Below are 56,828 nucleotides of genomic sequence, written 5' to 3' on the forward strand. Positions count from 1 at the left end.
ACGGTGAGCATCGACCCGTCCTCGATTCCGAACTTCGGGGGCCAGCCCGAACCGCAGCCCCAGGGACCGGCGGGCCCCGTCCTCCCGGATCAGGACCTCGTGAAGCAGCTCCTCGACCAGATGGAGCTGAAGTACGTCGTCGACGAGGAGGGCGACCTCGCGGCCCCGTGGGAGCAGTTCCGCACGTACTTCATGTTCCGCGGGGAGGCCGACCAGGCCGTCTTCTCGGTGCGGACCTTCTACGACCGCCCGCACAAGATCGACGAGAAGGCCCAGCTGCTGGAGTCCGTCGACGACTGGAACCGCCGAACCCTGTGGCCCAAGGTCTACACCCACACCCACGACGACGGCACCGTCCGCCTCATCGGCGAGGCGCAGATGCTGATCGGCACGGGCGTCGACATCAACCACTTCGTCTCCTCGACGGTCAGCTGGGTGCGGGCCGCGATCGAGTTCGACAAGTGGCTCGTCGAGCAGCTCGGCCTGGAGCCGGACGCCGACCAGGGTGAGCAAGGCGAGACGCCCGAGGGCGACGCGGAGTAGTCCTCCGGCGGGTCCTACAGCGGCGCGTCCGCGTACACCAGCAGGTACGCGCCGTAGAGACAGCTGAACCCGGCCAGGGTCGCGACCAGCACGATCGCGTGCCAGGGCCGGGTTTTCGCCGTCTGTGCCAGGCCCCGGGCGAGCGGCAGCAGCAGCGGGAACGCCGGCAGCAGGAACCGCGGCTTGGACTCGAAGAAGCCCGACCCGCCGAGCGCGACCAGCAGCAGCGCCCCGCTGAGCACGAGCAGCGGCAGCGGGGCGCGGTCCAGCAGGAGCAGGGCGTACAGCACCGTCGCGGCCGCCACGGTCAGCAGCGCCGTCGTGAACTCGAACCGGCTGCCGTGCGTGAGCATCACATGCACGGAGTGCAGCGAGCCCCGCCCGAAGTCGAACGTCGAGCCCCACGCCCGCTGCACCTCGAAGTAGCCGCCCGGCAGGTCGCCCTCGCACCGGCCGACCCACAGCACGTACGCCGTCCAGCCCAGTGGGGCGAGCGCCGTGCCCGTCCACAGCCTGTGGGAAACCCGGGAGAGCTCGCCGCGCCGCCGCCACACCTGGCAGCCGGCGGTGGCGAGGACGGCGGCGGCGACCGCGAACCCGTTCGGCCGGGCCAGCCCCGCGAGCGCCGCCAGGGCGCCCGCCCACAGCCAGTTCCCGGCCAGCAGGGCGTACAGCGCCCAGGCCGCGAGCGCGGTCAGCACCGGCTCGGTGTACGCCATCGACAGCACCACCGAGTGCGGCAGCAGGCCCCACAGCAGCACCAGCGCGATCCCGGTCGCCCGGCCGTACAGCCGTGCGCCGACCGCGTGGATCCCGGCGGCGGCCACCATGGCCGCGGCCCACGAGATCACCAGTCCGGCGGCGCCCCCGCTCAGCGGCAGCACCGCGGTCAGCGCCCGCACCAGCGCCGGGTACAGCGGGAAGAACGCGCGGTCGCTGTGCACACCCGGCGCCGGGGAGGGCAGGTCGTGGCCGTAGCCGTGGCCGGCGATGCCCAGGTACCAGACCGAGTCCCAGGACCTCCCGAGCAGCGCGAGCGGGTGTCGGCCGGCGTGCTGGGCGACGAGCGTGAGCACGGCCGCGCCGACCAGCCGGGCACCGAGGAAGAGGCCTACGGCGACGAGACGCTGGGCCTGCCTGGGCATGGCGAGGACGGTGCTGACGGTGCGGACGGGACTGGCGGTGGTCACATCTGAGCACCCTGCGCGACAGTGCCGTTCGGCCGTGCGGTGACGCGCCGAGGGTCCACCCGCCGTCGCCCGTCTGCGGGCCCGCCGTGGCGTGCCGCGCGGCTGCCCGGGCCGGGCTTCTCACATCGCGCGCAGGCGTTCCGCCGCCTGCCGCAGCACGTCCTCCCTCTTGCAGAACGCGAACCGTACGAACGGTGCCCCGGCGTCCCGGTCGTCGTAGAAGACCGCGTTCGGGATGGCCACCACGCCGGCCCGTTCGGGCAGGGCGCGGCAGAAGGCGAAGCCGTCCTTCTCGCCGAGGGGGCGGATGTCGGTGGTGATGAAGTACGTGCCGGCCGGGGCGAAGACCCGGAAGCCGGCCGCCGTGAGGCCCTCGGCGAGGAGGTCGCGGCGGGTCTGCATGGAGCGGCGGAAGTCCTCGAAGTAGGAGTCCGGGAGGGCGAGGGCCTCGGCGACCGCGTACTGGAAGGGGCCCGAGGAGACGTACGTCAGGAACTGCTTCACCGAGCGCACTGCGGTGACCAGTTCGGGCGAGCCCGTCACCCAGCCGACCTTCCAGCCGGTGAAGGAGAACGTCTTGCCGGCCGAGCCGATGGTGACCGTGCGCTCGCGCATCCCCGGGAACGTGGCGAGCGGCAGGTGCTCGGCGCCGTCGAAGACCAGGTGCTCGTAGACCTCGTCCGTCACCACCAGCAGATCCCGTTCGACCGCCAGCTCGGCGATCGCGGTCAGCTCCGCGCGCGTGAGGACCGTGCCGGTCGGGTTGTGTGGGGTGTTGATCAGCAGCAGGCGGGTGCGGTCGGTGACGGCGGCGCGGAGTTCGTCCAGGTCGAGGCGGAAGCCGGTGTCGTCCGGGCGCAGGGTCACCGGGACGCGGCGGCCGCCCGCCATGGCGATGGACGCCGCGTAGGAGTCGTAGTACGGCTCCAGTGCCACGACCTCGTCGCCCGGCTCCAGCAGCGCCAGCATCGAGGCCGCGACGGCCTCCGTCGCGCCGGCCGTGACCAGCACCTCGGTGTCGGGGTCGAAGGAGAGCCCGTAGCGGCGCCGCTGGTGTGCGGCGATCGCGGTGCGCAGCTCGGGGATGCCCGGACCCGGCGGGTACTGGTTGCCCCGGCCCTCGCGCAGCGCCCGTACGGCGGCCTCGCGGACCTCCTCGGGGCCGTCCGTGTCGGGGAAGCCCTGGCCGAGGTTGATCGCGCCGGTCGCGGTGGCGAGCGCGGACATCTCGGCGAAGATCGTCGTCCCGAACTCGGCGAGGCGGCGATTGAGGTGGGGGCGCGCGGTGGAGGTCATGCCGGTCATCCTGCGCCCAAGCTCTGGAGTTCCTCAACTCTGCTTTGAGCCCCCGGGCGGCCGGGCATCCCCCGTTCACCGCGGCCCACGGGGGCCTGCGCGGGGCAACGGAAAACCCGGGGGAACGGAAAGAAGGTGACGCCCATGGGCATCGTCATCGTGGTCGTGCTGGCAGTCGTCGGGTTCATGACCATCGGGGCGCTGCGGAGCCGCCGGCGGGCGCAGGTGTCGTTGAGCAAGCGCGGCGGCCGGTCCCGGTCGAGCCGCTCGTCGGCGTCGTCGTCCTCGGCCGGGTACGCGGGCGGCGGCGCGAGCTGGTGGGCCGGTGACTCGGGCTCGTCGTCCTCGGGAGGTCACGGGGGACACCACGGCGGCCACCACTCGTGCGGCGGCGGCCACCACTCCTGCGGGGGCGGGCATTCCTGCGGCGGGGGCTCCTCGTGCGGCGGGGGCGGATGCGGGGGAGGCAGCTGACACGGGGCAGCTGAGCTTCCCGGGGAGCCAGGGGGATCGGGGAGGCCAGGGGGATCGGGGGACGGGCCGCACCACGGGCGCGCGTCGGCGAGGGCGGCCGGCGGGCGCCCGGCCGTTGTTCGTGCGCGCCAGGCGTACGCCATGGTTGAACAGTTGAGCAGGGGAGCCCTCTGAGGGATGGAAAGCCCACGAAGTTGGGTAAAAACGCTGTGGCGGCTGCTCTGTTCATGATTCCCTCTAAATCGCCAACGCAGCCCCTCGGACGTCCCGCAGAACCCCTCCTCCGGCCGGGACGGCCGGGGCGCCGACCTGTCTGCCATGGCTGATCTCCCCCTCATCGTGTGTTAGCGGAGCCGATCCATGCTCACGACCCTGAACACCTCCTACACCGATACGCGCGCCGCCGACCTCGCCTGGGCCCTGGGGCGCGAGCCGCTGCCCGCCCTGGCCACGCTCGACCTCGAACTGACCGGTGCGCAGCTCCAGTTGAGACTTCTCGGCGCATCCCACCAAGTGCTGCTGGAGGAGGAGCACGGCAGTTGCTCGGAGACGGTCGCGTGCATCCCCGGTTCCAGCACCCCGCTGCCGCTCGGCGTCGCCAAACGCGTCGGCGACTGGGAGTACGAGTTCGCCGCCCGCGTCGAACTGCTCACGCCGGGCTCGTTCGCGGGCCGCGCCCAGGAGTTGCTCGCTCTCGTCTCGGACCATCCGCACGGCCTCGCGGGCGTCTTCCCGGGCAGCCCGCACGCCTTCACCGCGATGCTCGCCCAACGGCACGAGGGCCAGGTGCACTGGCGGACCTGGCACGCCTACCCGCAGGACGGCCAGTTGGTGGCCACCCGCACCCGCGTGGGCGTGCGGGTGTCGACGCCGACCGAGTGAGGCGGATAAACATGATCGGCTCCAACTCGCCCCAGATCCACACGTGTGGGTGACGAAGCGTGCCGAGCGCGTGACGTAACGTCGCACCGTGATCGAACCGCACGCCCCCGCGCCCCCGGGCGCCCCGCCCCACTGGACAGGCCCCGCCCGGCTGCCCGTGCGGCCCGGGACCGGGCGGTTCCTGGTCCTCCTGTGCGTCTTCGTCTGCGCGGCCTGCGGACTCGTGTACGAACTCGAACTCGTCGCGTTCGCCTCGTACTTGATCGGTGACCCGGTCACCCAGTCCTCCGTCGTGCTGTCCGTCATGGTGTTCGCGATGGGCATCGGCTCGCTCGCCGCCAAGCGGCTGCGCTGGCACGCGGCCGCCGGCTTCGGCGCGATCGAGATCGCCCTCGCGCTCGTCGGCGGCTGCAGCGCGATGACGCTGTACGCCGTCTTCGCCTGGACCGGCGGCTGGGGCGGGATGTGGGCCGACGGCCCCCGCTTCCTGCTGGTCGCCTTCTCCCTCGCCATCGGCCTGCTCATCGGCGCCGAGGTCCCGCTGCTGATGGAGCTGATCCAGCGCATCCGGCGCCAGGACGCGGGCGGCGCGGTCGCCGACCTGTTCGCCGCGGACTACGTCGGCGCGCTGGTCGGCGGCCTCGCCTTCCCCTTCCTTCTCCTGCCGTTTCTCGGCCAGCTGACCGGCGCGCTCGTCACCGGCACGGTCAACGTGGTCGCGGGCGGCGCCCTCGTCCTCGGCCTCTTCCGGCGCGACCTGTCCCGCCGGGCCCGCTGGACCCTGCTCCTCGTCGGCCTCACCGTCCTCGGCGTCCTCGCCTCCGCCGCCGCCCTCGCCGGCGACTTCGACCGCGCCGCCCGGCACGCCGTCTACGGCGAGGACGTCCGGGTCGCCGTGCGCACCGGCGTCCAGGAGGTCGTCCTGGCCGGCGGCACCGACGGCAGACCCCTCGACCTCTTCCTCGACGGCCGGCTCCGCGCCGGCGGCCGCGACGCACGCCGCTACCACGAGGCCCTCGTCCATCCCGCCCTGTCCGGCGGCGCCCACGCGCGCGTGCTCATCCTCGGCGGCGGCGACGGCATGGCCGCCCGCGAGGCGCTGGACGAGCGCGGGGTGCGCCGGGTCGACCTCGTCGAGATCGACCCCGGCCTGGTCCGGCTCGCCCGCCACGACCCCGGCCTCGCCGCGGCCAACGGCCACGCCTACGACGACCCGCGCGTCCACGTCGTCACGGCCGACGCCTTCGACTGGCTGCGCGGGGCGCCCACGGCGGCGTACGACGTGGTGATCGCCGACCTGCCCGATCCCGGCGTCACCGCCAGCACCAAGCTGTACTCCCAGGAGTTCTACGGCCTCGCCCGCCGCGTCCTCGCCCCCGGCGGCCGGCTCGTCGTCCACGCCGGAGCGGTCACCACCCGCCCCCGCGGCTTCTGGACGGTCGCCGCGACGCTGCGCGCGGCCGGCTTCGCCACCTCCGCCTACCGGGTCCTCGGCCGCGACTGCGGCTTCGCGGCCGGCCCCGACCGCTCGGCCGCCGGTGCCTCCCGCGCCCCGCACGACTGGGGCTTCCTGCTGGCCGCCCCGGCCCCCGCCGCCCCGCCGCCGCTGCGCCTGGACCCCGGCCCGCCGCACTTCCTGACCCAGGCCGGCCTCACGGCGGACGCGGCGGCGGCCCGGCGCACCCGGATCCCCGGACTGCCGGCGTCGACGCTGGTCCATCCGCGCTACTGACGGTGGGGCGGGCGGGGACCGCGATGCGAGGGTACGTTCCGGCCACGCGTGGGTAGGCTCAGCCGACATGGAGCACCAGGTCTTCGTTCCGGTCCCCGCCGAGCGACTGCGGGCCGCGCTGGCCGACCCCGCGCGCGTCGCCCGCGCGGTCCCCGGCCTTCAGCAGGACGCCGGTGCCGAACCCGTCGCCGGCCGCCTGAAACTGCGCGTCGGCGGACACTCCGTCACCTACCGGGGGACGGTCCGGATCACGCCTCGCGAGGACGGCGGGTACGACGTGGCGGGCGACGCCACCGAGGCCCGCGGCACCGGCACCGTCGAACTCGCCCTCACCCTGCGCCTCGCGGACACCGAGGGCGGTACGACGGTCACGGCCGAGGGCACGGCGGACGCGGCCGGCCGGATCGCGGAACTCCCCGCGGACGCGGTGAGTTCGGCGGCCGTGCGCCTGCTCGGCCGCTTCGTGGAGAACCTGGGGGCGGAGCCGTCGCCGGAAAAACCGGAGCAGGAGCCGGAGCCGGCGGAAACAGGGGAGCCGGCGGAGTCAGGGGAGTCAGCGGACGAGGCGCACACCTCGGTCTACGACACCGAGGTGCCGCCGCCGTCCCTGGACCCCGAGGCGGACCGGCTCGCGGAGGACTTCGCCGACACCGGCGAACCCCCCGCCGAGGCCGCGCACGCCCGTCGCACGATGATCGGCCGCAGCGCCGAGGAGGTCGACCACGCCCCGCCGCGCGGCCGCTACGCCCCGGTCCCGGCCCCCCAGACGGTCGGGGGCAAGCAGGCCCTGCGCTGGGCGGCCCCGGCGGCGGCGCTGGCCGTGGCGTCGGCGATCGTCGTCACCCGGGCACTGCGCAAACGCCGGTGAGCCCGGAGGACCCCGGGGCGGTCCCCAGTACTGTCATCCCGTGAGTAACGAAGACATCACGCTGACAGCGGGCGACGCACAGGTACGCGTCAGCCCTGCCGACGGCGGCCGGATCAGCGGCCTCAAGGTAGGTTCCACGGAACTGCTCCGCCAGGGGGACCGCTTCGGCTGCTTCCCGATGGTCCCCTGGTGCGGCCGGATCAGGGAGGGTCGCTTCCTGGACGGCGGGACCGTTCACCAGATGCCGCTCAACTCCCCGCCGCACGCCATCCACGGCACCGCCCGCGACGGCGCCTGGAGCGTCGCCAAGGTCACGCAGGACACGGCGGCGATCACGTACGACCTGGTCGCCCCCTGGCCCTACCCGGGCCGGGTCACCCAGCTCGTGGAGATCGCCGAGGACAGCCTGACCCTGACGATGGGCGTCGAGGCGACGGCGGACTCCTTCCCGGCGCAGATCGGCTGGCACCCCTGGTTCAACCGGACCCTCACGGGCGAGGACGGTGCGGTCGGCGCGGGCGCGACCCTCGCCTTCGAGCCCGCCTGGCAGGAGGAACGCGGCGCGGACCACCTGCCCACCGGCAAGCGCATCGACCCGACGCCCGGCCCCTGGGACGACTGCTTCGGCATGCCCGGCGGCGTCGACGTGACCCTCACCTGGCCCGGACAGCTGGAGCTGAGGGTGACCAGCCGCGAGGAGTGGGTCGTCGTCTACGACGAGCAGGCCGAGGCCGTGTGCGTGGAGCCGCAGACCGGCCCGCCCAACGGCCTGAACACCGCCGCGCGCCTGGTCACCCCCGTGGACCCGCTGGAGGCATCGACGACCTGGAGCTGGCGGCGCCTCTAAGCTGGTCGGCATGACGGACGTACGCGGCGCGCTGCTGCAGCAGATCAAGGACAAGGCCGTGGTGCACGGCAAGGTGACGCTCTCCTCGGGGCTGCAGGCCGACTACTACGTCGACCTGCGCCGCGTCACCCTCGACGGCGAGGCCGCCCCGCTGGTCGGGCAGGTGCTGCTGGATCTGACGGCCGACCTGGAGTTCGACGCGGTCGGCGGCCTGACCATGGGCGCCGACCCGGTCGCGGCGGCCATGCTGCACGCCGCCGCCGCGCGCGGGAAGCGGCTCGACGCCTTCGTCGTCCGCAAGGCGGCCAAGGCGCACGGCATGCAGCGCCGGGTCGAGGGCCCGGACATCACCGGCCGCCGCGTGCTCGTGGTCGAGGACACCTCCACCACCGGTGGCTCCCCGCTCACCGCCGTCGAGGCCGTGCGCGAGGCGGGCGCGGAGGTCGTCGCCGTCGCCACGATCGTGGACCGGGCGACCGGCGCGGCCGAGAAGATCGAGGCCGGCGCGGGCGTTCCGTACCGGTTCGCCTTCTCGAAGGATGAACTGGGTCTGGACTGAACGGGCGGTTCGACCTGGACTTGACCGGTGCGCCGACGACGGCGCCAGGTCTGGAAAGATGGGGCCGACGACGGCGTCGAACCCCCCAGGTCTAGGTCAGGGCCTTCACGCACAACGCCAACCCGCAACACAAGGAGCGGACAGATGCCCATCGCAACCCCCGAGGTCTACAACGAGATGCTCGACCGGGCGAAGGCAGGCAAGTTCGCCTACCCGGCCATCAACGTCACCTCGAGCCAGACCCTGAACGCGGCGCTGCGCGGCTTCGCGGAGGCGGAGAGCGACGGCATCGTCCAGATCTCGACCGGCGGTGCCGAGTTCCTCGGCGGTCAGTACAGCAAGGACATGGTGACCGGCGCGGTCGCGCTCGCCGAGTACGCGCACATCCTCGCCGAGAAGTACCCGGTCAACATCGCGCTGCACACGGACCACTGCCCGAAGGACAAGCTCGACGGGTACGTGCGTCCGCTGATCGCGATCTCCGAGGAGCGCGTGAAGGCCGGCCGCAACCCGCTCTTCCAGTCGCACATGTGGGACGGCTCGGCCGAGACCCTCGCCGACAACCTCGCCATCGCCCAGGAACTGCTGGCCCGCACCCAGGCCGCCAAGATCATCCTGGAGGTGGAGATCACCCCGACCGGCGGTGAGGAGGACGGCGTCTCGCACGAGATCAACGACGAGCTCTACACCACGGTCGACGACGCGATCCGCACGGCGGAGGCCCTGGGCCTCGGCGAGAAGGGCCGCTACCTGCTGGCCGCGTCCTTCGGCAACGTGCACGGCGTCTACAAGCCGGGCAACGTCGTGCTCCGCCCCGAGCTGCTGAAGGAGCTGAACGACGGCGTCGCCGCCAAGTTCGGCAAGCAGTCCCCGTTCGACTTCGTCTTCCACGGCGGCTCCGGCTCCACCGAGCAGGAGATCGCCACCGCGCTGGAGAACGGCGTCGTGAAGATGAACCTCGACACGGACACCCAGTACGCCTTCACCCGTCCCGTCGCGGGCCACATGTTCGCCAACTACGACGGCGTCCTGAAGGTCGACGGCGAGGTCGGCAACAAGAAGGCCTACGACCCGCGCACCTGGGGCAAGCTGGCCGAGGCGTCGATGGCCGCCCGTGTCGTCGAGGCGACGCAGAACCTGCGCTCGGCGGGCAACAAGATCAAGTAAGCGGCACCTCTCGGTGGGCCCGGCGGCTGTCTACGGCGCCGGGCCCGCTGTATACCTGAGGACATGCCCGATGTCCGGCTGGCCTCGCCCCGGGGCCGGTGGATCCTGCTCACCACGGTCCTCGGCTCCAGCATGGCCCTGCTGGACTCGACCGTCGTCAACGTCGCGCTGCCGCGCATCGGCCGCGACCTCGGTGCGAGCCTCGCCGCACTCCAGTGGACGGTCAACGCGTACATGGTCACGCTGGCCGGCCTGATCCTGCTGGGCGGCTCGCTCGGCGACCACTACGGGCGCCGGAAGATCTTCGTGCTGGGCGTGGTCTGGTTCGCCGCCGCATCCCTGCTGTGCGGCCTGGCGCCGAACTCCGCCGTGCTGATCGTCTCGCGGGCCCTGCAGGGCATCGGCGGGGCACTCCTCACGCCCGGCTCCCTGGCGCTGATCCAGGCCTCCTTCCACCCCGACGACCGCAGCCGGGCGGTCGGGCTGTGGTCGGGCTTCGGCGGCATCGGCGCGGCCATCGGCCCGTTCCTGGGCGGCTGGCTGGTCACCGGCCCCGGCTGGCGCTGGGTGTTCCTGCTCAACGTCCCGCTGGCCCTGCTGTGCGTACCGGTCGCCCTCCGGCACGTCCCCGAGTCCCGGGACAGCGCCGAGCACGGCCGCTTCGACGTCCTCGGCGCGGTGCTGGGCGCCCTGGCCCTGGCCCTGCTGACGTACGCGCTGATCGAGGCGCGGGCGGGCTCGGCGGTGGTGGCGGTGAGCGCGGCGGCCGGGATGGCCGCGGCGGTGGCCTTCGGGTACGTCGAACGGCACCGCCCGGACCCGATGCTCCCGCCGGACATGTTCGCCTCGCGCCAGTTCACGGCGGTCAACCTGGTCACCCTGTGCGTGTACGCCGCGTTCGGCGGGTTCTTCTTCCTGACGGCGCTCCAGCTCCAGGTGGTGGCGGGCTACTCCCCGCTCGCGGCCGGTACGGCGATGCTCCCGACGACGGCCTTGATGCTGCTCTTCTCGGCCCGCTCCGGCGCCCTCGCCGACCACACGGGCCCCCGGCTGCCCCTGACGGTCGGTCCGCTCCTGTGCGCGGCGGCGATGCTGCTGATGCTGCGGGTGGGGCCGCACGCCGACTACCTGACGGACGTCCTGCCCGCCCTGCTGGTGATGGGCGCCGGCATGGTCACCCTGGTGGCCCCCCTGACGGCGACGGTCCTCGCCTCGGTGGACACCGCCCGCGCGGGCCTGGCCAGCGGCATCAACAACGCGGCGGCGCGGGCCGCCGGCCTGATCGCGGTGGCGGCGCTGCCGCTGCTGACGGGGATGGGCCCGGAGGCGTACCGGCTGCCGTCGGCGTTCGACGCGGCGTTCCGGCGCGCCATGCCGATCTGCGCGGGCACGCTGCTCGTCGGCTCGGCGTTGGCTTTCGCGCTGGTCCGCCGACCGGGTCCGGGGTGTGCGCGACCGGAATGCCGGACCTATGGGAGTGTGACGGTGCCGCCGCTGGAGGGGGAGCGGTGACCGGGCCCGGTCTTCCGGGTGCGGGTCGAGGTGGGTCGCTCGCGCAGTTCACCGCGCCCCTTCAGTGCGCCACGGCGCCGCCCGGTGAGCCACAGCCACACCGGACTCCATGACGATTCACGAGAACCTCCTCGGCGGCCCGCCGACGCACCTCCCCGACGAGGCGTTCGAGCGCGGCGCGGTCGTGGAGTCGTACGCCTACGCCCGTACGGGCTGCCACCGGGGCCTGGACGCCCTGCGCCGGGGCGGCTGGAAGGGGCACGGCCCGGTGCCCTGGGAGAAGGGCGCCACATGTAATCGTGCATCCCGTGCCGCCGTCTCCTGTTGAGGGACGGCGGCACAGTCCTTTCTGCCGTGGTGACTACCGCTTCAGCTCGGCGTACGCCTCGGCGCTGCTGTCCTTGAGGAACTGCCAGCAACGCTCCGTCTCGTCCTTCTCGTCGATCTCGCCGGCGGCGCGGGCGAGGGCGGCGAGGCAGCGCAGGAACCCGCGATTGGCCCGGTGGTCCCAAGGGATGGGGCCATGCCCCTTCCAGCCCGCCCGACGCAACGCGTCCAGGCCGCGGTGGTAGCCGGTACGCGCGTACGCGTACGACTCGACCACTCGCCCCGCCTCGAAGGCGTCGTCCGCGAGCATGGCCCAGGCGAGCGAGAACGTGGGGTACTTCGCCGCGACCTCGGTCGGCGGCTGGGACTCCTCGCCCAGCAGGCGGTACGCCTCTTCGTTCTCCGGCAGGTACGTCGGCTCCGGGCCGCCGAGCAGGTTCTTGTGCGTCGTCATGGCAGCAGTCTGCCACCTGTGGCCGGGGCTTCGGGATGCTCCTGAGGGAAAACGACCGTGGGCCATGGCGATGTGAGAACGGCGGTTGATGTCATCGATCGCGATGTGCGACGATCCGGCGCATGGCGGCACGGCGGGGGTCCTCCGGGACCATTCAGGTGGGCATCTACACCCGGATCGGCAAGGACGACGAGGCGGAGGGGCTCGGCGTCGCACGGCAGGAGGAGGACTGCCGACTGCACTGTGCCGCCCGGGGGTGGGAGGTCGCCGAGGTCTACGAGGACAACGACCTCTCCGCGTACAAGCGCAGGACGGTACGCCCCGAGTTCCGGCAGATGCTGGAAGACTTGAAGACCGGGCGGATCGACGGGGTGGTCGCCTGGGACATCGACCGTTTCACGCGCCGGCCGCGCGAACTGGAGGCGTGGATCGACGAGTACGAAGAGGCCGAGCGCCGAGACCGTCGGCTCGTCTTCGACTCCGTGTCGGCGTCGGACATCGACCTGTCCACGGAGAACGGCCGGTTCATCGCGAGGATCAAGGTCACCATCGCCGACAAGTCCTCGGCGGACACCTCACGGCGTACGAAGCGCACGCACCTGGAACTGGCGGCGCAGGGCAAGCTCCCCGGCGGCCGGGCACCGTACGGATGGAACCGCGAGGACCGCAGGACGCTGGCGCCGGAGGAGGCCGAGCACCTCCGCAAGGCGGTGAAGGACTTCCTGGGCGGCATCCGTTGGGCGTCGATCGCGCGCGACTGGCGGGACAAGGGGGTCAGATCGCACAGCGGGGGCTTCTTCGACGACTCCAAGATCAAGCGGATGCTGATGAACCCGCGCATCTGCGGCTACCGGATGCATCAGGGCGAGTTGTTCCTGGACGAGGGCGGTGAGCCCGTCGTCGGAGACTGGGAGCCGATCATCACCCCGGAGGAGTGGTATCTGCTCACGGAGAAGGTCCGGCGGGAGTCGGAGGGGCGGGACGTACGGGACAACGCCACCAAGTACCTGCTCTCCGGCATAGCCCGGTGCGGGCGGTGCGGTACGAAGATGCGGGCCTTCCCGTCGTACCGGAAGTCGAAGACGTCCTCGCAGTTCACGTACGCGTGCCCCGGCAAGAGCGACGGAGGATGCGCGGGAGTGGCCAGGGCCGGCGAACCCGTCGACCGCCTCATCAGGAACGCCGTGTTCCTCCGCTCGGACAAGGCACTGGCGAACGTCCGCGAGCGCGCGCCGAAATGGACCAAGGAGGAGCAACTGGCCTCCCTGGAACGGGATATGGCCGAGTTCAAGCAAGCGTGGCAGGAGAAGCGCATGTCGGCCGCTCGCTACATCGCGCTCACCGAGGACCTGGAGAAGCAGATCGCGGAACTGCACCGGGAACGGGCCCTGCACCGCGCCGAGGTGGCGACCTTCGTGGCCGGCCCCATCGACATACGCGGCAGGTGGGAGAAACTGACGATCGAGCAGCAGCGGGCCGCCGTCCTCAAGGTCTTCCGCGCGGTCATCGTCAAGCCCGCGTCCAACGGGCCGATCTTCGATCCGGCGGACATCGAGCCGGTGCTCAGGTGACAAGGGGAAGCCGGGGCCCCGTCGTGGTCGGGGACCCGGCTTCGTTCGTTCACGACCGGCGGTCCATGCCTCGTCCCAGCGCCGCCCGGTGCAGGCCGGCGGCGGGACGAACACCCGGTAGGCGCCTGACGCGTTGGCCAACGCGTCGACCAGGCGGCGCCGGTGCTTCTGGACGATCTGCGGCTCGAAGCGGTCGCGCGGTCGCGGGGGCACCTTCACCTCCGGAGCGCCCTTGCAGTACCGGCGGTGAGGCGGACCCCGACCGAGCAGGGTGCCGTTGTGGGCGCGGCGGTGTCTGCCGGGCCCAGCAGGGTCACGGCGATACGGCCGGCGTGCTCGCCCGCGATGATCAGCTCCACGTAGTCACCGTGACCGGTGCGGTCGCCGATGGTGATGCGCAACGAGACGGTTCCGTCCACTTCTGTCGACGCCGTCACCGTTCCGTCCACCACCCCCGGGATCATCGAGGGCGTCGTCATGCCGTGGCCTCCTCGGACGGGGACGCGGCGCCGGATGCCTGGGCGGCGCGGCGCCGGAACACGGCGGCCCGAAGGCGGCCGCCGTACCGGCCGACCAACAGCCCGGCGATGATCAGCAGACCCGACAGCACCTTGAGCGCGGGCAGCTGTTCACCGAAGACCAGCACCGAGCCGGTGATGGCGAAGAGGGGTACGAGCAGGGACAGAGGGGCGACGGTGGACACCGGGTACTGCTTCGGCAGCCAGTTCCAGACGGCGTACGCGAACAGCGTGTTGGGATGTGCCTGGAAGAGGATCGAGGCCACGGCGGTGAGGTCCGGCCCGGAGCCGAGGCGCTCGAAGCCGGAGACGCCGCCCACCGCGAGGTCCAGCAGGAACAGCGGTATCGGCGAGAACAGGCAGGACCACACCGGGAACGCGGCGACCCGGTCGGGGGCCGCCTTCTTCAGCAGGACGTTGGCCGTGCTCCAGGAGAACGCGCCGAGGACGACCAGGGCGAGGCCCGCGGCGGTGACGCTGCCGTCGGTGAGGAACGCGGTGCAGGCGAGGCCGCCGGGGGCGATGACGGTGCCGGCGATCCGGTGACGGGCGAGCTTCTCCCGGAAGACGACAGCGCCGAGGAGGATCGTCAGGAACGCACTGAGCTGCAGCACCAGCGAGGCGATGCCCGCGGACACGCCCGCCTTCACCGCGAGGTTGACCACGCCCCACAGGCCGACGCCGAAGACCAACCACGTGATGACCACGCGTGGGGTGGCCGAGGAGGCGTGGCGGAGCCACGTCACCCGCACCGGGGTGGAGCGGCTGACCGGAATCGACGTGATCCGCAGCGTCCTGGAACGGCTCACACTGACCGCGGGCGTCGAGATCGCCTCCGCTCACCCTTCGCCGCCCGCCAGCCGGTGATCGAGGAGGGCCGGGGACGCACCACGGAGGCCGAGCGTGGCCTCCGGCTACGCAACCCGCACTCCGTGCTGTCCCACCCCTCCATGCGGCAGCACATGGGCACGGCGCCCGGAGCGGGCGTGCAGTTCCGCACCACCGGCCACATACCGGACCGGATCATCCTCTTCGACGCGGACACGGCCGTCGTGGCCGATCCCGGCCGGCCCCCGAACCGGGGCGCGCTGGTCGTGCGGGACCGCTCGCTCGTCCGCTTCCCGTACCGCTCCTGGGAGAGCATGCGGGAGGACGGGCGGCCCTTCACGGCATCCGACGGGGACCCCTCGGCCGCCCCCAAGGACGACGTGCGCAGGGAGGTGCTGCGCATGCTGGAGTCCGGCATGAAGGACGAGACGGCCGCCCGCCGGCTTTCCATGTCCACCACCACCTACCGCTGCCATGTCTCAGAGCTCCTGGCCGAACCGGGCGCCCAGAGCCGCTTCCAGGCGGGCAGCTACGCCCGGCGGGCCGGCTGGCTGGACGACTGACGACAGCCTGCGGCCCGGCCGACCAACGACGCCTCCCTTCGGTCCGCACCAGCTCGGAATCCAGCACCACTGACCTCCTGACCAGCAACCCCTCGGGACCGAGCCACAAAGGCCCCGCTCAGAACGGAGACTCGTATCGGACTGGCTGGCAGTTCGTTCCGACAGCGGCTCGCCGCCCGTGAAGGCGGTGAGAGACACCAAAGCCCCTCGGTCGCCGGTGTGACGAGTGAGATCACCACGCCAACCACGAGAGGCTCTGTCACCTCACCCGCCTGGCGCAGTGAGGCGGCGTTGCCCACGGCACCGACGGTCTGCGACGAGTCATACCGCTTTCGCAGCGAGCTGGTCCGCGAACCAGAGACGAACCCTCGTACCGAGGTCGGGCAGGCCGGCGCGGCTCTGAACGGCATGCTCGACCACGTCCACGCCGCCCTGCACGCACGCCAGCAGCGCGAGACGCGGGCACGGACGGTGTCGCACATGCCGTCATGAGGTAGATCGCCCGGCGCCGTGAATGTGCTCTGACCTCGTGGTTCCGGACACCTGAGCAGTGCCCGAAACCACCCGTCACGCCATGGCCAGGACCTTTAATCGATTCGTTGCACCCATTCCAGGTCCCGCTCCCGCAGCTGTGCCGCGAGGCTGCCAAGCCACTCCTGCCCGGTCATACCGGCCATCCCCTCCCGGACTTTCGGGTACATCTTCCGCTCGACCCTGGGCCGACCTCCCGGACGGGGCCGGTGTGGCCCGTCCCGCAACGGACGGGCCTTGCCGTACAGGAGCCGATTACAGAGGATGCGGGTGGGGACCGGGGCCCCCGTGCCGGAATCGGCAGGGGCGGACCGCTACCCGGAGTACAACAGGAGACAGCGATGTCCCAACAGGCTCGCCCCCACGAGGCCGCTGAGCCCGAGACCCCGCATCTCGATTTCCAGGGCACCACGCCGTACGAGGACTACGTCCGCGCGGATGTCCTCACGCACCTGCAGCACACCCTCTCCGACGATCCCGGAGAGATGGTCTTCCTGGTCACGACCCAGGTCATGGAGCTGTGGTTCACGGTGATCGTGCACGAGTGGGAGACCGCCGCCAAGGCCCTGCGCGCGGACGACGTCCCGACCGCGATCGCCGCCCTGAAGCGTTCCGTGCGGGAACTGGCGGCCCTGAACGCCTCCTGGACCCCGCTCGCCCAGCTCACCCCCGCCCAGTTCAACTCCTACCGCTCCGCCCTCGGCGAGGGCTCCGGCTTCCAGTCGGCGATGTACCGGCGCATGGAGTTCCTGCTCGGCGAGAAGTCCGCGTCCATGCTCGTACCGCACCGCGGCGCCTCGCGCGCCCACGCGGAGCTGGAGAAGGCGCTGCACGAGCCGAGCCTGTACGACGAGGTGCTGCGCCTGCTGGCCCGGCACGGCCACCCCGTCCCGGCCACGGTCCTGCACCGGGACGTCTCCCAGCGCTACGAGCCCTCCGACCAGGTCGAAAAGGTCTGGGCGGCGGTCTACTCCGGCGATCCGGACACCGAACTCGCGCGTCTGGGCGAGGCGTTGACCGACGTGGCCGAACTGGTGTGGCGCTGGCGCAACGACCACCTGGTCGCCACCCGCCGCGCGATGGGCGCCAAGCCCGGCACGGGCGGCTCGGCCGGCGTGGCCTGGCTGGAGAAGCGCGCCCGCAAGAACGTGTTCCCGGAGCTGTGGACGGCGAGGTCCCATGTCTGAGCTTGCGCTGCAGGCGGAGACGCTGGACGCGGCGGACGAGCTGGCGCCGCTGCGGGACCGCTTCGTCCTCGACGCCGTGTCCGATCACGCGGCTGACGCCGCGGGCGTGTACCTGGACGGGAACTCGCTCGGCGCGCTCCCGGCCCACGTCCCCGACCGGGTGGCGGACGTCGTGCGCCGGCAGTGGGGCGAGCTGCGCATCCGCTCCTGGGACGAGAGCGGCTGGTGGACCGCGCCCGAGCGGATCGGCGACCGGATCGCCCCGCTGGTCGGCGCGGACGCCGGGCAGATCGTCGTGGGCGACTCCACAAGTGTCAACGTCTTCAAGGCACTTGTGGCGGCGGCACGGATGGCGGACGAGGCGGGCGGGGGCCGGAGCGAGATCCTCGTCGACGCGACGACGTTCCCCACGGACGGCTACATCGCCGAGTCGGCGGCCCGCCTGACCGGCCGCACCCTGCGCCCGGTGACCCCGGCGGAGGTGCCGGGGGCGTTGAGCACCCGTACGGCGGCGGTCCTGCTGAACCACGTCGACTACCGCACGGGCCGCCTGCACGACCTGCCCGGTCTGACGGCCGCGATCCACGCCGTGGGCGCCCTCGCCGTCTGGGACCTGTGCCACAGCGCGGGCGCGCTGCCGGTGGGGCTGGACGAGCACGGGGTCGACCTGGCGGTCGGCTGCACGTACAAGTACCTGAACGGCGGCCCGGGTTCACCGGCGTACCTCTACGTCCGCCGGGAGCTCCAGCCCCGCTTCGACTCCCCGCTGCCCGGCTGGAACTCCCACGCCGAACCCTTCGGCATGAGCCCGTCCTACACACCGGCACCGGGCGCGCTGCGCGGCCGGGTGGGCACCCCGGACATCCTCTCCATGCTCGCCCTGGAGGCGGCCTTGGAGGTCTGGGACGGCGTCTCCGTCCCCGCGGTCCGCGCGAAGTCCCTCGCCCTGACGGACTTCTTCCTGCGCTGCGTGCGGGCGTACACGGAGCCGGGCCGCGTCGAGTCCGTGACGCCCGAGCGCCACGAGGAGCGCGGCAGCCAGGTCGCACTGCGCTGCGCGGACGCAGGCGAGGTGATGAAACGCCTGATCAGCAGGGGTGTCGTGGGCGACTTCCGGCACCCTGACGTGCTCCGCTTCGGCTTCACCCCGCTGTACGTCGGGTTCGCCGACGCGGAGCGGGCGGCGCGGATCCTGGGGGAGGAGCTGGCGTAGGCGACGGCCCCGGGAAAGGGGTCCGGGGGAGGGGTCCGGTCCAGCCGGTCCCTCCCCCTGGGGGCCGTGGGGCACCGTGCGGACCGCTCCGCCCTCACCCTGCGTGACAACCCCATGTCCGCGCACGTCACCGGCCTGATACCGTCCCCGCCAACGGTGGACGCGGAGTTCCCCCCGCTGGTCCGCCACACGCCAAAAACGTTCCATCGCTGAGAGGTTGGAGCATGCCGGACGACGCAGCAGCAGCCCGCGCCGCCGCCGAAGAGGAGTCGGCCTTCTCGCACCCCCCGGTCGACCCCGACATCAGCTCCGCGTACGGCGACCACCCCGACCAGGTGATCGACTTCTACGCCCCCCGGTCCACCGCCCCGGACTCCCCGGCCCCGCTGGTGGTGGTCCTGCACGGCGGCGCCTGGCGGGCCCGCTACGACCGCCGGCACATCACCCCCTTCGCGGACTACCTGGCCCGTCGGGGTTTCGCGGTGGCGAACGTCGAGTACCGCCGGGGCGGGGAGCCTCCCCTGATCCCGGGGCAGGGCACGGGGGCGGACGGTGGCGCCGGGGGCGGCGCCACCCCTTCGGCGGGCCGCTGGCCGGAGACGTTCGACGACGTGGCGGCGGCCCTGGACGCCCTGCCGGACCTCGTCCGCACGGCGCTGCCGCAGGCCGACCCGCGCCGCACGGTGCTGACGGGCCACTCGGCCGGCGGCCACCTGGCGCTGTGGGCGGCGGCCCGGCACGTCCTGCCCGCGGACGCCCCGTGGCGCACCGCGGGCCCGGCCCTGCTCCGCGGCGTCGTCGCCCTCGCCCCGATCGCGGACTTCGAGGTGGCGGAGAAGCTGGACGTCTGCGGCAACGCGAGCCTGCAACTCCTCGGCGGTCACGAGGTGTTCGCTACGCGGCGCCCGTACGCCGACCCCGTGCTCCTCCTCCCGACGGGCATCGCGACGACGCTCGTCCAGGGGCGTACGGACCTGGTGGTGCCGCAGGCGGTGGCCGAGTCGTACGCGGACGCCGCGGCGAAGGCGGGCGAGGTGGCGGGCCTGACCCTGCTGGAGGACGTGGGCCACTTCCCGCTGATCGACCCGGCGGCGGACGCGTGCGCGGTGGTGGCGGAGGAGATCGCCCAACTGGCCTGGTGATGCGGGTGGTCGGGCCCCGGACGACAGCCGGGGCCGCCCCTTGGGGGCCGCCCCGGTCATACCCGTAATACCTGAGAGCTACCCCGAAGGACCGCTCTCAGGCGGGACGCCGACGACAGCACCCGATCCATAACTTCCTTGTCAGAAAGGCCCGATGGCCGGGCTTTCTGAAAGGAAGCCGACCATGGGGCAGCATCCCCCGCACACCCCCGACCCCTGTCTCTCCTCCCACCCGCAGCCGCCGATGGCGAGTGCGCCCCACGAGGGGCGTCCGCACCCGGCGACGAAGCGGTCACCGGGGGGGCGGGTGGGAAGCACGGCGCCGACGGCGAAGCCGCGGCGCGGGCTGTTCCCGCCGAGGCGTCGCAGACACTGGCGTCGCGCGTTCCTCGCCGCCCTCCTCACCACGGCCATCGCCGCCCCCCTCTCCGCCGCGACCACCCACCCCCGGATCCCGGCCCCCCGCCCCTCCGCCCTGCCCCCACTCACGGCGAGCACCCTTCAGAAGACCTACGAGGCCAACCGGGCCGACGCCACCGCGGCGGCCGCCATGGCGGCGGCGCACGGCGACACCGACCGCGCCGCCGCCGACCGCACCCTCGCCTCCCGCAACCTCCTCTCCTTCGACGGCCGAGGCGCGGGCCGGGCCGCCGAGGTCCTCGGCGACCTCCCCCGCGCCGACCACATCGCCGTCCTGGTCCCCGGCTCGGACACCTCCCTCGACACCTACGCCCGCTTCCACAAGACCGCCGCGGCGCTGTACGCGGACCTCACCCACCGCGCCCCCCACGGCACCCGCGTCGCCGTCGTCGCCTGGCTCGGCTACGAGACCCCGGCCACGGTCAGCACCACCGTCACCACGACCACCCGAGCCGGCGAAGCCGCCCCCCACCTGCGCACCTTCGTACGCGACCTGCGCGCGGCGACCGAGCCGCACGCCCACCTCTCCCTGCTCTGCCACTCCTACGGCTCGGTCGTCTGCGGCCGGGCCGCCCCCGGCCTGGACGCCGACGACATCGCCCTGGTCGGCAGCCCCGGCACCGGAGCGGGCTCCGCCGCCGCCCTGCACACCCGCGCCCGCGTCTGGGCGGCCCGGGGCGGCGACGACTGGATCGCGCACGTCCCGCACACCAGCGTCCACCTGTTCGGCACCGCCGTCGGCTTCGCCACCGACCCCGTCTCCCGCGCCTTCGGCGCCCGGGTCTTCGACGCCGGCGACGCCCAGCACAGCGGCTACTTCACCCCGGGCTCGGCCTCCCTCGCCAACCTGGCCCGGATCACCCTCGGCGAGACCTCGGAGGTGACCCGTGCCTGAGCCAGCCGTACTCCACCCCGTTCACGACCCCGTCCGCCCCTCGCGACGCCGCCTGCTTCGCCCTCCGCACGTCCCGCACCCCGTCCGCGCTCTTCGCCGCGGCGCCCGCCAGGTCGACTCCGCCACTCCGGCCGACCGTGACCGTGCGGTCGACGCCCTGCGGGCCTTCGCGATCCTCGGCGTCGTCCTGGGCCACTGGCTGGTGACCGCGCTGGTGGCCAGGGACGGCGGCCTGCACACCACCAGCCCGCTCCAGCACATGCCGTGGCTGGCCGCGGTCTCCTGGCTGTTCCAGACCCTGGCCGTGTTCTTCCTGGTCGGCGGCCATGTGGCCACGCGCAGCCTCGCCTCGTCCCGGGCCCGGGGCGAGAGTTACGGCGCCTGGCTGCGTGCCCGACTGACGCGCCTGCTGCGCCCGGTGGCCGCGCTGCTGTGCCTGTGGGCGGTGGCCGCCACGGCCCTCCTCCTCACCGGCACCCCGCCGGCCACGATCGAGACCCTGGTCAAACTGGCCCTGTCCCCGCTGTGGTTCCTGCTGGTCTTGGCCGCCCTGACGGCCGCCACCCCGCTCCTCACCCGCCTCAACCCCCTCTGGCCGCTGGCCGTCGTCCTGCACGTCGACCTGCTCCGCTTCGGCCTGCACCTCGGCCCCGCCTGGCTCGCCTGGCTGAACCTGCCGGCGGGCTGGCTCGTGCCGTACACGCTGGGCGCGGCCTGGACCCGGGGTGAGCTGGACACCCGCCGCGCGGCCTGGGTCCTGCTCCTCGGCGGTACGACGGCGACGGCGTTGCTCGTCGGCTTCGCCGGCTACCCGGCGTCGATGGTCGGCGTCCCCGGCGCGAGGATCTCCAACCTCGACCCGCCGACACTCGCGGCCGTCGCCTTCGGTCTCGCCCAGTGCGGCCTGGCCCTGCTCCTGCGCGACCGGCTGCGCCGCGCGATGACGCGCCCGCTGCTCTGGTCGGCAACAGCCCTCGTCAACCTCTCGGCGATGACGGTCTACCTGTGGCACCAGACGGCCATGATGGCCACGACCGCGACGGGTCTGACCGCGGGCCGCCTGCCCGGTCTGCACACCGCACCGGACTCGCCGGACTGGGTGATGTACCGCCTGGCCTGGCTCCCCGTCTTCGCTCTGGTCCTGGCCCTGTGCTGGACGGCCTTCCGCCACCACGAACAGGGCCCGCGCCGCCCCCGGGACCGCACGTCGCACGTGGTCCGCCGCCACCTGCCCCCGGCAAAGACCCCGCGCAATGCCTAATGTTGACCTCGTGAAGCCCGCGGCCGCCGACGACGAGAACGACCGACAGCGCCGCCCCACACCCGAACCCGTCACGCCCACCCCGACCCGGCGCCGCCTGCGCACCTGGCTGGGCGAGAACCCCTCTTCCCAGTCACCCCCCTTCGCCCGGCACCGCTGGCTCCGCTTCCTCATCTACCTGTTCATCGCGTACGCCGCGCTGGGGATCGGCCTGGGCGGCGGGGACCAGCTGGCGAACGAGTACGGGCTGACGGCCGTCGCCGGCTGGCTCCTCGGCCTCGTCCAGGGGGCCGTCGTCGTTGTGGCCATCTGGCGCCCCGTGCCCGCCTGGGCCGCGTCCCTGGCCGCCGCGGTGCTCACCGCCCTCCTCGCCCGTCCCCATCTCGCGACGGACGCGACCGCCAACTCCGGCTGGCCCTGGACGACGCCCGCCCTGCTGGCCCAGATGGTCGTGCTGGCCCTCCTCGCCCTGCGCACCCGCCTGCGCGGCACGCTCGCCGCGCTCGGCATCACCGTCGTGATGACGTGGGTGCTGGAGGCCCCGATCGGTGCCCGGAGATACTCCCCGACCGGTGTCGTGGCCGTCGCCCTCTTCGCCGTCGCGGTCCTGATCGGCACCGCCCTGCGCAGCCGCAGCGAGGCCCGGGCGGAGCTGGCCCAGCAGACGACGATCACCGCGGAGGAGCGGGCCCGCCGCGCCCTGCTGGAGGAGCGCAGCCGTATCGCGCGTGAGCTGCACGACGTGGTCGCCCACCACATGTCGGTGATCTCGATCCAGGCCCAGGTCGCCCCCCACCTGGTCGAGAACCCCTCCGAGGAGCTGAAGGAGAACCTGGCGGGCATCCGCAGCAACGCCCTGGAGGCGCTGACCGAGCTGCGCCGTGTGCTCGGTGTCCTGCGGTCGGCGGGCCCGGACGACCCGGAGGCCCTGGACGACACCTACCGGCTGTCCGCCCCCGGCACCGGCCCGGCCCCCGACGCCCCGCAGCCGAACCTCGCCCGGCTGGACGCGCTGATCGAGAACACCCGGGCGGCCGGTCTGGAGGTCGTCATGAAGACGGAGGGCGAGCCGCGCGGCTATCCGCCCGGCGTGGAGCTGTCGGCGTACCGGATCGTCCAGGAGGCCCTGAGCAACGTCCTGCGGCACGCCCCGGGCGCGTCGGCCGCCGTGGAGGTCCTCCACTACCCGCACGGGATATGCCTGGACGTCACCAACTCCCGCCCCACCCGCCCGGCCCCGCCCTCACCCGGCAGCGGCCACGGTCTGCTCGGAATGCGGGAGCGGGCGGCCATGCTGGGCGGACACGTCGTCGCGACGGGCGACCGGCACGGCGGCTTCCGCGTGACGGCGTTCCTGCCGCGCGAGGGCACCCCGCAGCCGGCGAACCCGGCCCGCCCCTCCGCGTCCGGCCCCGACCTCGACCCGCACAGTCCCGAGCCCCCGACAGGAGAGCAGTCCCCATGACGAGCGGTGCCGGCACCATCCGTGTACTCATCGCCGACGACCAGGAGATGGTCCGGCAGGGTTTCACCGTGCTGCTCAACACCCAGCCCGACATCGAGGTGATCGGGCAGGCGGTGGACGGGCTGGACGCGATCGCCCGTACCGCCGAACTGGCCCCGGACGTCGTGCTGATGGACATCCGGATGCCGGAGATGGGCGGCCTTGAGGCGACCCAGCGGATCACCGTCGAGCACCCTGCGGTCAAGGTGCTGGTGCTGACCACGTTCGACCTGGACGAGTACGTGTACGAGGCGCTGCGGGCCGGCGCCTCCGGCTTTCTGCTCAAGGACGCCTCGGCGGACAAGCTGGCCGAGGCGGTGCGGGTGGTGGCCGCGGGCGACGCCCTGCTCGCGCCCGGCATCACCCGCCGGCTCATCGCGGAGTTCTCCCGCATGGACGGCAGGAACCGGGCCCCGCTCAAGCAGCGCGTCGGCGATCTGACGGAACGGGAGACGGAGGTGCTGGCGCTGATCGCCCAGGGTCTGTCGAACGCGGAGATCGCCGAGCGGCTGGTCGTGGCCGAGCAGACCGTGAAGACGCACGTCGGCCGGATCCTGGTGAAGCTGGGCCTGCGCGACCGCACGCAGGCGGCGGTCTTCGCCTTCGAGTCGGGCCTGGTCCGCCCGGGAGGGGCGACCCGTAGTACCTGAGAGGGACCCCGCAGGACCCCTCTCCAAGGGGACGACCGCGACCATGGCCTCGGCCTACCGTTCTGTACGTGACCGAGACGACGCACACGCAGACGACACCGCCGGGCCGGGCCGGCCGGCGGCGCAGCCCCGAGATGCGGCTGGCCGCGGACGCCCTGCGCGGTCTGCGGCAGGAACTGTTCCAGGACGCCTTCAGGTACGAGCCGCTGCCCCGGCCGGGCGAGGCGGGCCCGCTCACCCGGCGCCTGCCGGGCCGGATGCGGGAGTACGGCGCCTGGTCCCGGCACCTGCTGGTGGCCTTCGGCGGTGCGGTGGCCCTGTTCGTCGCCATGGCGGACGAGGAAGCGCCGTTGCTCGCCCTGCTGTGCGGGCTCTGCGCGCTGGTGCCGGTGCTGCTGACCCTGGTGCGTCCGGTGGGGGCGTTCTGGGCGTCCCTCGCGGGCACCGTCGTCATGTCCGTGATCGGCAGGGGAGAGGGCAGCTGGCCGTGGGCACCGGCCAGTTTCCTCTCCCACCTGCTGGTGCTGACGGTCGTCGCGCTGCGCACCCGCCCGCGCACGGCGGCCTGGATGTGGGCGCTGACCGCGGTGTTCGGCGTCTTCTGCGACATGGTCCTCGGCGGGGACGGGTACGGCACGGACACCGCCCCGATGCTGTTCCTGTCGGCGCTGCTCCTGCTGATCGTCACGGTCCGGCACATACGCAGGGAGGCCCAGCAGGAGATGACCGCGCAGCAGACCGTGACGGCGCACGAACGCTCGCGCCGCACGCTGCTGGAGGAGCGCACGACCATCGCCCGCGAGCTGCACGACGTGGTCGCCCATCACATGTCGGTGGTCGCGATCCAGGCGGAGGCGGCGCCGTACCGGGTGGAGAATCCGCCGCCGGAGCTGGAGAAGGCGTTCGCCACCATCCGGGAGAACGCGGTCGCGGCCCTGACCGAGCTGCGCCGGGTCCTGGGCGTCGTCCGCGCGGAGGACTACGAGGCGCCGGAGGCCCCGCAGCCCACGCTCGCGGACCTGGACGGGCTGCTGGCCAATGTGCGGGAGGCCGGCCTGGTGGTGGACAAGGCGGTGACGGGCGCGGTCCGCGAACTCCCGCAGGGCGTGGAGCTGTCGGCGTACCGAATCGTCCAGGAGGCGCTGAGCAACACCCTGCGGCACGCCCCCGGAGCGGACGCCCGGGTGGAAATAGGCTACGTTCTCGGTGGCCTGGGCCTGCGCATCGTCAACGCCCCGCCGCCGGCCACCCACCTGATAAATCCCGCCCGCCACCCGGCCACCACCCCTGAACGAGGGCTTCGCCCGCACCCTTCGATCGGTGCCGGGCACGGGGTGACGGGCATGCGGGAGCGGGTCTCGATGCTGAGCGGCGAGATGACGGCGGGCCCGACGGACGACGGGGGTTACGAGGTGACGGTGTTCCTGCCGGTGCCGGCCGCCGCGAGCGAAGGGGACGCATGACCATCCGCGTACTGATCGCGGACGACCAGATGATGGTCCGCGAGGGCTTCTCGGTCCTGCTGAACGCGATGCCGGACATCGAGGTCGTCGGCGAGGCCGTCAACGGGAGGGAGGCGGTGGACCGGGTTGGCGAGCTGGCCCCGGACGTCGTGCTGATGGACATCCGGATGCCGGAGCTGAACGGCATCGAGGCGACCCGGGAGATCGTCGCGGCGGACGCGGCGGCGAAGGTGCTGGTCCTGACGACGTTCGACCTGGACGAGTACGTGTACCAAGCCCTGCGCGCCGGCGCCTCGGGCTTCCTCCTGAAGGACGCCTCGGCCCGGCAACTGGCCGACGGTGTCCGGGTGGTGGCCGCCGGCGAGGCTCTGCTCGCTCCCTCGGTCACCAGACGTCTGATCACGGAGTTCTCCCGCCTCTCGGAACCTCCGCGCCTGATCCCGGCGGCCCAGGCGGCCTATGGCGAGCTGACCGAACGCGAGACGGAGGTCCTGATCCTGATCGCCCAGGGCCTGTCGAACGCCGAGATCGCCGAGCGCCTGGTGGTGGCGGAGTCGACGATCAAGACCCATGTGAGCCGCATCCTGGTGAAACTGGGCCTGAGAGACCGCACCCAGGCAGCGGTCTTCGCGTACGAGGCACGTTTGGTCACGCCGGCTTGACGCGGCGTCACGTTGCTCATGAACAGGCCTTCCATCGCCTAATGTTCGAGCATGAGCATCTGAAGCTGCGCAAGTGCGAAGGTTTTTGCGACAACGGGGAGGCGCACGGGGGATGGGCTACGTTCTGCCCGGATGGGCCGATGAGCTCCTGGACTTCATCGGAATCAACTGGCCGAATGTCGACGAGGACGACTACCGCCACATGGCGGACGCCATGCGGGACTTCGCCGACAAGTTCGAGGGACACGGTGGCGAGGCGCATGCGGCGGTGTCTCGCATCCTGGCGTCGTCGCAGGGCTGGGCCGTCGACGCGATGGAGAAGCACTGGTCCCATGTCAAGGCCGGACATCTGGAGAAGATCCCGGAGATAGCCCGCCTGTTCGCCGACGCGTGCGACGTGGTCGCGGACATCATCTTCGGGATGAAGACCAAGGCCGAAATCGAACTCGGCGCGATGGCCGCGTCGTTGGGTATCTCGGCGGGACTGGCCATTGCCACGGGCGGGCTGTCGGCGCTGATCGGGGCCGCCGAGACCGCGGCGATGCGCGAGGCGGTCAAGCGGATCGTCGACGAGGCCGTCGGCCGGATCGTGGACGAGCTGATGGCCCGGGTGACGCAGCCGGTCACCGGGAAGCTGGAGGCGATGGTCGAGGACGCGGTCTTCGATCTGGTGGAGGGTGCCTTCAAGCTGCCCCCGGTGCCGGACGACGGGAAGTCGGGCGCGCCAGCAGGGTCGGGGGACTCGGGCGGCAAGCACCACGGCGGCATGCAGCTGGCCTCCGCCGGTAGCGGTGACGGCGGTGCGGGAGCCGGGTCGGGCAAGCGGACAGTCATCGATCACGTCGAGTTCGAGGACGGGGCCGGCAAGGTCTCCCTCCACGGCGGTGAACTGCACCTTGCCGGTTCGGGCTCACTGGCGAGGGCGAGGGGTTCGTTCGGCCGGGCCCGTGGCAAGGACGCCTTCACCCAGGCCTTCGACTCCGTCCTCGAAGGCGCCCTGAAGGGTTCCGAGAAGGCGCTCGCTAAGGTCGCCACGCACATCAAGGAGACCGTTCCGGAGCGGGTCAAGGCCACGTCCCGCCTGCACAAGGGCATCGACCTCGATGTCCGCGACCGGATCAACGCCATCACCGGCGGCAAGAAGGGCAGCGACGGCGGATCGCGGCGCAGACTGCCCCAGTCGCTGCGCACGACGCTGGACAGCGCCCGGCAGAAGGCCGTCGCGCTGACGCAGCGCCGCTGCAAGACCGACCCGGTCGACGTCGCGAGCGGCGAGATGGTGCTGTCCCAGACCGACCTCGCCCTTCCAGGTGTCCTCCCCCTGCTGCTGCGCCGCACGCACATATCCGGCTACCACTACGGTCACTGTTTCGGACGGAGCTGGGCCTCCACGCTCGACGAGCGGCTGGAGCTGACGGGCAGCGGCGCGATATGGGCACGCGAGGACGGCTCGCTCCTTCAGTACCCCCGGCTGCCGCGAGAGGCGGGCGAGGAGGTGCTGCCCCGGGAGGGTGAGCGCGTCCCCCTGACGTACGTCGGGCGGTCGGCACTCGGCGACGTCACGTACGCCACGACCGACGTCCGCACCGGTCTGACCCGGCGCTTCAGCGGCAACCCGTACAGCTCCAACAGCCTGTACTGGCTGGGGGACATCGAGGACCGCAACGGCAACGGCATACAGATCGGGCGCGACGAAGAGGGCCTGGCCGCCACGGTCCTGCACGAGGGCGGCTATCGCCTCCGCGTCACCAGGGACACCGGCCTCGGCCGGGTCACGGCGCTCGACCTGGAGACCCCCGAAGGCCGGGTACGGGTGGCCTCATTCGCGTACGACGAGGCCCGCAACCTGGTGGGAGTGTCGGGTGCCCGCGGCGTGCCGCTGCGCTTCACCTACGACGAGGAGGGCCGCGTCACCTCGTGGACGGACCGCAACGGCCACACCTACGGCTATGTGTACGACGCGGCCGGACGGGTCGTGGAGACGATCGGGCCCGACGGCGCGCTCTCCGCACGCTTTGCCTACGACACCGCCGCCCGCGCGACCCGTTTCACCGACTCCACCGGTGCGGTCACCGTCACCCGCTTCAATCAGCTGGGCCAGACGCTCGACGAGACCGACCCGCTCGGCAACACCGTCCGCTTCGAGTGGGACCGCTACGACAACCTGCTGTCCCGCACCGACGAGCTGGGCCACACCTCCCGATTCACCTACGACGACGCGGGCAACCTCCTGAGCGTCCGGTACCCGGACGGGCGGCAGGCGTCGACCACGTACAACGCCCTGCACCTGCCGGAGACCATGACGGGTCCGGACGGCAGCGTGTGGCGGCAGACCTTCGACGAGCACGGCAACCGCACCGCGGTGATCGCGCCGGACGGCACCTCGACCACGTTCACCCACGACGCGACGGGCGCCCCGGTGACGGTGACGTTCCCGGCCGGCGAGACGGAGAGCCGTACCAACGACCCGGCGGGGCTGGCTCTTTCGGTCTCCGACGGACACGGTGCCACGTACCGGCTGCACCGCGACGCCTTCGGGCGGCCGCACGAGTGCGTCGACCCGGCCGGCTCCGTCACGCGCCTGGAGTGGACGGCGGACGGCTGGCTCACCCGGCGCACCGCACCCGACGGCGCGAGCGAGCGGTGGACATACGACGAGGAAGGCAACTGCCTCACCCACACCGACCCGCTCGGCGGTGTGACCCGTTTCGAGTACACGCGGTTCGACCTGCTCGCTGCCCGCACCGGCAGGGACGGGGCGCGCTACGAGTTCACGTACGACACCGAACTGCGGGTCAGCTCGGTACTCGACCCACTGGGCAGGACGTGGAGTTACCGGTACGGCCCGTCGGGCCTGACGGAGTCCGAGACCGACTTCGACGGGCGGACCTCTCGATACGAGTACGACGCGGCGGGCCGCCTCGTCGCCCGGACGACTCCGCTCGGGCATCGCATCGCCTTCACCTTCGACACGGTGGGCAACGTGCTGGAGAAGAACGCCGACGGCGTGCTCACCCGCTACACGTACGACGCCGACGACCAGCTGGTCGCCGCCGTGTCGCCGACGTCCTCGCTCGCCCTGGAACGCGACGCGATGGGCCGCCTGCTCGTGGAGACGGTCGACGGGCACAGCATGCGCTACGGCTACGACCCGCACGGCGAACTGGTCTCGCGGACGACGCCCACGGGCGCCACCACCGCGTACACGTACGACACCGCCGGGAACCGGGTGCGGGTGGACCTCGGCGGGCACGCACTCGGCTTCGCGCACGACGTGCTCGGCCGCGAGACCCGGCGCACTCTTGGTCCCCCGCACGCACCGGTGACGCTCGCCTCCCGGTGGGACGCGACCGGCCGACTGACAGCCCGGTCGCTGTCCACGCCCCACGGCATGCTCCGGGACCGTTCCTACGGCTACCGTGCCGACGGCTTCCTGACCCGTGTCACGGACCGACAGGGCGGCGTGGACCGGCACTTCGAGCTCGACCCCGTGGGCCGTCCGCTCGGGGTCACCGCCGCAGACTGGTCGGAGCGCTACGCCTACGACGCCACCGGGAACCAGATCGATGCCCACTGGCCCGACCGGGCCCGGCACCCCGAGAGCCGCGGCGAGCGGACGTACGACGGCACACGCCTGCTGGGTGCGGACGGGATGCGCTACGAGCACGACGCCGCCGGCCGGGTCGTACTGCGACAGAAGCGACGGCTGTCCCGCAAGCCCGACACCTGGCGCTACACCTGGGACGCCGAGGACCGCCTGGTCTCCTGCACCACCCCCGACGGCACCGAGTGGCGTTACACCTACGACGCGCTGGGCCGCCGTACCGCCAAGTACCGCATGAGCGTCGACGGGCGCACCGCCGTCGCTACGGTCCGCTTCGCCTGGGACGGCACCCAGCTGGCTGAGGAGACCGACACCGCCACGGGTGTCACCATGACCTGGGAGTACGAGGGCCCGCAGCCGATGGCGCAGTGGGAGCGCAGGCTGTCGGCCGACGCGGGCCAGGGAGAGGTGGACAGCCGGTTCTTCGCCATCGTCACGGACGTCATCGGCACTCCGACCGAACTCGTCGACGAACAGGGCGACATCGCCTGGCACAAGCGCTCCACGGTCTGGGGCATCACCGCCCGCAACCGCGACGCACGCGCCCAGACCCCCCTGCGCTTCCCCGGCCAGTACGCCGACCCGGAGACGGGCCTGCACTACAACCTGAACCGCCACTACGACCCCGAGACGGCCCGCTATCTCTCGGCGGACCCCCTGGGCCTCGTGCCCGCGCCCAATCCCGCGGCGTATGTCGTCAACCCCTGCACCTGGATGGACCCCGAGGGCCTGGTGGCCAAGGGGTGCACGCAGATCGGCGGCTGGTACGGCGGACTGCTGCCCTCGAACCGGATGGCGAACGGGAAGAAGTATCCGCAGGCCATGGAGGTCAACCACATCCCGGCCAAGTCGGCGTACAAGGACGTGATCGAGCCCGGCTTCTACATCGCGAACAAGCCCCACAAGAAGCAGAAGGTCAACAACGGTCCGGCCATCCGCATGGAGCAGGCCGACCACGAGAAGCTCTACAGCACGGGGTACTCGCTGCATTCCCAGGCGTGGCAGCAGTACCAGCGTGAGCTGATCAACCAGGGGCGCATCACCGAGGCGATGCGCATGGACATCGACGACATCAAGCGGCGATTCCCCGGCAAATACGATCAGCACATCAAGGACATGGTGGCCGGCCTGAAGGACAACAAGCCCCTCCAGGAGATGCTCAAGAAGCGAGGATGGAGCATCGACACGAACGCCCTGCTGGCCTGAGGGCCGGGGATGCGTAACCAAGGGAGTGAACATGGAACTGGAACTCGTGCCGCACGTCGGCACAGGGCGTTTCCGGCTCGGCATGTCGGTCGAGGACGCGCGCGCCGCGGTGGCGCAGGGGGGTCTTTTCCGGACCGTTTCGAGCGACGAGGAGCCGGGGCAGATCGTGCTCACGCACGACGCATCCGAGATGAACGTGGTGCTCGGGTTCACCAAGGGCGCGCTGAGCGGTGTGGAGCTGTACCGGTTCCGGAACGAGGACGCCGATGTGCGGGTGCTGCTCGACGGACTGGACGTCTTCCGCACTCCGGGCGAGGACCTCTTCGAACAGCTCGCGGAGCGGGGCCACACCATCGAGGAGAACGACCTGGGCTTCGACGCCCTGCCGGAACTCAACGTGATTCTCGCGAACCAGAGCAGCTACGCATACCCGGTGGACGAAGAGGGCGACCCGATCTTCTACGACTACGTCCTGGTCGCGGACCGGATCTGAGGGCGGGGGCCGCCTGGGCGTCGAGATCGCTACGTGCCGGTCACCTCCGAGCTTGTCGTCTGGACGGAGCAGGATGGATCTGACACTCGACCCGCCGCGCGGAGTCGCTCCGTTGCGGTTGGGGATGACGCTCGACGAGGCCGTCGCGGCGGGGCGCGGCTGGGGTGAGCCCAGGGTGGCCGGGCGACGGACTTCGGCGCGCGTCTCCTGGTCCGTGGACGGGGTGGGGGTGCAGGCCCTCCTGGAGAGCAGTCCCACGGTCACGGCGGTCGAGCTGTGGTGGCCCGGCGAGGGCCGGACGTCCGGTACGCGGGTCCTGCTCGACGGGGACGACGTGTTCGCAACGCCCGCCCAGGATCTCTTCCGGCGTGCCGCCGCGCGGGGCTGGACGGTCGACACCTCGGCGCCCGAGTACCCGGTGATCCCCGGTGTGTCGCTGGGTTTCACCCGGCAGACCTCCCAGGAGGTTCCCCGGGACGCCGGCGGTCTGCCGTCGTACGTCACGTCCGTCCTCGTGGGCGGGAGGGACTATTACGGCGTCCGGCGCGGGGAGCGGGGGTGATCGCTTCGTATCGCTCCGTCGGTCGCCCTGGTCACGGGCCCGCTCGGCGGGTTAGCGTCCGCGCATGGCTGGCGCTACCGATGTGACCTTCGATCCCTGGGACCCGGCGTTCCTCGCCGACCCGTACCCGGCCTATGCCGATCTGCGGGCGCGGGGCAGGGTGATCCGGTACGAGGCGACCGACCAGTGGCTGGTCCCGCACCACGCGGACGTCTCGGCGCTGCTCAGGGACCGGCGGCTCGGGCGGACGTACCGGCACCGGTTCTCGCACGAGGACTTCGGGCGCGGCGCGCCCCCGCCCGAGCAGGAGCCGTTCCACACGCTCAACGATCACGGGATGCTCGATCTGGAGCCGCCGGACCACACGCGGATCCGGCGCCTGGTGTCGAAGGCGTTCACGCCGAGGACGGTCGAGCGGCTGGCGCCGTATGTGCGCCGGCTGGCGGACGAGTTGGTGGCCGGGCTGGTCCGGGAGGGCGGCGGGGATCTGCTCGCGGAGGTGGCCGAGCCGCTGCCCGTCGCCGTCATCGCCGAGATGCTGGGCATTCCGGAGGCGGACCGGGCGTCGCTGCGGCCCTGGTCGGCGGACATCTGCGGGATGTACGAGCTGAACCCGTCGCAGGAGACCGCGGCCCGTGCCGTCCGGGCTTCCATGGAGTTCTCGGAGTTCCTGCGCGAGCTGATCGCGGCGCGGCGGAGGGAGCCGGGGGAGGATCTGATCTCCGGGCTGATCGCCGCTCACGACGAGGGCGACCGGCTGACCGAGCAGGAGATGATCTCCACGGCCGTGCTGCTGCTCAACGCGGGGCACGAGGCCACGGTCAACGCGACGGTCAACGGCTGGTTCGCGCTGTTCCGGAACCCCGCCCAGCTCGCCGCGCTCCGAGCTGACCACGCGCTGATCCCGTCCGCGATCGAGGAACTGCTGCGCTACGACACCCCGCTCCAGCTCTTCGAGCGCTGGGTGCTGGACGACATCGAGATCGGCGGCACGACGATCCCGAGGGGTTCGGAGATCGCCATGCTCTTCGGGTCCGCCAACCATGACCCGGCGGTCTTCACCGACCCCGGCCGCCTGGACCTGACCCGTGCGGACAACCCGCACATCTCCTTCGGCGCGGGCATCCACTACTGCATCGGCGCTCCCCTGGCCCGGATCGAGCTGGGCGCCTCGATGCGGGCCCTGCTGGAGCGGGCTCCCGGCCTGGCCCTGGCCTCGGAACCGGAGCGGAAGCCCCACTTCGTCATGCGCGGACTGGAAGCGCTGCCCGTGGTGGCCGGTTGACCGGCGCGGTCAGCCGGCCAGGTCCCGGCGGAGCAGGCCCGCCAGGCCGCCCGTCACCAGCAGCGCCGCCAGGGCCAGCAGGACGCCCACGGGAGTCCAGTCCAGGTGACCGCCGGGGAGCTTCGGGAGGTGGCCGAAGGGGGAGAGGTCCAGGACGGCACGGGGGACGTTCAGCGCCGGGCCGATCCAGCCGATCAGCAGGGCCGCGCCCGCCACGCCCCACGCGGCCGTCGCGCCCCGCGGCAGGACGCCGTGGAGCAGGACGGCGAGGCCGCCGATCACCCAGACGGCGGCGACCTGGAGCAGGCACGCGCCCAGCACCGGGCCGATCTGCCGGCCGTAGCCGACGGCGAAGCCCAGTCCGGCGAGCAGCATGATCAGGGCCGAGCCGCCGAAGGCGATCAGCAGGTGGCCGGCTGCCCAGCGCAGCCGGCCCACCGCGCCGGCCAGGACCGGTTCGGCGCGGCCGGAGCTCTCCTCGCCGTTCAGCCGCAGCACGGAGGAGACGACGTAGAGCGCGGCGACCAGGCCGAGCATGCCGACCATCGCGGCGAGGAAGGCGTCGGTCAGCCCCGACTGGCCGCCCATGCGCTGGAAGATCTCCCGGGCCTGGGCGTTGTCGCCGACGAGCCTCGCGGCACCGTCGGTCAGCCCGCCGTAGACGACCCCGGCGAGGAAGAAGCCGATCGACCAGCCGAGGACGCTGCCGCGCTGCAGCCGCCAGGCCAGGGCGCCGGCGGTGCCGAGCCGGCCCGCCGCCGGTCCCGGCCGGGTCGGCAGGAAGCTCATGCCGATGTCCCGGCGGCCCGCCAACGCGTAGGCGAGGAAGGCCTGGAGGGCCGTCGCCGCCACGAACAGAAGCAGCACCCACCAGCGTTCGGCCGCGAAGGCGCGCAGGTTCTCCAGCCAGCCGAGCGGGGACAGCCAGGTGAGGACGGACGAGCCGTCGGAGGAGGCCGAGTCGCCCGCCGCGCGCAGCACGAAGGCCGCGCCGAGCACCGCCGCCGTCAGCCCCCGGGCCAGCCGGGCGCTCTCGGTCAGCTGGGCGACGATCGCCGCCGCCGTGGCGAAGACCATGCCCGCGCCCGCCACCCCGAGCCCGAAGGCCAGGGCGCCTGCCGTGCCCTGCGCGGCGAGTCCGGCCACGATCAGGACGCACAGGGCCGTGTTCGCGACGGCCGCCGCCAGCAGGGCCGCCGTCAGGGGAGCCCGGCGCCCGACCGCCCCGGAGGAGAGCAGTTCCTGCCGCCCGCTCTCCTCCTCGTCGCGGGTGTGCCGGACGACGACGAGAAGGCTCATGACGGCGGCGAGGGCGCCCGCGTACACGCCGACGCGCCAGGCGGTCAGCGCGCCGAGCGAGTCGTCGAAGACCGGGCCGACCATGGCGCGCAGCGAGGCGTTGCCGGCCATCTGGTGCCGGAGGTCGGCGCGCTGGGCGGGGGTGACGTACAGGGTCTTCAGGGTGTTCGGCATGGAGAGGACCATCAGCGCGTTCACCGCGACCCAGACCGGCAGCATCACGCGGTCGCGGCGCAGCGCGAACCTCAACAGGGTTCCGGTACCGGCCAGTTGGCGGGGCATCAGGCCGACGCCCCCTCGGTCCGCGCCGACTCTTCCGTGTAGTGCCGCAGGAACAGCTCCTCCAGCGTCGGCGGGGTCGAGGTCAGCGAGCGCACTCCGGTGGCGCTCAACGACCGCAGGACGGCGTCGAGCCGGTCGGTGTCGACCTGGAGCCGGACCCGGTGGTCCTGGATGTCCAGGTCGTGCACGCCCGGCAGGTGGGCCAGTCCGTCGGGCGGGCCCGCGAGTTCGGCGCTGACGCTGGTGCGGGTGAGGTGGCGCAGGTCGGTGAGCGAGCCGCTCTCCACCGTGCGCCCCTTGCGGATGATGCTGACCCGGTCGCACAGCTCCTCCACCTCGCTGAGGATGTGCGAGGAGAGGAGGATCGTGCGGCCCCTGTCGCGTTCCTCCTCCACGCAAGCCTGGAAGACCTCCTCCATCAGCGGGTCCAGGCCCGAGGTCGGCTCGTCCAGGATCAGCAGGTCGACGTCGGAGGCGAAGGCGGCGACCAGGGCGACCTTCTGCCGGTTGCCCTTGGAGTAGGTGCGGCCTTTCTTGGTGGGGTCCAGCTCGAAGCGCTGGATCAGCTCCGCCCTGCGCCGTTGGTCGAGGCCTCCGCGCAGTCGGCCGTAGAGGTCGATGACCTCGCCGCCGGAGAGGTTGCGCCACAGGGTGACGTCGCCGGGGACGTACGCGATGCGGCGGTGCACCTCGACCGCGTCCCGCCAGGGGTCGCGGCCCAGCACCTGGGCGGCGCCCGCGTCGGCGCGCAGCAGTCCGAGCAGGACGCGGATGGTGGTCGACTTGCCGGCGCCGTTGGGGCCGAGGAAGCCGTGCACCTCACCGGCCTCGACGTCCAGGTCGAGGCCGTCCAGCGCGTGGGTGCGGCCGAAGGACTTGTGGAGCCCGGAGACCGTGATTGCCTTGGTCATGCATCAGAACGTACGCTTCTTTCAGAAATTTGTGAAGTTAAGGAAGCGCATGAACGCCGGATAGGGTGAGCGACATGACGGAGCCAGGGAGCGGGACGGAGTCAGGGAGCGCGCGGGACCCCGAGGCGGTCTCGCGGTTCGTGGAGCGGTTCGCGGCGCAGCTGGTCGAGGCCGGGATGCAGCGCATGCCCTCCCGCGTCTTCGCGGCCCTGCTCGCCTCCGACACCGGCACCCTGACCTCGGCCGAGCTGAGCGAGCAACTGCGGATCAGCCCCGCCGCCGTCTCCGGCGCCGTGCGCTATCTCGCCCAGGTCCACATGGTGTCGAGAGAGCGGGAGCCCGGCTCGCGCCGGGAGCGCTACCGGGTGCACAGCGACCAGTGGTACGAGGCGCTCACCAGCCGCGAGGCGATCATCAAGCGCTGGGAGGACGCCCTGCGCGAGGGCGTCGCCAGTCTCGGAGCCGACACCCCCTCGGGCCGCCGGCTCGCGCAGACGCTGGCCTTCTTCGAGTTCATCGAGCAGGACGTGGCCCTGATGATGGAGCGGTGGCGGGTGTACCGGCAGGAGAGGTTCGGGGACTGAGCCCGCTCAGCGCTCCTTCGTCTCCTCCAGCACCGTCCGCCCCAGCAGCGCGTACCGCTCGGGCGCCCGCCGCTTGAGGTACTGCGCGCCCCCGATCCCCGCCGCCGCGACCAGGGCCACCAGCCACGGCGTCGCCTTCAGCACCAGCGAGCCGGACTCGGGACCGGCCGCCGCGCCCATGTTGGACACGAGGAGCACGACGACACCGAGCATCGCGATGCCGCCGAGCAGCGGCGCGGTGAAGGTGCGGAACCAGTGGCGGCTCTCGGGGTGGTGGGAGCGGAAGTAGGCCATCACCGCGAAGGAGCACACGGCCTGCACGACGAGGATCGCCATGGTGCCGAGGATGGCGAGCAGGACGTACGTGCCGGTGTACGGGTCCTTGCCCGCGGCCCAGAACGCGCCGAGCAGCACCGCGGTGACCGCCGTCTGCACCAGCCCGGCGATGTGCGGGGAGCCGTGCCGGGCGTGGGTGCGGCCGACGGTGCGCCGGAGCGACGGCAGGACGCCCTCCCGCCCCAGGGCGTAGAGATAGCGGGCGGCGCAGTTGTGGAAGGCCATGCCGCAGGCCAGCGAGCCGGTGATCATCAGCCACTGCATGACGTCGACCGCCCAGTGCCCGACGTAGCGCTCGGTGGGGTTGAAGAACATCGCGAGCGGGTTGGCGGAGGAGGCCGCCTTCACGGCCTCGGCCTCGCCGTTGCCGGAGATGGCCATCCAGGAGACGAGGACGTAGAAGACGCCGACGCCCAGGACGCTGATCATCGTGGCCTTGGGGATGATCTTCTTCGGGTCGCGGGACTCCTCGCCGTACATCGCGGTCGACTCGAAGCCGACCCAGGACCAGAAGGCGAAGAACAGCCCGAGCCCGGCGGACGTGCCCTTGAAGGCGTTGACCGGGTCGACCGGCGCGAAGGTGAACCCGTGCGGGCCGCCGCCGTGGAGGGCGACCGACACCGCCATCGCGGCCAGCACGGTCACCTCGGTCGCCAGCAGCACCACCAGCAGTTTCTCGGCGACGCTGACCCCGAACCAGGTGCCGGTCGCGTTGATCGCGAGCATCAGCACGGCGAAGGCCCACCAGGGCACGTGCGCGCCGGTCTGGTCCTTCAGGGTCGTGGTCGCGAAGGTCGAGAAGATCCCGATGAGCGCGGGCTCGAAGACGACGTACGCGAAGGTCGCGAGCAGTCCGGAGGCGAGCCCGACGGTCCGCCCCAGCCCGTACGAGATGAACCCGTAGAAGGCGCCCGTGGACGTGATGTGCTTCGCCATCGAGGTGAAACCGACGGAAAAGATTGCCAGGACGACCATTGCCACGAGATAACTCGCGGGCGCCCCGATCCCGTTGCCGGACGACACCATGAAGGGCACGTTCCCGGTCATCGCGGTGATCGGCGCGGCGGTCGCCACGGCCATGAAGACGACCCCGAGCAACCCGACGGCGTTGGGTTTCAGCCGGTGAACCGCATCCGAGCCATCCGCCTCCGCCGTCGGGGCAACGCCCTCGTCCACTGCCATCGGGTGGCCCCCTCCGTGTCCGGTCCGTGAGTCCTGGTGGGTCCTGATGGAGCAGGATGGTGGATGAGCCGGGGGCGCGGGAAGGGGTCGGCCGGGTTAAATATTTGTCACCAGACCTTTAGGGGTGACGCGTCGGGGTTCCTCAGGACGGCAGGACCAGCCCCCAGGCCGCCTCCGCCACCCGCCAGGTGCGCCTGCGTACGGGGCCCGAGACGGTCCCGTCGGCCCGGTAGCGGAAGTCCGGTCCCGTGACCGTCACCGTGCGCCCGCAGGCCCGCAGCGGGGTCGCCTCGGCGCCCACCGACAGGGGGCGGCACTCCACCTCGGCCGTGCCGGCGCCGGACGCCCCGGGTACTGCCGGCACTCCGGGAGTCACCGTCAGGGACTCCAGCGGCTCGTCCAGGTCCACGAGCGTCTCGCCGTCGAGCTGGACGCGCAGCCGGGTGGGGCCGGGGGAGGGGACCGCCGGGAGCCGGGGCGGGCGGGCGGGCAGGGTGCGGGCCAGCAGGGTGCGGTACCAGCGGCCGGCGGCGGGCGCCACCGGTTCGGGCACGGGCGCGGGGACGCGCCGGGCCGGCGGGATCGCCAGCCCGGTCAGGACGACCCCGTCGCTGTCGTCGACCAGCAGGTCCAGCCGCCGTTCCGTGCCCTCCAGGACCGCCCGGGCCGCCGCCACCGCGCCGCCGGGCACGCCCAGCGACTCCGTCAGGGACGTTTCTCCCGCCCCGCCGACCGGCACCACCGACAGACCGCATCCGGCAAGTTCGCGCCCGCGGTGCAGCAGCGTGACGGCTCGTAGCAGAGCGTGGTCGTCGCCGATGACGACCGGCCGCCGCGAACCCCTTCGGCCCAGCGCCCGGGCGAATTCCTCCGGGCCGTCCGGGAGGCACACTTTCGCCGCCGCACCCGCGCTGAGCACGTCTTTCGCGATCCGAACGGACTCGCCGTCCGTCTGCCGTGCCGCCGGATCGATGATCACCAGCAGCTGGTCGGACATCGCGAAAGTCGCCACCTCGGTCCTGCCTCGCTTCCTCGGGTAGCATCTTTGTGCAAGAGCCCCTTGCGCTATTGCGCCAGGGGCTTCGTCTATTCCGGGGCATCCGGTCCGACGGTTGTGCGACCAACGGCGGTCGCTGTGGCACGCGGCGGTGAACCTTACGCCCACGCCCCCGACCTTGGACATGCCCCGCCCGGAAGGGGTGTACGCGCGTGCCCGCACTTGTGCTGCTCGGTGCTCAGTGGGGTGACGAAGGCAAGGGGAAGGCGACCGACCTGCTCGGTGGCTCGGTGGACTATGTAGTGCGCTACCAGGGCGGCAACAACGCCGGCCACACGGTCGTCGTGGGCGACCAGAAGTACGCGCTCCACCTTCTCCCTTCCGGAATCCTCTCCCCCGGCTGTACGCCGGTCATCGGCAACGGTGTCGTCGTCGACCCGTCGGTCCTGCTCTCCGAGCTGAGCGGTCTGAACGAGCGAGGCGTCGACACGTCAAAGCTCCTGATCAGCGGTAACGCGCACATCATCACGCCGTACAACGTCACCGTCGACAAGGTGACGGAACGCTTCCTCGGAAAGAGGAAGATCGGCACGACCGGGCGCGGTATCGGTCCCACCTACGCCGACAAGATCAACCGCGTCGGCATCCGGGTCCAGGACCTCTACGACGAGTCGATCCTGACCCAGAAGGTCGAGGCGGCCCTCGACGTCAAGAACCAGCTCCTGACCAAGCTGTACAACCGGCGCGCGATCGCCGTGGACCAGGTCGTGGAGGAACTGCTGGGCTACGCCGAGCAGATCAAGCCGTACGTCACCGACACCGTCCTGGTCCTGAACCAGGCGCTGGAGGACGACAAGGTCGTCCTGTTCGAGGGCGGTCAGGGCACCCTCCTCGACATCGACCACGGCACGTACCCCTTCGTCACCTCCTCCAACCCGACGGCCGGCGGCGCCTGCACCGGCGCCGGCGTGGGTCCGACGAAGATCAGCCGGGTCATCGGCATCCTGAAGGCGTACACGACCCGCGTCGGTGCCGGCCCGTTCCCCACCGAGCTGTTCGACGAGGACGGCGAGGCGCTGCGCCGGATCGGCGGCGAGCGGGGCGTGACGACCGGCCGTGACCGCCGCTGCGGCTGGTTCGACGCCGTCATCGCCCGCTACGCGACCCGCGTGAACGGCCTGACCGACTTCTTCCTCACCAAGCTGGACGTGCTGACCGGCTGGGAGCAGATCCCGGTCTGCGTGGCGTACGAGATCGACGGCAGGCGCGTCGAGGAACTGCCCTACTCGCAGACGGACTTCCACCACGCGAAGCCGGTCTACGAGACGCTGCCGGGCTGGAGCGAGGACATCACCAAGGCGAAGTCCTTCGCGGACCTGCCGAAGAACGCCCAGAACTACGTCAAGGCGCTGGAGGAGATGTCCGGCGCCCCGATCTCCGCGATCGGCGTGGGCCCGGGCCGGGACGAGACGATCGAGATCAACTCGTTCCTGTAGTTCCGCAGTTCCATAATTCCTGGTAGTTCCCCACAGTTCGCCCCCACGTCACGGGCCGGTCATGGACATGAAGTTCCTTGACCGGCCCTTGGGTTGTTCGTGGTTCTCAGGGGAAGAGTCCAAGGCAAGCATCTACGCGGGTAGTTGCCGCCGCGTTCCGCCCATTCCTTCCTCTCATCCTCCCTCCAGGAGCCCTGAATGCCCGTCAGTCCCATGAACCGCCGGGAGTTCGTGAAGAAGTCGGCCGTCACCGGAGCGGCCGTCGCCGCGGCCGGGACCGTCGCCGCCGCGCCCGCCCGGGCGGCCGAGCAGCAGCGCGGACACACGCCGCGCACCTGGTCGTTCTCGATCCTCGGCACCACCGACCTGCACAGCCACGTCTTCGACTGGGACTACTACAAGGACGCGGCCTACAGCGACAAGGCGGGCAACTCCGTGGGTGTGGCGCGGGTCGCCACGCTCATCAAGCAGCAGCGCGAGGCCAAGGGCGAGCACCGCGTCCTCCTCGTCGACGCCGGTGACATCATCCAGGGCACCTCGCTCGCCTACTACTTCGCGCGCGTCGACCCGATCACCGGGACCGACGGCAAGAAGGGCCCCCGGCACCCGATGGCCGTGGCCATGAACCACATGCGCTACGACGCCGCCGCCCTTGGCAACCACGAGTTCAACTACGGCATCGAGACGCTGCGCAGGTTCGAGAAGCAGTGTCACTTCCCGCTGCTCGGCGCGAACGCGCTGGACGCGAAGACGCTCCGGCCCGCCTTCCACCCGTACACGGTGAAGCGGATCTGCGTGCCGGGCGCCCCCGACATCAAGGTCGGCATCCTCGGGCTCACCAACCCCGGGATCGCCCTGTGGGACAAGGACAACGTCAGCGGGAAGATGGTCTTCCCCGGGCTGGTGGAGCAGGCGAAGAAGTACGTGCCCCGGCTGCGGGCGCTCGGCTGCGACGTGGTCTTCCTGACCGACCACTCGGGCCTGGACGGCTCGTCCTCGTACGGCGACGCGCTGCCGTACGTCGAGAACGCCTCCAACATCGTCGCCGAGCAGGTCCCCGGCATCGACGCGATCCTGGTCGGCCACACCCACGTCGAGGTGCCCTCCTACACCGTCAAGAACGCGGAGACCGGCGAGGAGGTCCTCCTCTCCGAGCCGTACTGCTGGGGCTACCGGCTCAGCGTCTTCGACTTCGAGGTCGAGCTGGAGCACGGCCGCTGGAAGGTCGTCGGCAAGAAGGCCCAGACCCTCAACCCCAACACGGTGGACGAGGACCCGGAGATCAAGAAGCTCCTGGAGGCCGACCACGAGCTGGTCGTGAAGTACGTCAACACCGCGGTCGGCACCTGCACCGAGGACCTCTCGGCGGCCGAGTCCTGCTGGAAGGACGTGCCGATCATGGACTTCATCCAGAAGGTCCAGGCCGACACGGTCAAGGCGGGCCTCTCGGCGGCCGACGCCGCCCTGCCGCTGATCTCCGTCGCCGCGCCGTTCAGCCGCACCGCCGACATCCCCAAGGGCAACGTCACCATCAAGGACATCGCCGGGCTCTACATCTACGACAACACCCTGTACGGCAAGAAGCTGACGGGCGCCCAGCTCAAGGACTACCTGGAGTACGCGGCGAAGTACTACCACCAGGTCCCGGCCGGCACGAAGGTCGACACCGCGACGCTGACCAACGCCAACAGCTTCTGGGACTACATGTACGACGTGGCCGCCGGCGTCGACTATGAGATCGACATCGCGCAGCCCGAGGGGTCCCGGATCAAGAACCTCTCCTACAACGGCACCCCGGTCGCCGCCGACCAGGTCTTCGTCGTGGCCGTCAACAACTACCGGGCGAACGGCGGTTCCGGCTACCCGCACATCGCCTCGGCGCCGATCGCCTACAGCTCGACCAACGAGATCCGGCAGCTGATGATCGACTACGTGACGGCGAAGAAGACGCTGGACCCGGCGGACTTCGCGAAGGTCAACTGGAAGCTGACGCAGGCGGGGACGCCGGTCTTCTAGACCACCGCGCCCACCCTGCCGTGCACCGGCGGGTCTCTGCTCCCGCGGGCAGTGGCCCGCCGGTCAGCTGAAGACGATCATCGAGCCCTGGGCGAGGGAGCGGGTCGCCGCCGCGTGCAGGCCCAGCCAGACGTGCCGCTCGCGGGCGAAGGGGCTCGGGTCGTAGGGCGCCGGGACCGCCGGTTCCTCCAGCTCCGTGGGGGCCGTGGGGGCTGCCGGGGCGGCCGGGGGGTTGGCCGGGTCGATGCCGAGCGACGGGGCCACGTACTCCAGTTCCCGCAGCAGGCTCTGCGAGCTGCCCAACGGGCCGCCGCCCGCGAGGAGTTCCTCGTTGGACAGCGGGTGCGGGAAGTCGACGGGGACGTACGCGCCCGCGTGGTCGTAGTGCCAGACCAGGTGCGACTGCTGGGCCGTGGACTCGAACATCTCCAGCAACTGCTCGTAGTCGCTGCCCAGTTCGCCGACCGGGGTCACCGGCAGGCCGCACGCCTGGAGGAGGTAGGCGCGGCGCAGGAAGTGCAGGGCGTCGTAGTCGAAGCCGGCCACCGGGGCGACCTCGCCGTTCAGGCCCGGCATGTACTGGTACACCGGCACGGGTGGCAGGCCGGCCTCCGCCAGTGCCTTGTTGTACTGCGCGAGTTCGTCGGCGAACGGATTGTCCGGGGTGTGGCACAACACATCCACGAGCGGCACCAGCCACAGGTCACAGGCCAAAGAGGGCTCCTCGCACACATCACTCGCACACTGAAGGTGGTCAGGGAAGGGTACTGCTCGATCACCCGTTGGTCAGGTGCTCCAGCAGGGCGAGGGAGTGGGCGTTGGAGGCGGCGACGATCCGGCGGGCGGCGTCGGCCTCGCGGCGGGCCAGCGCGTCGACCAGCTCGGGGTGCCCGGCCCACAGGCGGCCGCGCAGATCGGGCAGGCGCAGCAGGTGCTGCACCGCGCAGACCCAGGACTGCACGCGCAGCCGGTGCAGGAAGTCACCGAGGTAGGGGTTGCCGAACAACGCGCTCAGCTCGCGCCAGAAGCGCAGGTCGTAGCCGATGAGGATGGTCAGGTCGCCCGCTGTCGCGGCCCGCGCGGCCTCCTCGCCGCGGCGGCGGACGGTGGTCAGCGCGGCCGTCGTACGGGGGTCGTCCGGCGGGGTGCGGAAGGCGGGGTGGCCGGTGGTGAGGGCCTGGAACATGCCGTCGGTGACCAGGCTGCGGGCCTCGATCATGTTCCGGTAGTCGGTGACGGAGTACTCCGGCACGCGGAAGCCGCGGTGCTGGTCGGCCTCCAGGATGCCCTGCGCGGACAGGTCGACCAGCGCCTCGCGGACGGGGGTGGCGGAGACGCCGTACTGGTCGGCGATCTCCTTGACCGTGAACGCCCGGCCCGGTCGCAGCCGCCCCGCGAGCACCTCGTCACGGAGCGCGTCCGCGATCTGCTGGCGCAGCGTGCTGCGCGTCACAGCGGCGTTGCCGGACATGGTCGGGCCTCTCCTCACGCGGTCGGTGACGTACTCGGTACTCGTCTGCTTACGTACGAGCACGTCACCTTACGCGTTCGAGTCTTCCCGGCGGCAGCCGCGGTTCGGTTACACCGTGTACGCGTCCGCCACGCTCAGCGCGGCGTCGAGGGCGGCCAGCCCCTCCTTCAGCTCGGCCTCGCTGACGTTGCACGGCGGGACCACATGGGTGCGGTTCATGTTCACGAAGGGCCACAGGCCGTGCTGCTTGGCGGCGGCCGTGAAGGCGGCCATCGGGGCGTTCGCCTCGCCGGCCGCGTTGTACGGCACGAGCGGCTCGCGGGTCTCGCGGTTCCTCACCAGCTCCAGCGCCCAGAACATGCCGGTGCCGCGGACCTCGCCGACGCTCGGGTGGCGCTCGGCCAGCTCGGCGAGCGCGGGGCCGAGGAGCGTGGCGCCGAGGCGCCGGGCGTTCTCGACGACGCCCTCCCGCGCCATCACGTTGATCGTGGCGACGGCGGCGGCGCAGGCCAGCGGATGGCCGGAGTAGGTCAGGCCGCCGGGGTAGGGGCGCTTGCCGAAGGTCTCGGCGATCTTCTGGGAGATGGCGACACCACCGAGCGGGACGTAACCCGAGTTCACACCCTTGGCGAAGGTCATCAGGTCGGGCACGACACCGAACAGGTCGGCCGCGAACCACTCACCGGTGCGGCCGAAGCCCGCCATCACCTCGTCCAGGACGAACACGATGCCGTGGCGGTCGCAGATCTCGCGGACACCGGCGAGGTAGCCGGGCGGCGGGACCATGATCCCGGCCGTGCCCGGGACGGTCTCCAGGATGATCGCGGCGACGGTCCCGGGGCCCTCGAAGGCGATCGTCGTCTCCAGGTGCTCCAGGGCGCGCGCGGTCTCCTGCTCCTCGTTCTCGGCGTAGAAGCGGGAGCGGTAGAGGTACGGCGCCCAGAAGTGCACGACACCGGCCGCGGCGCTGTCGCTCGCCCACCGCCGCGGGTCGCCGGTGATGTTGACCGCCTGCTGGGTGCCGCCGTGGTACGAGCGGTACGCCGACAGGACCTTCGGGCGGCCGGTGTGCAGGCGCGCCATGCGCACCGCGTGCTCGACGGCGTCGGCGCCGCCGTTGGTGAAGAAGATCTTGTCCAGGTCGCCCGGGGTCCGCTCGGCGATCAGCCGGGCCGCCTCCGAGCGCGCCTCGACGGCGAACGCGGGCGCGAAGGTGGTCATCCGCGCCGCCTGCTCCTGGATCGCCGCGACGACCTCGGGGTGCTGGTAGCCGATGTTCGTGAAGACGAGCCCGCTGGTGAAGTCCAGGTAGCGCTTGCCGTCGTAGTCCCAGAAGTACGACCCTTCGGCGCCGGCGACGGCGAGCGGGTCGATGAGGTCCTGGGCCGACCAGGAGTGGAAGACGTGCGCGCGGTCCGCGGCCTTCACTGCGGCACCGGCTTCGGGATGGGGCTGAGGGGTCATGCGGCCGAGCGTAAATGTCCGCGATGCGGAAGGCCTATCGGCGTCTTGTTCCGTGGGACGGGGGTTTCCGCGACAGATTGTCGAACGGGGAGGTCCCGGAGGTTCCGGAACAGGGCGGCCGGCCCGTTACGGAACCGTGGAGGCGGGCCTGCTCGACTCCTTGTGCGACCGCATTATTCTCGGTCCGTTGCCCATGAGGGGCGCATGGGGAGGGCGGCGCGAGGTATGGAGAAGCTGGGGCCCGGGGATCCGCAGCTCATCGGGGGGTACCGGCTGCTGGCGCGGCTGGGCGCCGGTGGGATGGGGCACGTGTATCTGGCCCGGTCGGGCCGGGGACGTACCGTCGCCGTGAAGCTCGTCCGTGCGGAACTGGCCCGCGAGGAGGAGTTCCGGGCCCGCTTCCGGCAGGAGGTGGCGGCCGCGCGGCGGGTCGGCGGGTACTGGACCGCGCCCGTGCTCGACGCGGACACCGAGGCCGCCGTGCCGTGGGTGGCGACCGGGTACGTGGCCGGGCCCAGCCTCCAGCAGGTCGTCGGCCACGACCACGGGGCGCTGCCCGAGCGGTCGGTACGGATCCTGGCGGCCGGGCTCGCGCACGCGCTGAAGGACATCCACGCGGCGGGGATCGTGCACCGGGACCTCAAGCCGTCGAACGTGCTGGTGACCATCGACGGGCCGCGCGTCATCGACTTCGGGATCGCCCGGGCGCTGGAGACGGCCTCGCCGGGCGGGGGCGAGGAGGGCCTGACCCGGACCGGGGCGCTGGTGGGCTCGCCCGGGTTCATGGCGCCCGAGCAGGTGCGGGGCGACCGGATCACCCCCGCGTGCGACGTCTTCTGCCTGGGGTCCGTGCTGGCGTACGCGGCGACCGGCGCCCTGCCCTTCGGGACCGCGGGCAGCGGTGGGCACGCGCTGATGTTCCGGATCGCCCAGGAGGAGCCGGATCTCACGGGGGTGCCGGAGGGGATCGCCGACCTGGTGCGGCAGTGCCTGCGCAAGGACCCCGCGGCCCGGCCGTCGCTGGACGTGATCCTGGAGCGGACCGGGGCGGAGGACACCGTGTCCGGGGGGCGGTCCCGGGACCCCTGGCTGCCGGGGGTGCTGGTCGCCCAACTGGGCAGGCACGCCGTGCGGTTGCTGGAGGTGGAGGAGCCCACGCAGAGCGCAGCCCCGGCCTCGCCCCCGGCGGTCGCGGGCGGTGCGGTCGAGGGCGGGGGCCGAGGCGGCTCGCCCGAGCATGCCGCCGCCTCCGACGAGGGGGACGGGGGCGAGGCCGGCGGCGGGGGCGCCGACCGGCTGCCCACCGTCGTGGCGGGCCGGGCGCCGGTGCCCGGGGCCCCGTCCGCGCCCACGCAGTTCGGTCACGGGCAGGCACATCAGCACCCGCAGCCCGTGCCGCCGTACCCCCAGCCTCCTCAGCCGGCTCCCACGTACCCGCAGCACCAGGGCCCCGGTGGCTACGGATACCCGCAGCAGCCGTACCCCACCTACGGCACGTACGGCGGGCCCGGGGCCGCCCCGGAGGAGGAGGCGGAGCGGCGCAGCGGGCGGTCCACCGCGCTGCTCGTCGTGATCGCGCTGATCGTGGCGCTGGGGGCCGGTGGCTCGGTGTACGCGCTGATGAACGGCGGCGGGCACGCCAAGGGCGGCGGGAGCTCCTCGCCGACCGCGACCTCGGCGGCCGCGAACGGCGGGACGTCCGGCTCGTCCGGCCCCGGCACCTCCGCACCGTCCTCCCCCTCCTCTTCTTCCTCTTCCTCCTCCGCGTCCTCGGACGGGGCGGTTCCGCCGGGCTATCTGGGCACCTGGCGGACGAGCATCGACAGCGCCAACGGGCCCAACATCCGGCAGTTGACCATCCGGCAGGGGCGGGTGGGCGACACCGTGCTGACCCTGGTCGCGGACGGGCCGACCGACGGCGGCGGGACGTACCACTGCGTCTTCGAGGCCAAGCTCGCCCAACAGCCCAGTGGCAACGGCCCGTTGGAGATCGGTCCGTCCACCGTCAGCTCCGGCGCACCCGCCTCCTCCTGCACACCGGGCGCCGCCACCGAGATCAGCCTGCTGCCGGGCGACGCGCTGAAGCGGGAGCAGGCGGGCGGCGGGGAGAGCCTGACGTACACCAAGCAGTGACGGAACGTCCGTTTCCCCGGGGCAGTTGAACGCTCGGCGAACTCCGGGGGCGCTGTCCGCTTCGTCCCCTTCTCCGCGCCCCCGCCCGCGTACCGTGTCCGCACGATCCGGCTCCGGGGAGTGGCGGGGGCACCACATGTCGTGGTTGAGCACGGAGAACGTCGTCGCGGTCGGCACCGCTCTGCTGGGCATCGCCGCGTCGGCGGGCATGGTCATGTACGAGCGCCGGGTGCCGCGCCGCAAGCGGGTGGGCTACCGCGTGCAGATGGACAACGCGATAGGGGACGACATCCGTGCGGGCCGCGCCGACCGCAGGCTCGGTCTCCTGCTCTTCGACTTCGACGGGGCGCCGGACATGAGCGACGCGACGCTCGTGCTGCTCCGCGTCGAGAACGACGGCTCGCTCGGCATCGACCGCGACGACTACACCAGCCCCGAACTGCACGGCCTGAACGCGGTGTTCACCGACCGGATCGTGCGCGGCGTCTCGGTGACCCAGGCGACCGAACGCGACCATCTGATGGACCACTTCACCGCCGAGCGCGGCTTCGGCTACGAGGGCGACACCCTGCGCATCCCGCGCGTCCCGCTGAACAAGGGCGACCACTTCAAGCTGCTCGTGCTGCTGACCGGCGGCGGCGTCGGCCGGGACATCCGGATCCACGGCGGGATCAAGGAGGGCGAGGTCCATCCCAACCGCAGCGCCACCCCGGACGAGAAACCGCCGGTGTTCAGCCGCGCCACCCGGTTCATCACCGTCATGCTCACCCTGTCCGTGGTCACTTTGGCCGGGATCGTCGTGGCCCGCGACGGCACGCCGCCCCCGATCGGCTGCGCCAAGGGTGAGCTGACCGTCACCGGGTCGACCGCGTTCGCGCCGGTGGTGCAGGAGGTGGCGAAGAAGTACGAGCACGACTGCGCCGGGTCGACCGTCACCGTGGACGCGCACGGATCGACGGCGGGCGTACGGCAGTTGGCGACGCAGGGAGAGCGGGCGAAGGCGCAGGGGTCGCCGCCGCTGGTGGCCCTCTCCGACGGGCCCAAGCCGGACGACATGCCCGAACTGAGGGAGAACCGGGTCGCGGTGTCGGTCTTCGCCCTCGTCGTGAACGCGGACGTGGGCCTGACGAACCTGTCGACGGCGGACGTACGGCGGCTGTACCAGGGGCAGGTCACCGACTGGAGCCAGCTGGGCGGCCGTTCGCTGCCCGTGCGCCTGGTCAGCCGGGACGCCGACTCCGGTACCCGGCAGGTCTTCCAACGCCGTGTCCTGGGGCGCGGCGAGATGGCGAACTCCTCCGTCGACTGCGCCCACAAGGACGACGCGACGGCGCCGGTGACCCGCTGCGAACTCGACTCCACCGAGCAGGTGCTGACCGAGGTCGCCCAGCTGCCCGGCGCGATCGGCTACAGCGAGCTGAACCTCGCCGACGACGCGAAGGGGGTGCGCGTGCTGGACCTCGACCACGACGCGCCGTCGGTGGACGCCATCGAGCACGGGAACAGCGCGTATCCGTACCGGGAGATCGAGTACGCGTACACCTACGGCCGGCCGCCCGCCGACTCCCTGGCCTCCAGCTTCCTGACGTATCTGACCCGGGGCACCGGACAGGACGTCGTACGGACGCACGGGCACGTGCCGTGCTGGACGCCGGAGGGGATGAAACTCTGCGCCTAGGGCCCGTCGTGGGCGGTCAGCGGGTCATCGCGGTTCCGGGGGGCGCTGCCTGGGCATGTTCGGGCGCGAGCCGTTCGCCGGGGGCAGGGGGAAGCGGCCGGCGGCGCCCCCCGTCTCCGTCCTCGGCGCCGCCGGCGCCGCCGTCTGGATGCCCAGCGGCGCGGACCCGGTGCGGAACTCGACCATCCAGTCGGTCGTCTCCGTGCGCACCAGCTCGGTGACGTCCTCCGAGAACCGGCGCAGCACGCCCAGGCACCGCTCGGCCGCCTCGCCCGCCGTGCCCTCCGCCGGGCCCAGCACCTCCCGGATGCTCTCGGAGGCCCAGTCGAACTGGAACGCCTGGAGCCGCCGCGCGACCGCCTGCGCCGTGGCGACGTCCCGCATCCAGCCGGAGGTCACGCCGAAGTAGCGGTCGATGCCGACGCACGCGACCGCGACGAGCAGCGCCAGGCAGCCCCAGGGGGCCACCCCGTGTGCGACCTTGGTCAGATCCAGCAGCGGCAGCGCCGCACCGGCCGCCACGCCCGCCGCCGCGCCGACCCGCAGCATGCGCGCGCCCCGCCGCTTCCACACCCGGTCGCGCAGATACCAGGACGCCGTCCGCAGCGCCCCGCGCTCCGCCCACCGGTACAGCTCGTCGAGCCGCTCGGCGGGCTCGCCCCAGTCCCCGAGCGGAAAGGGCCGCCCGGTCAGGTCGCCCGGCCGCAGCCCGGCCGCACCCTCGCCCCGCCCGTCCTGAGGCGGACCCTCGGGCTGCATATCCGGCTGACCCACCCGGCACTCCCTACTGACCCTACTGACCACGGTTGATTACATTGCGTGACAATTCCTGCCGATCTCTGTCGACGCGCGGCACCCTTCCTACCGCCCAATGGGTGGCGAAGAGGGGCCTTTCCCAGGTTTTCCGCCCGGAAGAGGGCCTTGATCAGGTATAGGGCTGCCGGGATTCTCACTCGAAAGAGTGGCGGGGCGGCGGCAGTGTGGACCACGTAGGCTCATGCTCAGCGGAGAAATCCGAGAACGACTCCGAGAAGAGCGCAGAGGAGCTGATCGTGATCCCCGGTGGTGGCCAGCCCAACATGCAGCAGTTGCTCCAGCAGGCCCAGAAGATGCAGCAGGACCTGCAGCGGGCGCAGGAGGAACTGGCGGACACGGAGGTCGACGGGCAGGCGGGCGGCGGTCTGGTGCGGGCCACCGTGACCGGTGCGGGCGAGCTGCGCGCGCTGAGGATCGACCCGAAGGCGGTGGACCCGGACGACACCGAGACGCTCGCCGACCTCATCGTGGCGGCCGTGCACGCGGCCAACGAGAACGCGCAGTCGCTCCAGCAGCAGAAGCTCGGCCCGCTGGCCCAGGGGCTCGGCGGCGGCACGGGCATCCCCGGTCTGCCGTTCTGAGCCCGGGCCAACTACGGTACGTACCGAAAGGTCTCCAGGAAAGGCAGTCCGGTGTACGAAGGCGTGGTCCAGGACCTCATCGACGAGCTGGGGCGGCTGCCCGGCGTCGGTCCCAAGAGCGCGCAGCGGATCGCCTTCCACATCCTCCAGGCGGAACCGACGGACGTGAAGCGCCTCGCCCAGGCACTGCTGGAAGTGAAGGCGAAGGTCCGCTTCTGCGCGACCTGCGGCAACGTGGCACAGGAGGAGCTGTGCAACATCTGCCGTGACCCGCGCCGCGACACGTCGGTCATCTGCGTGGTGGAGGAACCGAAGGACGTGGTGGCGATCGAGCGCACCCGCGAGTTCCGGGGGCGCTACCACGTGCTCGGCGGCGCGATCAGCCCGATCGAGGGTGTGGGCCCCGACGACCTGCGTATACGAGAACTTCTCGCGCGGTTGGCCGACGGGACGGTCACGGAACTGATCCTGGCGACGGACCCGAATCTGGAGGGCGAGGCCACCGCGACCTACCTCGCCCGGATGATCAAGCCCATGGGCCTGAAGGTCACCCGCCTGGCCAGCGGCCTCCCGGTGGGTGGCGACCTGGAATACGCGGACGAGGTCACGCTCGGCCGCGCCTTCGAGGGGAGACGACTCCTAGATGTCTGACGCCACACTGCACGACTCGACGCAGAACCCGGACGACTTCGTGGTCCAGATCGCGGATCAGGTCGAGAGCTTCCTGGTGGCCGTCACAGAGGTGGCGAGAGGCGACGAGCCCGGCTCGACCGTGCCCTTCCTCCTCCTGGAGGTCTCCCAGCTCCTGCTGGCCGGCGGCCGCCTGGGCGCGCACGAGGACATCGTCCCCGACGAGCGCTACGAGCCCGACCTCGGCCCCGAGCCGGACGTCGACGCACTCCGCGAGAACCTGGCCCGTCTGCTGGAGCCGGTGGACGTGTACTCGGAGGTCTTCGACCCCTACGAGCCCCGCAAGGCCCCGGTCCCGGCCCGTATCTCCGACGACCTGGCCGACGTCATCACCGACCTGCGCCACGGCATGGCCCACTACCGCGCGGGCCGGACCACCGAGGCCCTGTGGTGGTGGCAGTTCTCCTACTTCTCCAACTGGGGCGCCACGGCCTCCGCCGTCCTGCGCGCCCTCCAGTCGGTCCTCATCCACGTCCGCCTCAACCAGCCCCTGGAAGAACTCGACGGCCTGGACACCGACCAGGCCACGATGGGCGACGAGACCCTGGAGTTCGAGGCGGGCCGCGTCATGGCGGAGGAGATCGGCGAGCCGCTGGGGATCCGGCGGGGGAAGTAGCGACCGGCACGATCACCGGGGGCCGCTCACGGCGCTCGCCGGCACCGCTCCTTCGCTGTGACGCGGGGCACTTTTCCGCGTGGCGCGGCGGAGTCTGGGCAGATGCGGAACGCGGACGTCCGACGTCTCACCATGCGGGAGCAGGGTGGTGGAATTCGGGCGCTCGTTAGACTGAGCCGACACAAACGAACCGAGCGAGGAGCGCACGTGGGCCTTGTCGTGCAGAAGTACGGAGGCTCCTCCGTAGCCGATGCCGAGGGCATCAAGCGCGTCGCCAAGCGGATCGTGGAAGCGAAGAAGAACGGCAACCAGGTTGTCGTCGTCGTTTCCGCGATGGGCGACACGACGGACGAGCTGATCGATCTCGCCGAGCAGGTTTCTCCGATGCCTGCCGGGCGTGAGTTCGACATGCTGCTGACCGCCGGAGAGCGGATCTCCATGGCCCTGCTGGCGATGGCGATCAAAAACCTGGGGCATGAAGCCCAGTCGTTCACCGGCAGCCAGGCAGGCGTCATCACCGACTCGGTCCACAACAAAGCCCGGATCATCGACGTCACGCCGGGGCGGATCCGGGAGTCGCTCGACAAGGGCAACATCGCGATCGTCGCCGGTTTCCAGGGCGTCAGCCAGGACAAGAAGGACATCACCACGCTGGGCCGCGGCGGGTCCGACACCACGGCCGTGGCGCTGGCCGCCGCGCTCGACGCCGAGGTCTGCGAGATCTACACCGACGTCGACGGCGTGTTCACCGCCGACCCGCGTGTGGTGAAGAAGGCGAAGAAGATCGACTGGATCTCCTTCGAGGACATGCTGGAGCTGGCCGCGTCCGGGTCCAAGGTGCTGCTCCACCGCTGTGTGGAGTACGCCCGCCGCTACAACATCCCGATCCACGTCCGGTCCAGTTTCAGCGGGCTGCAGGGCACGTGGGTCAGCAGTGAGCCGATTGGGGACAAGCAGGTGGAGCAGGCCATCATCTCCGGTGTCGCGCACGACACCTCCGAGGCCAAGATCACGGTCGTCGGTGTGCCGGACAAGCCGGGTGAGGCCGCCGCGATCTTCCGGACCATCGCCGATGCCGAGATCAACATCGACATGGTCGTGCAGAACGTGTCCGCCGCCGCGACCGGCCTGACGGACATCTCCTTCACGCTGCCGAAGACCGAGGGCCGCAAGGCCATCGACGCGCTGGAGAAGAACCGGCCGGGCATCGGCTTCGACTCGCTGCGCTACGACGACCAGATCGGGAAGATCTCACTGGTCGGCGCCGGGATGAAGACCAACCCGGGCGTCACGGCCTCCTTCTTCGAGGCGCTGTCCGACGCCGGTGTGAACATCGAGCTGATCTCGACCTCCGAGATCCGCATCTCGGTCGTCACGCGCGCCGACGACGTGCCGGAGGCCGTGCGCGCCGTGCACACCGCCTTCGGACTCGACTCCGACACCGACGAGGCCGTCGTCTACGGAGGCACGGGCCGGTAATGGCACCGACCGGCAGGCCGACGCTCGCGGTCGTGGGAGCGACCGGGGCCGTTGGCGCGGTCATGCTCCAGATCCTGTCCCAGCGCGCGGACATCTGGGGCGAGATCCGCCTGATCGCCTCCCCGCGCTCGGTCGGCCGCAAGCTGGCCGTGCGCGGGGCGGAGGTCGAGGTGGTGGGCCTGAGCGAAGAGGCCTTCGACGGGGTCGACATCGCCCTGTTCGACGTGCCGGACGAGGTCGCCGCCGCATGGGCGCCGGTCGCCGTCGCGCGCGGTGCGGTCGTCGTCGACAACTCGGCCGCCTTCCGGCTCGATGCCGAGGTGCCGCTCGTGGTGCCCGAGGTCAACCCGCACGCCGTTCGGATGCGGCCGCGCGGGATCGTCGCCAACCCCAACTGCACGACCCTGACGATGATCGTCGCCCTGGGCGCGCTGCACGCCGAGTTCGGGCTGCGCGAGCTGGTGGTGTCGTCGTACCAGGCGGTGAGCGGGGCCGGGCAGGCCGGTGTGGACACGCTGCGGGCCCAGATGTCCCTGGTGGCCGGTACCGAGCTGGGGACGAAACCCGGTGACGTGCGGCGGGCCGTCGGCGAGCACACCGGGCCGTTCCCGGAGCCGGTCGCGCTGAACGTCGTGCCGTGGGCCGGGTCGCTGCGCGAGGACGGCTGGTCCTCGGAGGAGATGAAGGTCCGCGACGAGGCCCGCAAGATCCTCGGGCTGCCGCAGCTGCCGGTCGCCGTGACCTGCGTCCGGGTGCCGGTCGTGACCACCCACTCCCTGACCGTCCACGCCCGCTTCCAGGGCGAGGTCACCGTCGACGGCGCCCGCGAGATCCTCGCGACCGCGCCGGGGGTCGTCCTCTACGACGATCCGGAGGCCGGGGAGTTCCCGACCCCGGCCGACGTCGTCGGCACCGATCCGACCTGGGTCGGGCGGGTGCGGCGCGCCCTGGACGACCCGACCGCGCTGGAGCTGTTCGTCTGCGGCGACAACCTCCGCAAGGGCGCCGCGCTGAACACCGCGCAGATCGCCGAACTGGTCGCCGCGGAGAGAGCCGCGGAGAGCACGGCGTAGAGATTCGGCCACTGAGTCCGAAAAACGGCAAGAGGTTTATAGGATCCGTGTAAGGAATGTGGCCGGAAGCATGGTCCAAACCACTTGATCCACTGGATCACGGCGACAGAGGATTTCCCTCCCCGCCCCCGCAACCGTGCGCGGGGCGGGGAGCGTCTTTGCGGTCACTCTTCGGGCGCGGGGACGCCGTGAGCGGACCGGGCGTGGGGACGCCTGCTCCACATCGGACATAGGGGAAGAGCGGGACGCATGACGGCTCTCGAAGCACCGTCGGTTGTCGCATATGTGACGTCCGGCACGTACAACCCTGGCGGGGGGAGACGTGTCCAACAGGCGTGGCAGAGGTACTCGAACTCAGTGCGGCCCGCGGCACCGCGGCACTCCGGCCGCCCCGTGCGGCGCTGCGGCCCCGCACGCCCGGCGGCATGCCGGTGATCGCGCCCGTGCCCGCCGCGCGGCCCGCCCGCATACCCAGTCAGCGAGACGAAGCCGGAGCCGAGGGGGCCGCGGCGGACGCGGTCGCCGGGACCACCGTCGACCACCTCACCGAGACCTACCGCGCGCACTACCGCTCCCTGCTGGGCCTGGCCGCGCTGCTCCTCGACGACACCGCCTCCTGCGAGGACGTCGTACAGGAGGCCTTCATCCGCGTGCACTCCGCCCGCAAACGCGTGCGCGACCCGGAGAAGACCCTCGCCTACCTGCGCCAGACGGTCGTCAACCTCTCCCGCTCCACGCTGCGCCGGCGCATCCTCGGCCTGAAGCTGCTCTCCAAGCCGATGCCCGACATGGCCAGCGCGGAGGAGGGCGCCTACGACCAGCTGGAGCGCCGCGACCTCATCAAGGCGATGAAGGGCCTGCAGCGCCGCCAGCGCGAGGTCCTGGTGCTGCGCTACTTCGCGGACATGACCGAGGCGCAGGTCGCCGAGACCCTCGGGATCTCCCTGGGTTCGGTGAAGGCGTACGGCTCGCGGGGCATCGCCGCGCTGCGGGTGGCCATGGAGGCACCGGCATGAGTGAGCGAGGGCCGGCATGAGGCGGCACGACGAGGACGAGCACAAGCAATCGCACGCTGGGAACGGAACTGTGAACCACGGCCCCGACGAGAAGAACGCCGAGGGGCTCGGCCCGGATCTCGACGGGCTCGGGGACGATGAGCTCGCGCTGCGGCGGATGCTGCACTCCGTCGTCGACGACATCGAGCCGCGGTCCGGTTCGCTGGAGCGGCTGCGGCGCGCGGTGCCGGCCCGGCGCGCCCGCAGGCGGCAGGCCGTCGTCGGGGTGGCCGCCGCGGCCCTGTTCTTCGGCACCGCGATCCCGGCCCTCGTGCACGTCTCGGACTCCGGCGGCACCGACCCCGACACCGCCATGGCCGGCCAGTCCTCCCAGGCCCAGGGCGGCACCGGGCAGGACCCGGCCCCGGCCGGCGGCACCTCCGGGAAGAAGGGCGGGGGCAGCGCGAGCGCCGAGCCCGGTGGGCAGCCCGGCAGGACCGGCGAGAAGGGCAGGAGCGGCGGCGGCGCCACCAGCTCCGCGGGCGCCGACCCGAGCGCCACGCTCTCCGCGGGCGGCGCCCCGGTGTGCAAGCCCGCGCAGCTGGGCTCCGCGACCGGCAGCGCCGCCGCGCCCGACACCGCGGGCGTCGTCTACGGCACGTTCCATGTCACCAACACCTCCTCCGTCGCGTGCGCCGTCGGCGGCGCGGGCAAGGTCACCCCCGCCGCCCAGGGCGCGGCCGACCCGGCCAAGATCGTCACCGCCCGGCATGTGGCCGGGGACGCGGCGACCGGGCTGCCCGACCCGTCGCTGGAGGTCTCCGGACTGGTGCTGCAGCCCGGCGCGGCGTACGAGGAGAAGTTCGCCTTCGTGCCCTCGCAGACCTGCCCCACCTCCGGCGGCTCCACCACCACGGGCGGCTCCACCACCGGCTCCACCGGCGGCCCGTCGCCGGACCCGACCCCCACCCCGCAGGCCGGCGCCTCCGGCACCGCGGGCTCGGACACGGGCGGCACGACGTCGGGCACGACGACCCAGCTGGGCACCGAGGGGGGCACGGCCCCGGGGAGTGTCGTGGTCACGCACACCGCCCAGGGCGGCTCGCCGACGGCCTCGGCGACGGTGCCGCAGGCCTGCGCCGGGACCGTGTACTACACCGGGGTGCTGGCGGGGTCGTAACCCCGGCGCACCTCCTACGGAGCGCTCACCGCGGCCGGGGTCTCTTCCTCCTCCGGCACCAGGAGGCCCAGCGCGGCGTCCCGTACCGCCTCCGCCTCGCGCCGCAGCAGGCGGAACCACATGAAGACCACGAAGCCCGC

52 protein-coding genes and 1 pseudogene (1 of these 53 running past the window's edge) are annotated in these 56,828 nt (G+C 71.9%); 39 read left to right on the top strand and 14 right to left on the bottom strand.

Annotated features, from left to right (window positions below; genetic code table 11):
* Positions 1-3 precede the first annotated feature (3 nt).
* Positions 4-543: a YbjN domain-containing protein gene (locus ACZ4MF_RS05960; protein WP_467490184.1), complete on the top strand. Its 540-nt coding sequence runs from the start codon at positions 4-6 to the stop codon at positions 541-543.
* 14 nt (positions 544-557) lie between these two features.
* Here ACZ4MF_RS05960 and ACZ4MF_RS05965 read toward each other — a convergent pair whose 3' ends face one another.
* Both ACZ4MF_RS05965 and ACZ4MF_RS05970 read right to left on the bottom strand, forming a co-directional pair.
* Complete coding sequence (locus ACZ4MF_RS05965; RefSeq protein ID WP_467490668.1) at positions 558-1,688, bottom strand: hypothetical protein; 1,131 nt, start codon at positions 1,686-1,688, stop codon at positions 558-560.
* Positions 1,689-1,853: 165 nt separating this feature from the next.
* Positions 1,854-3,038, bottom strand: a complete 1,185-nt coding sequence (locus tag ACZ4MF_RS05970) for a pyridoxal phosphate-dependent aminotransferase (protein ID WP_467490186.1) — start codon at positions 3,036-3,038, stop codon at positions 1,854-1,856.
* A gap of 135 nt (positions 3,039-3,173) precedes the next feature.
* Between ACZ4MF_RS05970 and ACZ4MF_RS05975 the strand changes: the two genes are divergently transcribed.
* From ACZ4MF_RS05975 to ACZ4MF_RS06015, 9 genes and pseudogenes are all read left to right on the top strand, one after another.
* A complete protein-coding gene (locus ACZ4MF_RS05975; protein WP_467490188.1) occupies positions 3,174-3,503 on the top strand; it encodes a hypothetical protein in 330 nt (109 codons plus the stop codon).
* A gap of 360 nt (positions 3,504-3,863) precedes the next feature.
* On the top strand, positions 3,864-4,385 hold the full coding sequence (locus ACZ4MF_RS05980) for a DUF2617 family protein (protein WP_467490190.1): 522 nt from the start codon (positions 3,864-3,866) through the stop codon (positions 4,383-4,385).
* A gap of 88 nt (positions 4,386-4,473) precedes the next feature.
* Positions 4,474-6,117 carry a polyamine aminopropyltransferase gene (locus tag ACZ4MF_RS05985; RefSeq protein ID WP_467490192.1) on the top strand — a complete coding sequence of 548 codons (1,644 nt, stop codon included), beginning with the start codon at positions 4,474-4,476 and terminating at the stop codon, positions 6,115-6,117.
* Between the two features lie 67 nt (positions 6,118-6,184).
* Complete coding sequence (locus ACZ4MF_RS05990; protein ID WP_467490194.1) at positions 6,185-6,985, top strand: SRPBCC domain-containing protein; 801 nt, start codon at positions 6,185-6,187, stop codon at positions 6,983-6,985.
* A 40-nt stretch (positions 6,986-7,025) separates the two neighbouring features.
* On the top strand, positions 7,026-7,832 hold the full coding sequence (locus ACZ4MF_RS05995) for an aldose epimerase family protein (protein ID WP_467490196.1): 807 nt from the start codon (positions 7,026-7,028) through the stop codon (positions 7,830-7,832).
* Positions 7,833-7,842: 10 nt separating this feature from the next.
* Positions 7,843-8,391 (top strand): orotate phosphoribosyltransferase, encoded by a 549-nt coding sequence (gene pyrE, locus ACZ4MF_RS06000; protein WP_356029809.1) that lies wholly within the window; start codon positions 7,843-7,845, stop codon positions 8,389-8,391.
* A 144-nt stretch (positions 8,392-8,535) separates the two neighbouring features.
* Complete coding sequence (gene fbaA / locus ACZ4MF_RS06005) at positions 8,536-9,558, top strand: class II fructose-bisphosphate aldolase (protein ID WP_356029807.1); 1,023 nt, start codon at positions 8,536-8,538, stop codon at positions 9,556-9,558.
* A 63-nt stretch (positions 9,559-9,621) separates the two neighbouring features.
* A complete protein-coding gene (locus tag ACZ4MF_RS06010) occupies positions 9,622-11,070 on the top strand; it encodes an MFS transporter (RefSeq protein WP_467490198.1) in 1,449 nt (482 codons plus the stop codon).
* 109 nt (positions 11,071-11,179) lie between these two features.
* Positions 11,180-11,350, top strand: a pseudogene (locus ACZ4MF_RS06015) (DUF3151 family protein); the annotation flags it as partial.
* 81 nt (positions 11,351-11,431) lie between these two features.
* Here the strand turns inward: ACZ4MF_RS06015 and ACZ4MF_RS06020 are convergent.
* Positions 11,432-11,851: a DUF3151 domain-containing protein gene (locus ACZ4MF_RS06020; protein ID WP_467490200.1), complete on the bottom strand. Its 420-nt coding sequence runs from the start codon at positions 11,849-11,851 to the stop codon at positions 11,432-11,434.
* A gap of 122 nt (positions 11,852-11,973) precedes the next feature.
* Here ACZ4MF_RS06020 and ACZ4MF_RS06025 point away from each other — a divergent pair, with 122 nt between their 5' ends.
* On the top strand, positions 11,974-13,422 hold the full coding sequence (locus ACZ4MF_RS06025) for a recombinase family protein (protein WP_467490202.1): 1,449 nt from the start codon (positions 11,974-11,976) through the stop codon (positions 13,420-13,422).
* 215 nt (positions 13,423-13,637) lie between these two features.
* Here ACZ4MF_RS06025 and ACZ4MF_RS06030 read toward each other — a convergent pair whose 3' ends face one another.
* Both ACZ4MF_RS06030 and ACZ4MF_RS06035 read right to left on the bottom strand, forming a co-directional pair.
* Positions 13,638-13,901 (bottom strand): hypothetical protein, encoded by a 264-nt coding sequence (locus tag ACZ4MF_RS06030; RefSeq protein WP_467490204.1) that lies wholly within the window; start codon positions 13,899-13,901, stop codon positions 13,638-13,640.
* A complete protein-coding gene (locus ACZ4MF_RS06035) occupies positions 13,898-14,647 on the bottom strand; it encodes an EamA family transporter (RefSeq protein WP_467490206.1) in 750 nt (249 codons plus the stop codon). The genes ACZ4MF_RS06030 and ACZ4MF_RS06035 overlap by 4 nt, the downstream gene beginning before the upstream one ends.
* On the opposite strand from ACZ4MF_RS06035, the gene ACZ4MF_RS06040 reads away from it, so the two are divergent.
* The 16 genes from ACZ4MF_RS06040 (at position 14,640) to ACZ4MF_RS06115 (ending at position 33,409) form a co-directional block, all read left to right on the top strand.
* Positions 14,640-14,807, top strand: coding sequence for a hypothetical protein (locus ACZ4MF_RS06040; protein ID WP_467490208.1), 168 nt, complete (start codon positions 14,640-14,642; stop codon positions 14,805-14,807). The genes ACZ4MF_RS06035 and ACZ4MF_RS06040 overlap by 8 nt on opposite strands.
* Before the next feature lie 65 nt (positions 14,808-14,872).
* Positions 14,873-15,331, top strand: a complete 459-nt coding sequence (locus ACZ4MF_RS06045) for a response regulator transcription factor (RefSeq protein WP_467490210.1) — start codon at positions 14,873-14,875, stop codon at positions 15,329-15,331.
* A 291-nt stretch (positions 15,332-15,622) separates the two neighbouring features.
* Positions 15,623-15,823, top strand: coding sequence for a hypothetical protein (locus ACZ4MF_RS06050; protein ID WP_467490697.1), 201 nt, complete (start codon positions 15,623-15,625; stop codon positions 15,821-15,823).
* 380 nt (positions 15,824-16,203) lie between these two features.
* Entirely contained in the window at positions 16,204-17,049 is an 846-nt protein-coding gene (locus tag ACZ4MF_RS06055; RefSeq protein ID WP_467490212.1) for a tryptophan 2,3-dioxygenase family protein, read from the top strand.
* Positions 17,042-18,262 (top strand): kynureninase, encoded by a 1,221-nt coding sequence (kynU, locus tag ACZ4MF_RS06060; RefSeq protein WP_467490214.1) that lies wholly within the window; start codon positions 17,042-17,044, stop codon positions 18,260-18,262. The genes ACZ4MF_RS06055 and kynU overlap by 8 nt, the downstream gene beginning before the upstream one ends.
* A 224-nt stretch (positions 18,263-18,486) precedes the next feature.
* Entirely contained in the window at positions 18,487-19,404 is a 918-nt protein-coding gene (locus ACZ4MF_RS06065) for an alpha/beta hydrolase (RefSeq protein WP_467490216.1), read from the top strand.
* Positions 19,405-19,588: 184 nt separating this feature from the next.
* Positions 19,589-20,719: an alpha/beta hydrolase gene (locus ACZ4MF_RS06070; RefSeq protein WP_467490218.1), complete on the top strand. Its 1,131-nt coding sequence runs from the start codon at positions 19,589-19,591 to the stop codon at positions 20,717-20,719.
* A gap of 52 nt (positions 20,720-20,771) precedes the next feature.
* Entirely contained in the window at positions 20,772-21,980 is a 1,209-nt protein-coding gene (locus ACZ4MF_RS06075) for an acyltransferase family protein (protein ID WP_467490670.1), read from the top strand.
* Between the two features lie 10 nt (positions 21,981-21,990).
* Positions 21,991-23,445 carry a sensor histidine kinase gene (locus ACZ4MF_RS06080; RefSeq protein WP_467490220.1) on the top strand — a complete coding sequence of 485 codons (1,455 nt, stop codon included), beginning with the start codon at positions 21,991-21,993 and terminating at the stop codon, positions 23,443-23,445.
* Complete coding sequence (locus tag ACZ4MF_RS06085; RefSeq protein ID WP_356029793.1) at positions 23,442-24,134, top strand: response regulator transcription factor; 693 nt, start codon at positions 23,442-23,444, stop codon at positions 24,132-24,134. Before ACZ4MF_RS06080 ends, ACZ4MF_RS06085 begins: the two co-directional genes overlap by 4 nt.
* Before the next feature lie 68 nt (positions 24,135-24,202).
* The gene (locus ACZ4MF_RS06090; protein WP_467490222.1) at positions 24,203-25,597 is read left to right on the top strand and encodes a sensor histidine kinase; all 1,395 of its coding nucleotides are present in this window, start codon (positions 24,203-24,205) and stop codon (positions 25,595-25,597) included.
* Complete coding sequence (locus tag ACZ4MF_RS06095; RefSeq protein ID WP_467490224.1) at positions 25,594-26,259, top strand: response regulator; 666 nt, start codon at positions 25,594-25,596, stop codon at positions 26,257-26,259. Before ACZ4MF_RS06090 ends, ACZ4MF_RS06095 begins: the two co-directional genes overlap by 4 nt.
* Before the next feature lie 112 nt (positions 26,260-26,371).
* Complete coding sequence (locus ACZ4MF_RS06100; protein ID WP_467490226.1) at positions 26,372-31,069, top strand: RHS repeat-associated core domain-containing protein; 4,698 nt, start codon at positions 26,372-26,374, stop codon at positions 31,067-31,069.
* Positions 31,070-31,100: 31 nt separating this feature from the next.
* On the top strand, positions 31,101-31,562 hold the full coding sequence (locus tag ACZ4MF_RS06105; RefSeq protein ID WP_467490228.1) for a hypothetical protein: 462 nt from the start codon (positions 31,101-31,103) through the stop codon (positions 31,560-31,562).
* A gap of 73 nt (positions 31,563-31,635) precedes the next feature.
* The gene (locus ACZ4MF_RS06110) at positions 31,636-32,124 is read left to right on the top strand and encodes a hypothetical protein (RefSeq protein WP_467490230.1); all 489 of its coding nucleotides are present in this window, start codon (positions 31,636-31,638) and stop codon (positions 32,122-32,124) included.
* A 64-nt stretch (positions 32,125-32,188) separates the two neighbouring features.
* Positions 32,189-33,409 carry a cytochrome P450 gene (locus tag ACZ4MF_RS06115; protein WP_467490232.1) on the top strand — a complete coding sequence of 407 codons (1,221 nt, stop codon included), beginning with the start codon at positions 32,189-32,191 and terminating at the stop codon, positions 33,407-33,409.
* A 9-nt stretch (positions 33,410-33,418) separates the two neighbouring features.
* On the opposite strand, the gene ACZ4MF_RS06120 is transcribed toward ACZ4MF_RS06115, so the two are convergent.
* Both ACZ4MF_RS06120 and ACZ4MF_RS06125 read right to left on the bottom strand, forming a co-directional pair.
* Positions 33,419-34,990: an ABC transporter permease gene (locus tag ACZ4MF_RS06120; protein ID WP_467490234.1), complete on the bottom strand. Its 1,572-nt coding sequence runs from the start codon at positions 34,988-34,990 to the stop codon at positions 33,419-33,421.
* Positions 34,990-35,901 carry an ABC transporter ATP-binding protein gene (locus tag ACZ4MF_RS06125; protein ID WP_467490236.1) on the bottom strand — a complete coding sequence of 304 codons (912 nt, stop codon included), beginning with the start codon at positions 35,899-35,901 and terminating at the stop codon, positions 34,990-34,992. Before ACZ4MF_RS06125 ends, ACZ4MF_RS06120 begins: the two co-directional genes overlap by 1 nt.
* 74 nt (positions 35,902-35,975) lie before the next feature.
* On the opposite strand from ACZ4MF_RS06125, the gene ACZ4MF_RS06130 reads away from it, so the two are divergent.
* Positions 35,976-36,485 (top strand): GbsR/MarR family transcriptional regulator, encoded by a 510-nt coding sequence (locus tag ACZ4MF_RS06130; RefSeq protein ID WP_467490238.1) that lies wholly within the window; start codon positions 35,976-35,978, stop codon positions 36,483-36,485.
* Between the two features lie 6 nt (positions 36,486-36,491).
* Here the strand turns inward: ACZ4MF_RS06130 and ACZ4MF_RS06135 are convergent, their stop codons facing one another.
* Both ACZ4MF_RS06135 and ACZ4MF_RS06140 read right to left on the bottom strand, forming a co-directional pair.
* Complete coding sequence (locus ACZ4MF_RS06135) at positions 36,492-38,003, bottom strand: APC family permease (RefSeq protein ID WP_467490240.1); 1,512 nt, start codon at positions 38,001-38,003, stop codon at positions 36,492-36,494.
* 142 nt (positions 38,004-38,145) lie between these two features.
* Positions 38,146-39,000 (bottom strand): diacylglycerol kinase, encoded by an 855-nt coding sequence (locus ACZ4MF_RS06140; RefSeq protein WP_467490242.1) that lies wholly within the window; start codon positions 38,998-39,000, stop codon positions 38,146-38,148.
* Positions 39,001-39,212: 212 nt separating this feature from the next.
* Here ACZ4MF_RS06140 and ACZ4MF_RS06145 point away from each other — a divergent pair, with 212 nt between their 5' ends.
* Positions 39,213-40,496: an adenylosuccinate synthase gene (locus ACZ4MF_RS06145; protein ID WP_467490244.1), complete on the top strand. Its 1,284-nt coding sequence runs from the start codon at positions 39,213-39,215 to the stop codon at positions 40,494-40,496.
* A gap of 198 nt (positions 40,497-40,694) precedes the next feature.
* Positions 40,695-42,512: a bifunctional metallophosphatase/5'-nucleotidase gene (locus ACZ4MF_RS06150; protein ID WP_467490246.1), complete on the top strand. Its 1,818-nt coding sequence runs from the start codon at positions 40,695-40,697 to the stop codon at positions 42,510-42,512.
* Between the two features lie 63 nt (positions 42,513-42,575).
* On the opposite strand, the gene ACZ4MF_RS06155 is transcribed toward ACZ4MF_RS06150, so the two are convergent.
* The 3 genes from ACZ4MF_RS06155 to ACZ4MF_RS06165 all read right to left on the bottom strand — a co-directional run bounded on the left by ACZ4MF_RS06155 (position 42,576) and on the right by ACZ4MF_RS06165 (position 45,447).
* The gene (locus tag ACZ4MF_RS06155; RefSeq protein ID WP_467490248.1) at positions 42,576-43,226 is read right to left on the bottom strand and encodes a hypothetical protein; all 651 of its coding nucleotides are present in this window, start codon (positions 43,224-43,226) and stop codon (positions 42,576-42,578) included.
* A 61-nt stretch (positions 43,227-43,287) separates the two neighbouring features.
* Positions 43,288-43,983 carry a GntR family transcriptional regulator gene (locus tag ACZ4MF_RS06160; protein ID WP_467490250.1) on the bottom strand — a complete coding sequence of 232 codons (696 nt, stop codon included), beginning with the start codon at positions 43,981-43,983 and terminating at the stop codon, positions 43,288-43,290.
* A gap of 108 nt (positions 43,984-44,091) precedes the next feature.
* On the bottom strand, positions 44,092-45,447 hold the full coding sequence (locus tag ACZ4MF_RS06165; protein WP_467490252.1) for an aminotransferase class III-fold pyridoxal phosphate-dependent enzyme: 1,356 nt from the start codon (positions 45,445-45,447) through the stop codon (positions 44,092-44,094).
* 225 nt (positions 45,448-45,672) lie between these two features.
* Between ACZ4MF_RS06165 and ACZ4MF_RS06170 the strand changes: the two genes are divergently transcribed.
* Both ACZ4MF_RS06170 and ACZ4MF_RS06175 read left to right on the top strand, forming a co-directional pair.
* Complete coding sequence (locus ACZ4MF_RS06170; protein ID WP_467490253.1) at positions 45,673-47,580, top strand: serine/threonine-protein kinase; 1,908 nt, start codon at positions 45,673-45,675, stop codon at positions 47,578-47,580.
* 136 nt (positions 47,581-47,716) lie between these two features.
* A complete protein-coding gene (locus tag ACZ4MF_RS06175) occupies positions 47,717-49,258 on the top strand; it encodes a substrate-binding domain-containing protein (RefSeq protein WP_467490255.1) in 1,542 nt (513 codons plus the stop codon).
* A 24-nt stretch (positions 49,259-49,282) separates the two neighbouring features.
* Here ACZ4MF_RS06175 and ACZ4MF_RS06180 read toward each other — a convergent pair whose 3' ends face one another.
* Entirely contained in the window at positions 49,283-50,032 is a 750-nt protein-coding gene (locus ACZ4MF_RS06180; protein WP_467490257.1) for an SLATT domain-containing protein, read from the bottom strand.
* 278 nt (positions 50,033-50,310) lie between these two features.
* On the opposite strand from ACZ4MF_RS06180, the gene ACZ4MF_RS06185 reads away from it, so the two are divergent.
* The 7 genes from ACZ4MF_RS06185 to ACZ4MF_RS06215 all read left to right on the top strand — a co-directional run bounded on the left by ACZ4MF_RS06185 (position 50,311) and on the right by ACZ4MF_RS06215 (position 56,688).
* The gene (locus ACZ4MF_RS06185; RefSeq protein ID WP_467490259.1) at positions 50,311-50,655 is read left to right on the top strand and encodes a YbaB/EbfC family nucleoid-associated protein; all 345 of its coding nucleotides are present in this window, start codon (positions 50,311-50,313) and stop codon (positions 50,653-50,655) included.
* A 51-nt stretch (positions 50,656-50,706) separates the two neighbouring features.
* Entirely contained in the window at positions 50,707-51,306 is a 600-nt protein-coding gene (gene recR, locus ACZ4MF_RS06190; protein ID WP_467490261.1) for a recombination mediator RecR, read from the top strand.
* Positions 51,299-51,961, top strand: a complete 663-nt coding sequence (locus ACZ4MF_RS06195; RefSeq protein WP_467490263.1) for a DUF5063 domain-containing protein — start codon at positions 51,299-51,301, stop codon at positions 51,959-51,961. Before recR ends, ACZ4MF_RS06195 begins: the two co-directional genes overlap by 8 nt.
* Before the next feature lie 207 nt (positions 51,962-52,168).
* Positions 52,169-53,440: an aspartate kinase gene (locus ACZ4MF_RS06200; RefSeq protein WP_356029761.1), complete on the top strand. Its 1,272-nt coding sequence runs from the start codon at positions 52,169-52,171 to the stop codon at positions 53,438-53,440.
* On the top strand, positions 53,440-54,513 hold the full coding sequence (locus ACZ4MF_RS06205) for an aspartate-semialdehyde dehydrogenase (protein ID WP_356029760.1): 1,074 nt from the start codon (positions 53,440-53,442) through the stop codon (positions 54,511-54,513). Before ACZ4MF_RS06200 ends, ACZ4MF_RS06205 begins: the two co-directional genes overlap by 1 nt.
* 335 nt (positions 54,514-54,848) lie before the next feature.
* Positions 54,849-55,529: a SigE family RNA polymerase sigma factor gene (locus ACZ4MF_RS06210; RefSeq protein WP_467490266.1), complete on the top strand. Its 681-nt coding sequence runs from the start codon at positions 54,849-54,851 to the stop codon at positions 55,527-55,529.
* A gap of 70 nt (positions 55,530-55,599) precedes the next feature.
* Positions 55,600-56,688, top strand: coding sequence for a hypothetical protein (locus tag ACZ4MF_RS06215; protein ID WP_467490268.1), 1,089 nt, complete (start codon positions 55,600-55,602; stop codon positions 56,686-56,688).
* 14 nt (positions 56,689-56,702) lie between these two features.
* On the opposite strand, the gene ACZ4MF_RS06220 is transcribed toward ACZ4MF_RS06215, so the two are convergent.
* Positions 56,703-56,828: the 3' portion of an SURF1 family protein gene (locus ACZ4MF_RS06220; RefSeq protein ID WP_467490672.1), read on the bottom strand. Its footprint extends 672 nt past the window's final position; 126 of the gene's 798 nt are visible here — the last part of the coding sequence; its start codon lies beyond the right edge, outside the window; its stop codon occupies positions 56,703-56,705.

The sequence above is a fragment of the Streptomyces sp. NPDC025793 genome, assembly GCF_055558375.1.

What these genes read in the sequence shown, in the direction of transcription:
- ACZ4MF_RS06110 (WP_467490230.1), top strand. Translation starts at nt 31,636, where the DNA reads ATGGATCTGACACTCGACCCGCCGCGCGGAGTCGCTCCGTTGCGGTTG.
- kynU (WP_467490214.1), top strand. Translation starts at nt 17,042, where the DNA reads ATGTCTGAGCTTGCGCTGCAGGCGGAGACGCTGGACGCGGCGGACGAG.
- ACZ4MF_RS06165 (WP_467490252.1), bottom strand. Translation starts at nt 45,447, where the DNA reads ATGACCCCTCAGCCCCATCCCGAAGCCGGTGCCGCAGTGAAGGCCGCG.
- ACZ4MF_RS06010 (WP_467490198.1), top strand. Translation starts at nt 9,622, where the DNA reads ATGCCCGATGTCCGGCTGGCCTCGCCCCGGGGCCGGTGGATCCTGCTC.
- ACZ4MF_RS06195 (WP_467490263.1), top strand. Translation starts at nt 51,299, where the DNA reads ATGTCTGACGCCACACTGCACGACTCGACGCAGAACCCGGACGACTTC.
- ACZ4MF_RS05980 (WP_467490190.1), top strand. Translation starts at nt 3,864, where the DNA reads ATGCTCACGACCCTGAACACCTCCTACACCGATACGCGCGCCGCCGAC.
- ACZ4MF_RS06175 (WP_467490255.1), top strand. Translation starts at nt 47,717, where the DNA reads ATGTCGTGGTTGAGCACGGAGAACGTCGTCGCGGTCGGCACCGCTCTG.
- ACZ4MF_RS05965 (WP_467490668.1), bottom strand. Translation starts at nt 1,688, where the DNA reads ATGCCCAGGCAGGCCCAGCGTCTCGTCGCCGTAGGCCTCTTCCTCGGT.
- ACZ4MF_RS06140 (WP_467490242.1), bottom strand. Translation starts at nt 39,000, where the DNA reads ATGTCCGACCAGCTGCTGGTGATCATCGATCCGGCGGCACGGCAGACG.
- ACZ4MF_RS06130 (WP_467490238.1), top strand. Translation starts at nt 35,976, where the DNA reads ATGACGGAGCCAGGGAGCGGGACGGAGTCAGGGAGCGCGCGGGACCCC.
- ACZ4MF_RS06160 (WP_467490250.1), bottom strand. Translation starts at nt 43,983, where the DNA reads ATGTCCGGCAACGCCGCTGTGACGCGCAGCACGCTGCGCCAGCAGATC.
- fbaA (WP_356029807.1), top strand. Translation starts at nt 8,536, where the DNA reads ATGCCCATCGCAACCCCCGAGGTCTACAACGAGATGCTCGACCGGGCG.
- ACZ4MF_RS06120 (WP_467490234.1), bottom strand. Translation starts at nt 34,990, where the DNA reads ATGCCCCGCCAACTGGCCGGTACCGGAACCCTGTTGAGGTTCGCGCTG.
- pyrE (WP_356029809.1), top strand. Translation starts at nt 7,843, where the DNA reads ATGACGGACGTACGCGGCGCGCTGCTGCAGCAGATCAAGGACAAGGCC.
- ACZ4MF_RS06055 (WP_467490212.1), top strand. Translation starts at nt 16,204, where the DNA reads ATGTCCCAACAGGCTCGCCCCCACGAGGCCGCTGAGCCCGAGACCCCG.
- ACZ4MF_RS06115 (WP_467490232.1), top strand. Translation starts at nt 32,189, where the DNA reads ATGGCTGGCGCTACCGATGTGACCTTCGATCCCTGGGACCCGGCGTTC.
- ACZ4MF_RS06150 (WP_467490246.1), top strand. Translation starts at nt 40,695, where the DNA reads ATGCCCGTCAGTCCCATGAACCGCCGGGAGTTCGTGAAGAAGTCGGCC.
- ACZ4MF_RS06100 (WP_467490226.1), top strand. Translation starts at nt 26,372, where the DNA reads ATGGGCTACGTTCTGCCCGGATGGGCCGATGAGCTCCTGGACTTCATC.
- ACZ4MF_RS06040 (WP_467490208.1), top strand. Translation starts at nt 14,640, where the DNA reads ATGACCACGCGTGGGGTGGCCGAGGAGGCGTGGCGGAGCCACGTCACC.
- ACZ4MF_RS06085 (WP_356029793.1), top strand. Translation starts at nt 23,442, where the DNA reads ATGACGAGCGGTGCCGGCACCATCCGTGTACTCATCGCCGACGACCAG.
- ACZ4MF_RS06020 (WP_467490200.1), bottom strand. Translation starts at nt 11,851, where the DNA reads ATGACGACGCACAAGAACCTGCTCGGCGGCCCGGAGCCGACGTACCTG.
- ACZ4MF_RS06030 (WP_467490204.1), bottom strand. Translation starts at nt 13,901, where the DNA reads ATGACGACGCCCTCGATGATCCCGGGGGTGGTGGACGGAACGGTGACG.
- ACZ4MF_RS05970 (WP_467490186.1), bottom strand. Translation starts at nt 3,038, where the DNA reads ATGACCGGCATGACCTCCACCGCGCGCCCCCACCTCAATCGCCGCCTC.
- ACZ4MF_RS06135 (WP_467490240.1), bottom strand. Translation starts at nt 38,003, where the DNA reads ATGGCAGTGGACGAGGGCGTTGCCCCGACGGCGGAGGCGGATGGCTCG.
- ACZ4MF_RS06205 (WP_356029760.1), top strand. Translation starts at nt 53,440, where the DNA reads ATGGCACCGACCGGCAGGCCGACGCTCGCGGTCGTGGGAGCGACCGGG.
- ACZ4MF_RS05975 (WP_467490188.1), top strand. Translation starts at nt 3,174, where the DNA reads ATGGGCATCGTCATCGTGGTCGTGCTGGCAGTCGTCGGGTTCATGACC.
- ACZ4MF_RS06095 (WP_467490224.1), top strand. Translation starts at nt 25,594, where the DNA reads ATGACCATCCGCGTACTGATCGCGGACGACCAGATGATGGTCCGCGAG.
- ACZ4MF_RS06065 (WP_467490216.1), top strand. Translation starts at nt 18,487, where the DNA reads ATGCCGGACGACGCAGCAGCAGCCCGCGCCGCCGCCGAAGAGGAGTCG.
- ACZ4MF_RS06170 (WP_467490253.1), top strand. Translation starts at nt 45,673, where the DNA reads ATGGAGAAGCTGGGGCCCGGGGATCCGCAGCTCATCGGGGGGTACCGG.
- ACZ4MF_RS05990 (WP_467490194.1), top strand. Translation starts at nt 6,185, where the DNA reads ATGGAGCACCAGGTCTTCGTTCCGGTCCCCGCCGAGCGACTGCGGGCC.
- ACZ4MF_RS06025 (WP_467490202.1), top strand. Translation starts at nt 11,974, where the DNA reads ATGGCGGCACGGCGGGGGTCCTCCGGGACCATTCAGGTGGGCATCTAC.
- ACZ4MF_RS06105 (WP_467490228.1), top strand. Translation starts at nt 31,101, where the DNA reads ATGGAACTGGAACTCGTGCCGCACGTCGGCACAGGGCGTTTCCGGCTC.
- ACZ4MF_RS06070 (WP_467490218.1), top strand. Translation starts at nt 19,589, where the DNA reads ATGGGGCAGCATCCCCCGCACACCCCCGACCCCTGTCTCTCCTCCCAC.
- ACZ4MF_RS06125 (WP_467490236.1), bottom strand. Translation starts at nt 35,901, where the DNA reads ATGACCAAGGCAATCACGGTCTCCGGGCTCCACAAGTCCTTCGGCCGC.